At 64.1% G+C, this 52,880-nt stretch carries 47 protein-coding genes and 1 tRNA gene; 26 read left to right on the forward strand and 22 right to left on the reverse strand.

What is annotated here, in order from left to right; genetic code table 11:
• Nucleotides 1-1,354: murein biosynthesis integral membrane protein MurJ (gene murJ, locus V7116_RS07455; RefSeq protein WP_324391268.1), on the reverse strand; the 1,354-nt coding region annotated here is incomplete at its 3' end.
• Between the two features lie 234 nt (nucleotides 1,355-1,588).
• Nucleotides 1,589-3,097 carry a C39 family peptidase gene (locus V7116_RS07460; RefSeq protein ID WP_324391269.1) on the reverse strand — a complete coding sequence of 503 codons (1,509 nt, stop codon included), beginning with the start codon at nucleotides 3,095-3,097 and terminating at the stop codon, nucleotides 1,589-1,591.
• Nucleotides 3,098-3,723: 626 nt separating this feature from the next.
• Between V7116_RS07460 and V7116_RS07465 the strand changes: the two genes are divergently transcribed.
• The 4 genes from V7116_RS07465 to V7116_RS07480 all read left to right on the forward strand — a co-directional run bounded on the left by V7116_RS07465 (nucleotide 3,724) and on the right by V7116_RS07480 (nucleotide 6,701).
• Nucleotides 3,724-4,818, forward strand: a complete 1,095-nt coding sequence (locus V7116_RS07465) for a LysM peptidoglycan-binding domain-containing protein (RefSeq protein WP_324391270.1) — start codon at nucleotides 3,724-3,726, stop codon at nucleotides 4,816-4,818.
• A 132-nt stretch (nucleotides 4,819-4,950) separates the two neighbouring features.
• The gene (locus tag V7116_RS07470; RefSeq protein ID WP_324391271.1) at nucleotides 4,951-5,808 is read left to right on the forward strand and encodes a class I SAM-dependent methyltransferase; all 858 of its coding nucleotides are present in this window, start codon (nucleotides 4,951-4,953) and stop codon (nucleotides 5,806-5,808) included.
• 283 nt (nucleotides 5,809-6,091) lie between these two features.
• Nucleotides 6,092-6,295: a hypothetical protein gene (locus V7116_RS07475; RefSeq protein ID WP_324391272.1), complete on the forward strand. Its 204-nt coding sequence runs from the start codon at nucleotides 6,092-6,094 to the stop codon at nucleotides 6,293-6,295.
• A gap of 73 nt (nucleotides 6,296-6,368) precedes the next feature.
• Nucleotides 6,369-6,701: a potassium channel family protein gene (locus tag V7116_RS07480; RefSeq protein ID WP_324391273.1), complete on the forward strand. Its 333-nt coding sequence runs from the start codon at nucleotides 6,369-6,371 to the stop codon at nucleotides 6,699-6,701.
• Nucleotides 6,702-6,777: 76 nt separating this feature from the next.
• Here the strand turns inward: V7116_RS07480 and V7116_RS07485 are convergent, their stop codons facing one another.
• Both V7116_RS07485 and V7116_RS25740 read right to left on the reverse strand, forming a co-directional pair.
• Complete coding sequence (locus V7116_RS07485; RefSeq protein WP_324391274.1) at nucleotides 6,778-7,041, reverse strand: YjzC family protein; 264 nt, start codon at nucleotides 7,039-7,041, stop codon at nucleotides 6,778-6,780.
• Complete coding sequence (locus tag V7116_RS25740; protein ID WP_349258470.1) at nucleotides 6,983-7,459, reverse strand: KTSC domain-containing protein; 477 nt, start codon at nucleotides 7,457-7,459, stop codon at nucleotides 6,983-6,985. The genes V7116_RS07485 and V7116_RS25740 overlap by 59 nt, the downstream gene beginning before the upstream one ends.
• Nucleotides 7,460-7,641: 182 nt before the next feature.
• Between V7116_RS25740 and argS the strand changes: the two genes are divergently transcribed.
• From argS to V7116_RS07515, 6 genes are all read left to right on the forward strand, one after another.
• Nucleotides 7,642-9,351, forward strand: coding sequence for an arginine--tRNA ligase (argS, locus tag V7116_RS07490; protein ID WP_324391275.1), 1,710 nt, complete (start codon nucleotides 7,642-7,644; stop codon nucleotides 9,349-9,351).
• 19 nt (nucleotides 9,352-9,370) lie between these two features.
• The gene (locus V7116_RS07495) at nucleotides 9,371-9,712 is read left to right on the forward strand and encodes a hypothetical protein (RefSeq protein ID WP_324391276.1); all 342 of its coding nucleotides are present in this window, start codon (nucleotides 9,371-9,373) and stop codon (nucleotides 9,710-9,712) included.
• A gap of 18 nt (nucleotides 9,713-9,730) precedes the next feature.
• Nucleotides 9,731-10,426, forward strand: coding sequence for an HAD family hydrolase (locus V7116_RS07500; protein WP_324391277.1), 696 nt, complete (start codon nucleotides 9,731-9,733; stop codon nucleotides 10,424-10,426).
• Between the two features lie 62 nt (nucleotides 10,427-10,488).
• Nucleotides 10,489-11,043 carry a dCTP deaminase gene (gene dcd, locus V7116_RS07505; protein WP_324391278.1) on the forward strand — a complete coding sequence of 185 codons (555 nt, stop codon included), beginning with the start codon at nucleotides 10,489-10,491 and terminating at the stop codon, nucleotides 11,041-11,043.
• A 454-nt stretch (nucleotides 11,044-11,497) separates the two neighbouring features.
• On the forward strand, nucleotides 11,498-12,736 hold the full coding sequence (locus V7116_RS07510; protein ID WP_324391279.1) for a site-2 protease family protein: 1,239 nt from the start codon (nucleotides 11,498-11,500) through the stop codon (nucleotides 12,734-12,736).
• Between the two features lie 113 nt (nucleotides 12,737-12,849).
• Nucleotides 12,850-15,252: an ATP-binding protein gene (locus tag V7116_RS07515; protein WP_324391280.1), complete on the forward strand. Its 2,403-nt coding sequence runs from the start codon at nucleotides 12,850-12,852 to the stop codon at nucleotides 15,250-15,252.
• A gap of 255 nt (nucleotides 15,253-15,507) precedes the next feature.
• On the opposite strand, the gene V7116_RS07520 is transcribed toward V7116_RS07515, so the two are convergent.
• The 3 genes from V7116_RS07520 to V7116_RS07530 are packed head-to-tail and all read right to left on the reverse strand — an operon-like array spanning nucleotide 15,508 to nucleotide 18,059.
• The gene (locus tag V7116_RS07520) at nucleotides 15,508-16,206 is read right to left on the reverse strand and encodes a PHP domain-containing protein (RefSeq protein ID WP_324391281.1); all 699 of its coding nucleotides are present in this window, start codon (nucleotides 16,204-16,206) and stop codon (nucleotides 15,508-15,510) included.
• Nucleotides 16,203-16,790 carry a hypothetical protein gene (locus V7116_RS07525; RefSeq protein ID WP_324391282.1) on the reverse strand — a complete coding sequence of 196 codons (588 nt, stop codon included), beginning with the start codon at nucleotides 16,788-16,790 and terminating at the stop codon, nucleotides 16,203-16,205. Before V7116_RS07525 ends, V7116_RS07520 begins: the two co-directional genes overlap by 4 nt.
• A gap of 60 nt (nucleotides 16,791-16,850) precedes the next feature.
• Entirely contained in the window at nucleotides 16,851-18,059 is a 1,209-nt protein-coding gene (locus tag V7116_RS07530; protein WP_324391283.1) for a PQQ-dependent sugar dehydrogenase, read from the reverse strand.
• Nucleotides 18,060-18,198: 139 nt separating this feature from the next.
• Between V7116_RS07530 and V7116_RS07535 the strand changes: the two genes are divergently transcribed.
• The 4 genes from V7116_RS07535 (at nucleotide 18,199) to V7116_RS07550 (ending at nucleotide 24,188) form a co-directional block, all read left to right on the forward strand.
• Nucleotides 18,199-20,079, forward strand: a complete 1,881-nt coding sequence (locus V7116_RS07535) for a hypothetical protein (protein ID WP_324391284.1) — start codon at nucleotides 18,199-18,201, stop codon at nucleotides 20,077-20,079.
• Between the two features lie 57 nt (nucleotides 20,080-20,136).
• Nucleotides 20,137-21,222, forward strand: coding sequence for a lysylphosphatidylglycerol synthase transmembrane domain-containing protein (locus V7116_RS07540; protein ID WP_324391285.1), 1,086 nt, complete (start codon nucleotides 20,137-20,139; stop codon nucleotides 21,220-21,222).
• A 39-nt stretch (nucleotides 21,223-21,261) separates the two neighbouring features.
• Nucleotides 21,262-22,539 carry a hypothetical protein gene (locus V7116_RS07545; RefSeq protein WP_324391286.1) on the forward strand — a complete coding sequence of 426 codons (1,278 nt, stop codon included), beginning with the start codon at nucleotides 21,262-21,264 and terminating at the stop codon, nucleotides 22,537-22,539.
• A gap of 272 nt (nucleotides 22,540-22,811) precedes the next feature.
• Nucleotides 22,812-24,188 carry a replication-associated recombination protein A gene (locus V7116_RS07550; protein WP_324391287.1) on the forward strand — a complete coding sequence of 459 codons (1,377 nt, stop codon included), beginning with the start codon at nucleotides 22,812-22,814 and terminating at the stop codon, nucleotides 24,186-24,188.
• A gap of 32 nt (nucleotides 24,189-24,220) precedes the next feature.
• On the opposite strand, the gene V7116_RS07555 is transcribed toward V7116_RS07550, so the two are convergent.
• Nucleotides 24,221-24,868 carry a hypothetical protein gene (locus V7116_RS07555; RefSeq protein ID WP_324391288.1) on the reverse strand — a complete coding sequence of 216 codons (648 nt, stop codon included), beginning with the start codon at nucleotides 24,866-24,868 and terminating at the stop codon, nucleotides 24,221-24,223.
• Between the two features lie 443 nt (nucleotides 24,869-25,311).
• On the opposite strand from V7116_RS07555, the gene V7116_RS07560 reads away from it, so the two are divergent.
• The gene (locus tag V7116_RS07560; RefSeq protein WP_324391289.1) at nucleotides 25,312-25,527 is read left to right on the forward strand and encodes a cold-shock protein; all 216 of its coding nucleotides are present in this window, start codon (nucleotides 25,312-25,314) and stop codon (nucleotides 25,525-25,527) included.
• 158 nt (nucleotides 25,528-25,685) lie between these two features.
• On the forward strand, nucleotides 25,686-26,936 hold the full coding sequence (locus V7116_RS07565; RefSeq protein WP_324391290.1) for an MFS transporter: 1,251 nt from the start codon (nucleotides 25,686-25,688) through the stop codon (nucleotides 26,934-26,936).
• A gap of 41 nt (nucleotides 26,937-26,977) precedes the next feature.
• On the opposite strand, the gene V7116_RS07570 is transcribed toward V7116_RS07565, so the two are convergent.
• Nucleotides 26,978-27,928: a threo-3-hydroxy-L-aspartate ammonia-lyase gene (locus V7116_RS07570; RefSeq protein WP_324391291.1), complete on the reverse strand. Its 951-nt coding sequence runs from the start codon at nucleotides 27,926-27,928 to the stop codon at nucleotides 26,978-26,980.
• A 250-nt stretch (nucleotides 27,929-28,178) separates the two neighbouring features.
• The gene (locus V7116_RS07575; protein WP_324391292.1) at nucleotides 28,179-29,435 is read right to left on the reverse strand and encodes a winged helix-turn-helix domain-containing protein; all 1,257 of its coding nucleotides are present in this window, start codon (nucleotides 29,433-29,435) and stop codon (nucleotides 28,179-28,181) included.
• 167 nt (nucleotides 29,436-29,602) lie between these two features.
• Here V7116_RS07575 and V7116_RS07580 point away from each other — a divergent pair, with 167 nt between their 5' ends.
• Nucleotides 29,603-30,817, forward strand: coding sequence for an extracellular solute-binding protein (locus tag V7116_RS07580; protein WP_324391293.1), 1,215 nt, complete (start codon nucleotides 29,603-29,605; stop codon nucleotides 30,815-30,817).
• A 61-nt stretch (nucleotides 30,818-30,878) separates the two neighbouring features.
• On the opposite strand, the gene V7116_RS07585 is transcribed toward V7116_RS07580, so the two are convergent.
• Nucleotides 30,879-31,553, reverse strand: coding sequence for a DUF2726 domain-containing protein (locus V7116_RS07585; protein WP_324391294.1), 675 nt, complete (start codon nucleotides 31,551-31,553; stop codon nucleotides 30,879-30,881).
• A gap of 282 nt (nucleotides 31,554-31,835) precedes the next feature.
• Here V7116_RS07585 and V7116_RS07590 point away from each other — a divergent pair, with 282 nt between their 5' ends.
• The 5 genes from V7116_RS07590 (at nucleotide 31,836) to V7116_RS07610 (ending at nucleotide 36,062) form a co-directional block, all read left to right on the forward strand.
• Entirely contained in the window at nucleotides 31,836-32,117 is a 282-nt protein-coding gene (locus V7116_RS07590) for a YtxH domain-containing protein (protein WP_324391295.1), read from the forward strand.
• Between the two features lie 95 nt (nucleotides 32,118-32,212).
• Nucleotides 32,213-32,286: transfer RNA gene (locus tag V7116_RS07595), tRNA-Val, on the forward strand.
• Nucleotides 32,287-32,553: 267 nt separating this feature from the next.
• Nucleotides 32,554-34,224: an extracellular solute-binding protein gene (locus tag V7116_RS07600; RefSeq protein ID WP_324391296.1), complete on the forward strand. Its 1,671-nt coding sequence runs from the start codon at nucleotides 32,554-32,556 to the stop codon at nucleotides 34,222-34,224.
• Nucleotides 34,225-34,313: 89 nt separating this feature from the next.
• Entirely contained in the window at nucleotides 34,314-35,189 is an 876-nt protein-coding gene (locus tag V7116_RS07605) for a carbohydrate ABC transporter permease (RefSeq protein WP_324391297.1), read from the forward strand.
• A gap of 9 nt (nucleotides 35,190-35,198) precedes the next feature.
• Nucleotides 35,199-36,062 carry a carbohydrate ABC transporter permease gene (locus V7116_RS07610; RefSeq protein ID WP_324391298.1) on the forward strand — a complete coding sequence of 288 codons (864 nt, stop codon included), beginning with the start codon at nucleotides 35,199-35,201 and terminating at the stop codon, nucleotides 36,060-36,062.
• Between the two features lie 126 nt (nucleotides 36,063-36,188).
• Here the strand turns inward: V7116_RS07610 and V7116_RS07615 are convergent, their stop codons facing one another.
• Nucleotides 36,189-37,148 carry a hypothetical protein gene (locus V7116_RS07615; protein ID WP_324391299.1) on the reverse strand — a complete coding sequence of 320 codons (960 nt, stop codon included), beginning with the start codon at nucleotides 37,146-37,148 and terminating at the stop codon, nucleotides 36,189-36,191.
• A gap of 226 nt (nucleotides 37,149-37,374) precedes the next feature.
• On the opposite strand from V7116_RS07615, the gene V7116_RS07620 reads away from it, so the two are divergent.
• The 4 genes from V7116_RS07620 to V7116_RS07635 all read left to right on the forward strand — a co-directional run bounded on the left by V7116_RS07620 (nucleotide 37,375) and on the right by V7116_RS07635 (nucleotide 43,063).
• A complete protein-coding gene (locus tag V7116_RS07620) occupies nucleotides 37,375-40,590 on the forward strand; it encodes a serine hydroxymethyltransferase (RefSeq protein ID WP_324391300.1) in 3,216 nt (1,071 codons plus the stop codon).
• 62 nt (nucleotides 40,591-40,652) lie between these two features.
• Entirely contained in the window at nucleotides 40,653-41,387 is a 735-nt protein-coding gene (locus V7116_RS07625; protein ID WP_324391301.1) for a SagB/ThcOx family dehydrogenase, read from the forward strand.
• A 72-nt stretch (nucleotides 41,388-41,459) separates the two neighbouring features.
• Entirely contained in the window at nucleotides 41,460-42,245 is a 786-nt protein-coding gene (locus tag V7116_RS07630) for an ABC transporter ATP-binding protein (RefSeq protein ID WP_324391302.1), read from the forward strand.
• The gene (locus V7116_RS07635) at nucleotides 42,242-43,063 is read left to right on the forward strand and encodes an ABC transporter permease (protein ID WP_324391303.1); all 822 of its coding nucleotides are present in this window, start codon (nucleotides 42,242-42,244) and stop codon (nucleotides 43,061-43,063) included. The genes V7116_RS07630 and V7116_RS07635 overlap by 4 nt, the downstream gene beginning before the upstream one ends.
• A 158-nt stretch (nucleotides 43,064-43,221) precedes the next feature.
• Here the strand turns inward: V7116_RS07635 and V7116_RS07640 are convergent, their stop codons facing one another.
• The 10 genes from V7116_RS07640 to V7116_RS07685 form a co-directional block, all read right to left on the reverse strand.
• Nucleotides 43,222-43,653, reverse strand: a complete 432-nt coding sequence (locus V7116_RS07640; protein ID WP_324391304.1) for a hypothetical protein — start codon at nucleotides 43,651-43,653, stop codon at nucleotides 43,222-43,224.
• 205 nt (nucleotides 43,654-43,858) lie between these two features.
• The gene (locus tag V7116_RS07645; protein WP_324391305.1) at nucleotides 43,859-44,854 is read right to left on the reverse strand and encodes a hypothetical protein; all 996 of its coding nucleotides are present in this window, start codon (nucleotides 44,852-44,854) and stop codon (nucleotides 43,859-43,861) included.
• A gap of 96 nt (nucleotides 44,855-44,950) precedes the next feature.
• A complete protein-coding gene (locus V7116_RS07650) occupies nucleotides 44,951-45,925 on the reverse strand; it encodes a hypothetical protein (protein ID WP_324391306.1) in 975 nt (324 codons plus the stop codon).
• Nucleotides 45,926-46,077: 152 nt separating this feature from the next.
• Complete coding sequence (locus V7116_RS07655; protein WP_324391307.1) at nucleotides 46,078-47,085, reverse strand: DUF5666 domain-containing protein; 1,008 nt, start codon at nucleotides 47,083-47,085, stop codon at nucleotides 46,078-46,080.
• A gap of 53 nt (nucleotides 47,086-47,138) precedes the next feature.
• Nucleotides 47,139-47,975: an ABC transporter substrate-binding protein gene (locus V7116_RS07660; protein WP_324391332.1), complete on the reverse strand. Its 837-nt coding sequence runs from the start codon at nucleotides 47,973-47,975 to the stop codon at nucleotides 47,139-47,141.
• Between the two features lie 133 nt (nucleotides 47,976-48,108).
• Entirely contained in the window at nucleotides 48,109-49,254 is a 1,146-nt protein-coding gene (locus V7116_RS07665; protein ID WP_324391308.1) for an SH3 domain-containing protein, read from the reverse strand.
• A 136-nt stretch (nucleotides 49,255-49,390) separates the two neighbouring features.
• A complete protein-coding gene (locus V7116_RS07670) occupies nucleotides 49,391-50,221 on the reverse strand; it encodes a substrate-binding domain-containing protein (protein WP_324391309.1) in 831 nt (276 codons plus the stop codon).
• Between the two features lie 11 nt (nucleotides 50,222-50,232).
• Nucleotides 50,233-51,033, reverse strand: coding sequence for an undecaprenyl-diphosphate phosphatase (locus V7116_RS07675; protein ID WP_324391310.1), 801 nt, complete (start codon nucleotides 51,031-51,033; stop codon nucleotides 50,233-50,235).
• Nucleotides 51,034-51,114: 81 nt separating this feature from the next.
• Nucleotides 51,115-52,263, reverse strand: a complete 1,149-nt coding sequence (gene tgt / locus V7116_RS07680; RefSeq protein WP_324391311.1) for a tRNA guanosine(34) transglycosylase Tgt — start codon at nucleotides 52,261-52,263, stop codon at nucleotides 51,115-51,117.
• A gap of 254 nt (nucleotides 52,264-52,517) precedes the next feature.
• A partial coding sequence (locus V7116_RS07685; RefSeq protein ID WP_324391312.1) for a hypothetical protein occupies nucleotides 52,518-52,880 on the reverse strand: 363 nt, incomplete at its 5' end.

The following is a 52,880-nucleotide window of genomic DNA, read 5'->3' on the forward strand; positions in this document are numbered from 1 at the left end:
CCAGCCCGCCCACGCCCGCGAGGCCGGTCAGCGCCTTCACCGTCTCGTCACCGTCCGCGCTCCACCGCGCGCTGAGGTCGCCCAGGCCGCCATCGAGCCGGTACACGTACCCGACGTACACCGCGCTCACGACCGCGATGTTCACCACGGCGGCGATCAGCGACACCCACAGCGGCGTATACGTATCCTTGTCCGCGTAGAAGCTGCGCGCGATGATCTCGTGCACGCTCTGGAAAATCAGCCCGAACGCGAAGAACTGCAGGGCGCTGTACACCAGATCGCCCTGCCGTGCGTCGAACTCGCCGCGTTCCAGCAGGCTCACCAGCGGGCGACCGACCAGGATCAGCCCGGCGGCGGCGGGAATCGTGGCGATCAGCACGAAGCGCACCGCGCCCGCCATCGTGCGGCGGCGGCTGTCGCGCTGGCCCAGCTCGCTGAATGCCGCCAGCGTTGGGAACACCACGAAGCCCATCGCGCTGCCGATCAGCGTTTCGGGAATATTCATCAGCCGGTAGCCCCAGTCGAACGACGCGACCGCTCCGCTGCCCATGCGCGACGCGAAACTGTTGAGCGCCAGCGTATTGAACGTCACCACGCCCAGCCCCATCACGCGCGGCAGCATCAGCACGATCACGCGCCGCAGCGCCGGGTCGCGCCAGCCGAAGCGCGGCTTCCAGCGCACCCCGAAGCGGATCAGGCCGGGAACCTGGATACTCAGGTGCATCACCGAGCCGAGCACCGCGCCCCACGCGATGCCGTCCACGCCCAGCGGCTTGATCAGCACGGCCACGCCGAACAAAATGCCCACGTCGAACATGATCGGGGCCAGCGCGGGCAGCAAAAAGTGGTTGAAGCTGTGCAAAATGCCTTGCAGCATGCCGCTGACGCTGAACACGATGGTGCTGATCAGCAAGATGCGCATCAGCCGCGCCGTCTCATCGACCTTATCGGCGCTGAACCCCGGCGCGACGACGTGTTCCACCAGCCACGGCGCCAGCGCGAAGCCGATCACGCTCAGCGCCAGCGTCACGGCCAGCACGGTATTGATCACGTTGCTCGCCAGCATCCACGCGCGGTCGCGGTCGTCGTGCGCCAGCAAACTGCTGAAGATCGGGATGAACGCGTACGACAGCGCCCCGCCGCCGATCAGCAGCACGATCTGCTCCGGGATGCGGTTGGCCGTTACGTACGCGTCCCACTTGTCGCCTGCGCCGAACACGTCAGCGATAATGAACGTCTGGATCAGGCTGATCGCCTTTGACGTGGCAAACGCCGCGATCAGGATCAAAGTGTTGCGCGCCATGCTGCGCGCGTCGGAACGGTTGGGCATCGGGGAAGACACGGATTCACTCATCGCGGGCGATCACCTCGTTTGTGAATGCGGATCAAATCAAAGGTCGCTCAAAGCTCATCGGGGGGCGCGAGTCTGGAACCCGCCCCGCCCAAACCCCGTTGGTGCTGCCTGTCTTCCTTCTTCGATCAAAGTGAAGAAGGGCCGGGGCAAGATCGCGTTCAGGGCAAAAAAATCGCCGGGCCGTTATCGGGCCCGGCGCGGTGCGGCACGTAGGTCTATGCAGCCGGTCCGGGACTAGCTGCCGGTTGCGTTGGCGACGAAGGTCCCGTTCTGGACCTGCGCTTTGGCTTCCTGGGCCGGGAAGAAGTTCTTGTTCAGGCTCAGCGCCCGATCCAGGTTCGAGACGGCCTGGCTGGCGTCGCCCTCGGCGGCATAGGCCAGACCTTCGTAGTAGTACGTTTCCTCGACAAACGTCGTGGTCCCCAGGTTCGACTTGGCGAGCGCCAGCACGTCGTTGTAGCGGCCCACGTTGTAATACGCTTCGTACGGCCCGAACTGGTACCACAGCATACGCCACGGCAGTTGAAGCTGGAAGGCGCGGTCATAGGCCAGCGCGGCGTTCTCGTAGTCCTTCAGCGCGACGTAGGCCGTGCCCATGTTGAACCACGCATACTTGTCTTCGACGTTCTTGGTCGCCTCGGTGCGGGCGGTTTCCAGCGCGACCCGCGCGCCGTATTCGGGATCGACGTAATCGCCCAGCGCCTGCCGCAGCTCCGTCTCGCGCGAAGGCTCGTAGACGACGATGAACACGCGGTTGAACTGCCGCCACACCGAATCGATGTCCGAATACGATTCCGGCATACCCTGCATGTTGCCGTGGCCGAGGAAGCTGTCGAACGCGAAGAACGTCTGCGCGCTGTCGTCGTATCCCATCAGCAGTTGGTAGTGGCCCATCCAGTCTTCCCCGGCGGGCTGGAAGCCGCGTTCGATAATCACCGGGAAGTTGAGCGCCAGCAGCCGCTTGAGCACCTGCTCGCTACCGCCGATGCGGTACAGCGCGCGCATGCCCGAATTGTCGTTCACGAAGCGCACCATCTGCCACGGGCTGACGTTTTTGTCTTCGCTGTTGGGCTTCATCCAGTTCGCGGCGGTCGTCTGCGTATCGGTCCAGCCGTAATAGCTCAGCGCCATGGTCATGGTCGTCGGGCCGCAGTTGTTCCACCGCTGCGCTTCGTACTTGATGCCGCTCAGCCGCGTGGACGCTGGCATCGCAATATCGGCGGGCTGCGCCACCGCGACTTCCTGCGGGGCCGGGGTCCAGGTCGCGTCGGCGGGCATCTGTGTCGGCGCTTCGTACACGGGCAGCGGCGTCGCTTCTTCAGGTGTGCCCGCCATCCCAACCGGGATGCCGCCCGCGTCTTCACTGCCGGTCGCGCCTTCGTCCAGCGTGGAGGTCGGCCCGGCGACGGCTTCGGTGGCTTCCGGCGTCGCCGTGATTTCAGGCGTCAGCAGAAGCTGCTGCGCGGCGCTGCTGTCGCCCGCCCCGCTGATCGTCGGCAGCACCTCGAAGGGTACGGTCGGTTTGAAATATTCGGCAGGGGGAAACAGGTCGATGATGCGCTGCTGGTAGCGCGGCTCCAGGTTGCGGAAGAAGGGCGGGAAAATAATCGCCGCCACAATGAGCGCCACGATGCCGAACGCGACGAATGCGCCGCCCACGGCCATCAGCGCCTTGGCCCACCCCGGCAGGCGGCTGGCTCCACGGCTGAGCCGTGCCTGCTGGCGGCGGCGTGGGCCGCTCAACGGAATATTTAGCGCTCCCGGGGCCGGAAGGCGATCGTAATCATTGGGGACGTTCGAAGGAACGCGCGGTACTTTTGACGTATTGTTTTTATCCAACCTGACCTGCTCCTTCGCCGACCGGCGGGCAGACAACCTGCCGGGTCATCCGGTCGTTTTGTGGCCGCTGCGCGGGCCGTTTTTTACAGTACGCCGAACGAGATGCGCAGCCTATACGATACGAGTGAACGAGCGTTTGAATGGCGGGCGACCACGAGGCACGATGACCCCGCCGTTCTCCCCGTGCTGCGCGGCACTATAGCGCATTTGGGCCGAGTCTGCCAGCATCTACAGGCGCAAACGGGGCCTGTTTCGCGGCGGCATCACCGGCCATCCGCGAGCGACGGTTCACCCTGACGATCTTGCACTAGTATCGCACAAGCGGAGCCGTTGTCTAGCGCCAAATGACCTACGGCTCCTCGGCGATACCCATCCGGTTTGCCCGGCGTGCTGTGCCTCTGATCTGCAGGGTGGAAACTGCGATCTGCTATAATACGAAGGCAACACATACCGGAACACTGACTCATTTCCGGGCGACTGCCGCGCACCGGGACAGCCGCCACGCGTCAGAGCCAAAGGAGCGCCCGTCCATGCTTCGATCCCGCCCGATGTCCAGCCGGTTGTTGATCTTGCTGCTAGCGCTGCTGACTGCAACGCTGGCCTGCAGCCTGTCGAGCGGCGACGAGGCCGACCCCACGCCGACGCGCATCCCCATTATTCTGACGCCCACCGCCGCCGTGACGCTCACGCCGACCGTGGTTATCCTCACGCCCACCCCGCTCCCGACCGGCGTCGCCCTGCCCGCCTCCACGGCCATCCCGGCCACGCAGATCAACTGCGTGGCGCAAACCGGCTGGCCGCTCTACACCGTGGCCGCGGGCGATACGTTGGGCGTCATTGCCGCCGTAACCGGGACCACCGTGGCCCAGCTTGCCTCGGCCAACTGCCTGACCAACACCGAGCTGATCTACGTCGGCCAGCAGCTTCGCGTGCCGCAGCTTCCGCCTGTAGCGACGGCCATTCCCACCAGCAACCCGCGGCTGCCGATCTACAGCACCGCCCTCACGGTCGATCCGCACTGGACCACCGTGAACGGCACGGCGATCACCTATTCCGAAGTCGTGCGGATCAACGCGGGCGAAGTGCTCAACGCGGCCAGCGTCGCGTTTTACGTCAACGATCCGTCCGGCGGCCCCGCGATCGGCGTCGGCTCGGACCTGGACCCGTACGACGGCGCGTTCATCGATTACGACTTCCCGGCGGCGGGCGTATACACCTTCCAGGCGTTCGCAGCCAACGAGGTCGGCACGCTGCCCAGCACGACCTTCACCATCACGTACGATCCGTCCTACCAGCCGCCCGGCGGCCAACGCAACCTGCTGACCATCACGCCCATCATCAGCACGGCGGGCGGATGGTACACGCTGCAAGGCGGCGCGACGGTGACGATCGCCTGGCCCGATGGCCCGGTCGGCGCGCTCAAGGTCGACTTCACGTTCTCGCCCACCGGCGGGACCAGTGGCAGCAGCGCCGCGCAGCTCATCGGCACGGATGCCAATCCGGCAGACGGCTCCGCGATTACCTGGGCCGTTCCGTCCGCGACGGCGGGCTATCTCCAGGCGCGCGCCACCATGCCCGACGGCTCGACGCAGACCAGCGAGATCGCCAGCGTGATGTCGTCGTGACTTCCGCCCACGATGGGTCAGGGGCGGGCCGATAACCCGCCCCGCATTTCACTTTGCCCCTGTGATAGTGGGTTTGGGCCGGGGCAAGGTCGCTTTTTTCACCGGCACTCGCATACATCAGGACGGATGTGCATGACCTGGGGCATTCTCGCAGCGGTGATCGGCGCGATAGCACTGATCGCCGCGCTGTTGTGGTATCTGCTGATCAAAACCGAAGGCATCTATTTGGGTCGCCGCACGGTGATCTGGCTTTACGACGTCTACGCGGGCCGCTACGACGGCATCAAGCAGTACGATCCCATCACCGAAGACTATTTCCTCGCGCGGCCCATCCTCCAACATCTGACGCACGTCCGCGCGCCGCTCGTGCTCGACGTAGCGACCGGCACGGGCCGTTTGCCCGTCGCGCTGCTCGAACAGCCCGATTTCCAGGGGCGCATCGTCGCGATCGATCTCAGCCGCAAGATGCTGGCGGGAGCCGCGCCCAAGCTCGCGCCCTTTGGCCGCCGCGCCGCGCTGCTGCACCTGCCCGCCGAGCGCCTGCCCTTCCCAGACGGCACATTCGACCTCGTGACCTGCCTCGAAGCGCTCGAATTTATGATGGACCCGCGCGCCGTCCTGCGCGAGCTGGTGCGCGTGCTGCGTCCCGGTGGGCCGCTGGTGCTCACCAACCGCCAGGGCCTCGACGCCAAACTGATGCCGGGCCGCACCTTTTCCCACGACGCGCTGAAGGATCTGCTCAAGGATCTGGGCATGGGCCGCGTCGAGATCGAGCTGTGGCAGGTAGATTACCGCATCGTCTGGGCGGAAAAACCGGGCACGCTGCCGCCCGCCGGACCGCTCGCCCTGGAAGAGATCTGGCGCTGCCCCGCCTGCGGTGCCGTCGAGATGATCCCGGTCGAAGGCGGCTGGCGCTGTCTGAACTGCGAAGCGCGCGTGCCGGTCGGGGACGACGGCGTGATCGAAGCGGAACGGTTCAGCAAAGATTAGGGCGTGTTATGCGCTTTTCGAGCGCGAGAACTGCTTTCGCACGCATTCCTTCTCGCAGCGATCCGTAGGGGCGGGGCTTGCTCCGCCCGTTTTTACGCTCATTTGTCGCCGCGCAGCAGGGTTACATTGGGGCGATTCCCCTTCCCTCCGCTTGCGTGGGGGAAGGGGCCAGGGGATGGGAGGGCTGTACGTTCAACAAGCTCTAATCCGCGAACGCCGCAACCTGTCGTACAATGAGGGACACAACAGCTTTTGCCCGCTTCGAGCCTAAGGAGCCGTCCCCATGAACGCCTCGAACATGAGCTTTGCCGATCTCGACCGCGACACGCTCGAAAAGGTCCGCGCGCTGGAATCCGAGCTCGGCACGGTGATCCTGGCCGTTAAGCCGGCGCTGAAGCCCGCCGACCTCACGCCCGAACAGGTCGAAAAGCTGAAGGCCAAAGAGCGCGAGCTGGGCCTGATCCTGCTCGCCTACGAACAGGCGTAGCGGACCATCGAGGCGCAAGCGCGGCCCCTCGATCGTAGACCCCATACCCGCACGGCACGCAAAGGGAAAGAACGTGGTTTCCTTTTTATTGACGTTTGTGCGTCTGGCCCGCGCCGTGGCGCGCAGTTGGACCGATCCCGAATTCCGCGCGTTGGTGGTGGTGTTCGTCGTGCTGCTCGCCAGCGGCACGATCTTCTACGCGGGCGTCGAGGGCTGGTCGGTGCTCGACGCGCTGTACTTCAGCGTCGCCACCATGTCCACCGTCGGCTATGGCGACTTCGCCCCCCGGACCAACGTGGGCAAGATCTTCACCATTATCTATCTACTGGTTGGCGTTGGTGTGTTCGTCGCGCTGGTAGGCAAGCTCGCCCTGGCCGTCATCCAGAAATCAAACGATCCGGCATAATCGCCCCACTCCGTCCCCCTCCCACTTCAATTTGTAGGGGCGGGTCTGTGACCCGCCCACCCGCAGTACTCACACTTCACTTCTTCTTCGGAGGGCTGATTCTCACCCAGGTACGATCTGGCTTCTGTGTAGGAGGCAGTGGTCTATCCGTGGGCTCAATTGTTACTTGGCGCGGATGAGGAATCTTTCCGCCTCTAGGGCCGCGTTCCTCATATTCTCCCGAGCGCTCCGGAATTTCTCCTGGTTTTTGTGGATCTGTCATCGTTTGCTCTTGTCCTTTTCTACGCGACCCGCTGCCAGCGATACTGATCTTTGATGTATGCGTGGAAGTACTTCCCATGCGAGGATGCGTTCATGAGAGCCAGATAGACACTGTAGGGCACACCGTAGTATCGGTATATCCCCCCGCTATTGAATTCGATCTCCAGCGTGCTCGTTGCTGACTCATAGCCAACTGAGCGGAGATCCTCTGACTGGACGTACTGTCGGTTCATGTTCTTTCCCCTCTCATAGTGATAGCGAGCGAAACACAATGCGCGCGCACGCCTGAGATAAAGGAAAATAATCGTATATAGTTGGGTTATTGAGAGGAGTTTAAGTTGAACAGCAAAAGGCTTAAAGCGAAGCAAAATCACCATATATGGGTACTGCGTCATATTATAACCCCTATATATAGAATTTGTGCCATAAAGTACAATTGAAGATTGGGTTCCAGCATTCAGACCATTCGTTCTACGACAAGTCTCTCGCCAATTCATAAATCCCCCCGCCGTGCTCTTGACCTTGCGTTTGCTGACCGCTGACCGCTGACCGCTGACCACTGACGGCTGATCGCTGCCTCCACTAACAACTAAAAACTGACGGCTAATAACTTCCCCCAAATGTGCTACAATTCGCGGAGTTTTTGACCGGCCCGTTCGTGTTGCCAGGAGTAACCCGCGTGAATCCGATTCCTAATCAGCTCGCCGTCCTGATCCGTGACGCGCTCGCCAGCGCGCAGGCTGCCGGAGAGCTGCCCACCTTTGATCTGCCCGAATCCATCCCGGTCCAGCGCAGCGCCAAGCCCGAGTTGGGCGACTACGCCAGCCCGGTCGCCATGCAGCTCGCCAAGCCCGCGCGTCAGGCCCCGCTCGCCATCGCGCAGAAGATTGCCGCGCACCTCACCTCGCCGGACTACGTGACCGGCATCGAGGTGGCCGCGCCCGGCTTCCTGAACTTCCGCCTCGATCCGGCGTGGCTGCTGGACCAGGTGGAAGCGATCATCGCCGCGGGCGACGCCGTGTTCACGCTCGATATCGGCGCGGGCCAGACCGCCCAGGTGGAGTGCGTCAGCGCCAACCCGACCGGCCCGATCACCGTGGGCCGCACGCGCGGCGGCGTGATTGGCAGCACCATGGCGAACGTCCTGACCGCGCTCGGCTACACCGTGCAGATGGAGTACTACTTCAACAACGCGGGCCGCCAGATGGAAATGCTGGGGCGCAGCGTCCAGGCCCGCTACCTGGAAGCGCTCGGCCTGCCGTTCGAGTTCCCCGAAGCGGGCTACCAGGGCGACTACATTGGCGACATCGCCCGCGATCTCGTGGCGCAGCACGGCGACGCGCTCAAGGACGCGGAGTGGAAAGCCTTCAAGGACGAAGCCGAGCGGTCGATCTTCGCCTGGATCGAGCGCAGCCTCGCCCGCGTCAGCATGAAGTTCGACCACTTCTTCAACGAGAACAGCGTCTACGAGAGCGGCGCGGTCTGGCGCATCCTCGAACAGTTGGAACAGGGCGGCTACGTCTACCGCGCAGTCAACCGCGAAGGCGCGAGCGAGGAAGAGATCGCCAAGACTCCGGCGGACGCAAAAGAAGCGGTATGGTTCCGCTCCACCATGCTCGGAGATGAGGAAGACCGCGTGCTGGTCAAGTCCTCCGGCGAGCCGACTTACGTCCTGCCCGACATCGCCTACCACGTCGATAAGCTGGATCGCGGCTTCGCGTACCTGATCAACGTGCTCGGCACGGACCACATCATCGAGGCGCAGACCGTCGCGCGCGGCTTGCAGGCCATCGGGCGCGATCCGCGTCCCGTCCACGTGCTGCTGCACCAGTTCGTAACGCTGTTCGAAGGCGGCGAGGCGCGCAAGATGAGCACCCGTCGCGGCGAGTACGTCACGCTCGACGAGCTGGTGGAAGACGTCGGCGCGGACGTGGTGCGCTATTTCATCCTGGCCCGCAGCCCCAACAGTCACCTCGAATTTGACCTCGATCTCGCGCGCCAGCAGGCCAACGAAAATCCGGTCTACTACATCCAGAACGCGCACGTCCGCTGCGCCGGGATCTTCCGGCAGGCCGCCGAACAGGGCCTCACCGACGACGGCGCGGATCTGTCGCTGTTGGGCGAGCCGGAGCAAGCCTTCCTGCGCAAGATGCTGGAGCTGCCCGAAGTGCTCGTGCAGGCCTACGACGAGCTTGCGCCGCACAAGGTCGCGTTCTACGCGCTCGACCTCGCGCGCCAGTTCCACCCGCTCTACGAGGAAGTCCGCGTGCTGCACAGCGAAGTCCCGGCGGACGTGGCGAAAGCCCGCCTGCGCTTCTACCGCGCCGCGCAGATCGTCTTCAAGCGCGTCCTGATGTTGATGGGTATGTCTGCGCCGGAAGTCATGTAACCGCCCAACCGAGGCCGCAATGCAGGGACAGGAACAGCAGATCATGGTCGTGGTGGGTGTGCCGACCGCCTACGCCGACGCCGTCATGGACGCCATCGCGTCGGCGGGCGGCGGGGTGCTGGGCAACTACACCCACTGCGGCTACCGTCTGGAAGGCATGGGCCAGTTCAAGCCGAACGAGGCCGCCTCGCCCGCCGTGGGCGAGAAAAACGAAGTGAACTACGTCCCGGAAACGCGTATCGAGACGTTTTGCGCCGCCAGCCGCGCGCGGGCCGTCGTCCAGGCGATCCGCGCCGCGCACCCCTACGAAGAGCCGGTGATCTATCTGGTTCCCCTGCTCTCCGAGGACGACCTGCCGTAAGAAGGAGAATATCCACCCATGCAGCCGGTGGAAGCGATTCTGTTCGATATGGATGGCGTGGTGACCGATACCCGCGCCGATGTGGACCGCACGTGGCAGGCCGTCGCGCAGCAGGTCGGCGTGACGCTCACCTCCGACGACTTTGACCGTCACGTCTACGGGTGCAAAGCAGAAACCACGCTTGCAGCATTGTTCCCGATGATCCCCGAATCGGACTGGGACGCCGTGCTCCAGCCCATGCTCGACAGCGAAGCCGCCGCGCAGTACGTGCCCATGCCCGGCATCACGGCGCTGCTGGGCGCCCTGCGCGACTGGAACGCCCGGACGGCCCTGGTCACCAGCGGCGCGCCCTTCAAAGTGGAACTCGTGCTCCAACAGTTGGGGCTGGATGGCGTGTTCGACGCGATCGTCACCGGCGAGGACGTCCAGCGCGGCAAGCCCGATCCCGACTGTTACCTGCGCGGCGCGGAAGCGCTCGGCGTGCCGCCCGCGAAGTGCCTCGTGTTCGAGGACGCGATCAGCGGCGTCACCGCCGCCACGCACGCCGGGATGTTGTGCATCGGCATCAGCGAGCGCAGCGATCATCTGGTCGCGACGGGTGCAGCCTACACCATTCCCGACTTTACCGGCACGGCCATCACGTCGTCGCCTATTCCGGGGCAGGCGTGGTTGTTCACGTCCAAAGCCCGCTGCATCCCGATCAAAATTCATTAAGCGGCGCTGCCCGCGCCTATCGACGTGCCCATTCAGGCCCGCGAACGAGGAGACAAGCACCCTTGAGCATCAAACCCGACCACTGGATTCGTAAGATGGCCCAGGAGCACGGCATGATCGAGCCGTTCGTGGACGGACAGGTCCGCAACGGCGTGATCAGCTACGGCGTATCCTCCTACGGCTACGACATCCGTGTCGCTGACGAATTCAAGATCTTCACCAACGTCTTCAGCGCCATCGTCGATCCCAAAGCCTTCGATCCGCAGTCGATGGTGGACTTCAGGGGCGACATCTGCGTCATCCCGCCCAACTCCTTTGTGCTCGCCAAGACCGTCGAGTACTTCCGCATTCCGCGCAACGTGCTGACGATCTGCGTCGGCAAGAGCACCTACGCACGCTGCGGCCTGATCGTCAACGTGACGCCCTTCGAGCCGGAATGGGAAGGCTTCGTCACGCTGGAAATCAGCAACACGACGCCGCTGCCCGCGCGCATCTACGCCAACGAGGGCATCGCGCAGGTGCTGTTCTTCGAGGCGGACGAAGTTTGCGACATCTCGTACGCGGACAAGAAGGGCAAATACCAGCATCAGCAAACGATCGAGCTGCCCAAGCTGTAAACCGCAGCCGTCAGCTTCTAGCAGTTGGCGGTTAGCCAGGAACCAAAAGCACGGGCAAAACCGCACACGCTGAACGTCGGCTCTCGTAGGGGCGGGTTTGATGCGCTTTAGCTTCTGAATCTGGCAAACCAGGACGGGTTAGAAACCCGCCCCTACAAAACCCCATCGGGCGCTGCTTGTCTTCCCTCTCCAATCCAGATTGGAGAGGGGCCGGGGGTGAGGTCGCGGTGGTAACCGGATTACTTTATTAAACTGCACGCAACCCGCCCTGCCTTTTCGTATCCAAACTGAACCCCAAACAATTTCCGACGATTGCTTTTGCACTTGCTACCGGCTAATCGCCAAAAGCTAACCGCTGCTTCTTCCCGGTTAACGTTTCTTTAGAAAACGCGCCAGATCGCGCCAGGCTTGGTAAGATCGGCTTAACCAACGTCCGAACCCAAAAGAGCGCGTCATGAGTCTTTCAGAATCGTTCACCAATGCCAGCCACAGCGAGGCTCCCGCACCGCCTCACCAGCCCGCCACGGCGACCGAGGCCGCTCCCGCCCCGGACGGGAACCTGCTCAAGCTGCGTCAGGCGCTGGACGGGGTGATGGAGATCCTGGGCGAACAGCGCGAGTACCAGCAGCGCGTCGGCCAGATCTACATCTTTCGCGGGCACCTGCTCGCCCCGCGCGACACGGCCTACGCCACGCTCACTGAGCGCATCAAGCCGCTGGGCTATACGCCCATGCTCCAACGCGAGCGCGGCGAGGAAGTGGTGATCGCCATCGAAGGCGATCTGCCGCAGCGTCGCTTCAGCTCGCCGTGGTGGCTGCATCTCGGCCTGCTGCTGGTGACCATCGCCTCCACGACCGTCATGGGCGCGTCCATCGTGGGCTGGCCGCCGTCCTACTTCATGGATCTGATCGACAAGGGCGACATGCGCGCCCTGTGGGACTATCTACAGAAGGGGCTGCCGTTTTCGCTGACGCTGCTCGGCATTCTGGGCACGCACGAGATGGGCCACTACGTCGCGGGACGGCTGCACGGCGTCAAAGTCACCCTGCCGTTTTTCATTCCGCTGCCCGTGCCGAACACACTCGGCACGCTGGGCGCGGTGATCTTCATCAAAAGCCCGCTGCTCAACCGGCGCGCGCTGTTCGACGTGGGCATCGCCGGGCCGCTGGCCGGGCTGGTCGTCGCCCTGCCGCTGTACGCGATCGGGGTGACCCAGCCGCAGGCAGTCGGCCTGCCGACCAGTTGGATGAGCGCCAACATCACGCGCGTCGCCAACCCGCCCCTGCTCGACGGCATCGCGCGCCTCGTCGCGCCCGAGATCGGCAACCTGGACCGCTTCGTGCTTCAGGGGCATCCGATGGCGCTGGCGGCGTGGTTCGGCGTGCTGCTGACCGCGCTCAACCTGCTGCCGCTCGGCCAGTTCGACGGCGGGCACGTGTCCTACGCGCTGTTCGGCAGGCGCGCCTGGACGCTGGCGATGGTGACCTTCACCGTGCTGATCATGCTCGGCTTCGTGGGCGGCGTGTTCATGTGGCTGATCTGGGCCTTCATGGGGCTTCTGACCGGGCTGCGCCATCCCCCGCCCCACGACGACGTACAGCCGCTCGGCCTGCCGCGCACCATCATCGGACTGGCGACGATCATCATCTTTTTCCTGATCCTGATCCCGGTGCCGTTCTACAGCCCGACCTGACGCAATCACTGATGGGATAATGTGATCGCCGTCACTGGCCTGTCACATCACTTGCCCAACCCCTCGTTCCTAATGCTATAATAGCATCTCATGGGGGCAAGAAAAGGCAAGCTATGGACCCGAAACGGCAGGCGCAGGCAGCCGCAACCGCAGCGGCATCTCCGGCGACAGGTCACGCGCCGGAACGACTTTCGAAGCGGGCAGCAGCCCTGGGCATCGGCGCGGCACTTACGCTGTTTATGGCGCTGTGGGCTGCGGCAGGCGGGCCGGGCGCGAACGTCGTGGCATGGCTGGCAATCGCGCCGCTGGCCGTCGGCACCGGCTACGTGTTAGGCCGCGTCCCACTGCGCGACCCCGGCACAGACACATCTCCCGACAATCTCCACGAAACGAACCAATCCCTGCGGCAGCAGGTCCAGGATCTCATCGCCCTGCGTGACGCGATCCTGGAACTCGGCGCGCGCTTCGACCACAGCGCGATCCTCGCAGAGATCCCGCGCATCCTGGTCGATCTGCTGCACGTCGAGCGCGGCCTCGTGCTGCTCTACGACGAAAACGAACGCACGTGGCACTTTGGGGCCTTCAATCGCAGCATTCTGGACACGATCCGGCGCTATAAGCTGGAACAAATCCAGATCGCCGCGTCCGGCACGCCCGATCCGCTGATCGATCCCTGGCTGCGCGGCGAGCCGGTGCTGGTCGAGGACGCCGCGAGTGTCGCCGGGTCCGCGCTGTACAATCTGCTTGCCATGCTGGACTTCCGCGGCTTTTACGCGGTCCCGCTGCGCATTGGCGAGAGCCTCAAGGGCGCGATCCTGGTCGATAACGCCGACAGGCTCCAGCCGATCAGCCTCGAACAGCGCAGCCTGCTCGACGCGCTGGCGGCCAATCTCGCCGTTACGCTGGAAAAGGCGCTGCTCTATACCCGGACGGACGAACAGCTCACTGCCCGCGTGCAGGAGCTGCGCATCCTGGGTCAGATCGACCGCGAACTGAACGCGGCCCTCAGCATGGACCGCGTGATCAATCTGGCCTTCGACTGGGCGCTGCGCTTCACAGGCAGCAATACCGCCGCGCTCGCCCTGGTCGATCCCGACACGGGGGCGATTTCCTTCAATTCCGCCTACGGCTACAGCACGGACGAATGGGAACAGCTCCGCGCCGCCGTGACGTCGGTCAACATCGGCGTGACCGGGCGCGTGGTGCGCAGCGGCCAGCCGGAGATCATCCCCGACGTTTCGAGCGATCCCGATTACATCGACATCGTGAAACACGTTCGCTCGCTGCTAGCCGTGCCGATGATCCGCGATGAACGCGTCACGGGCGTGCTGCTGCTGAGCAGCTACGATCTCAACGGCTTCACGGAAGACAACCTGGAGTTCGTCACCCGGCTGGCGACGCGGGTCGCGGTGGCGCTGGACAATGCGCGCCTGTTCGACGAGACCCGCCGCGAGCAGAAAAAGCTGGAGGTCATCCTCAGCAGCACCACCGACGCCGTGATCGTCGTGCAGCGCGACGGGCGGCTGGCGCTGGTCAATCAGGCGGCGATGGCGATCTTCCACCTCGCGCCGAAAGCCGTCAGCGGGCGGCCCTCGTTCGACACGGTTCTGGGCGAAACGCCGCTCGCCCGGCTCTACCGCCGCGCGCAGCAGCTCGATCTGATGCTGGTCGAGGAGATCAAGCTGGAAGATGACCGCACATTTCACACCAGCATCATGCCCGTGCCCGAAGTCGGCTGGACGATCCTGCTCCACGACGTCACGCCGTTCAAGCGCACCGAGCAGCTCAAAACGGAACTGGTCGCCACGGCCTCGCACGACCTGAAGAACCCGCTGAGCGTGATTCTGGGCTATCTCGATCTGATCAGCATGACGCACCAACTGACGCCGCAGGGCACGGAATACATGAACCGCGTGCACCAGGCGGTCGCCCACATGCGCGAGCTGATCGACGACCTGCTGGACATGGCGCGCATCGAAAGCGGGCTGATCCTGCGCTATCACCCGGTCAGCCTGGAAGTGCTGTTCTCGCAGGAAGCGTTCACCCAGAGCTTGCGCGCCGAACAGAAAAACATCCGCATCGAGGTCGATATCCCGCCCACGCTCCCGATCATCGAGGCCGACGAGCAGCGCCTGCGGCAGATCGCCAACAACCTGATCAGCAACGCGATCAAGTACACGCCCGGAGGCGGCAGCGTCACGATCATTGCCGCGCAGCACGGGGATTCGGTGCGCGTCGCCATCCGCGACACGGGGATCGGCATCGGGCCGGAGGATCAGGCGCAGATTTTCACGCGGTTCTACCGGGTGCGCTCGGCGGAGACGGAAGGGATCGAAGGGACGGGGCTGGGGCTGGCGATCGTCAAGAGCCTCGTGGAAGCGCACGGCGGCGAGCTTGGCATGGAAAGCCGCCTGGGCGAAGGCTCGACCTTTTTCTTCACGCTGCCGATCCACCCACCTCAGGCGGGCGACGACGCGCTGGAGCCGCACTCCGCGCCGCTGGCCGGAGACGTGTAACGCGCTCCGGCAGCGCCAACCGTAGGGGTAGAGCTTGCTCTACCCGGCTTTTCTGACGGCGGGCGATGCAAGCATCGCCCCTACGAAAAGCACGAGAGTTCACGTTTCCCCGAAGGGCTTAATCACACGCACCCCGTAGGGGCGTATTGCGATACGCCCCTACAAAAAGCGCGAGAATTCATGTTTCCCCGAAGGGTTTAGTCACACGCATTCCGTAGGGGCAATTCATGAATTGCCCCTCTTCTACGCCGAACCCTATCCGCCTTCCCAAAGGCGTTTCTTCAGCCCGTAGCGCTTCAGGTATTTGGCGTAGCTGCTGCCCCCGTGCACCCACCACGCGCTGCGCCTGGCGACGATCTCGCCGCCCTGGATCGCGTCCAGCAGCCCTTCCGCGTCGTCGAACGGCGCGACGCGCATCATCGCGCGCCCGTACTCGTACGGGATGTGCGCGTCCGAGCCTGCCGTGCCGGGCTTGTGATGCGCCAGGGCATACGTCTGCGCCTTGAGGTTGTCGCCGTCGAAGAAGCAGCGTGCGTTGAACACCTCGATGCAGTCCACCAGATCCACGATCCGGTCCAGGTTTTCTTCCGCCCACGCCCCTTTACGCACGCTGTCGAAGGGGTGCGCCACGCTGATCACCGCGCCCTGATCGCGCAGGCGGCGAATCGTCTCCTCCGGCGTCAGGCGGGCGGGAACGCTTTCCTTGACGAACCACGCCAGCAGCTCGCCCTGCGTGGTCATGACTTCCTCACCGGGGATGAACAGGTCTGGATCGATCTGCGCCCACTTCAGCGCACCTTCGGCGGTGTTATGGTCGGTCACCAGGATGCGGTTGATGCCGCGCCGCTGAGCCGCCCGCTGCACCTGCTCGATCCGGTTCAGGCTGTCCTTCGACCATTCGGTGTGGCAGTGCATCTCGATCAGCCACCGGGAATCGGAGTGCTGAGTCGTCATCCGTTGCCGTCCTTCTCTTGATCCGGCGCAGGCAGCCAGCGAGCCGCGTCGGGGGCGTCAAGCGCCGCGATGCTCAAAAAGATGCGGCTGTGCGCCGCGTAGTACACGATGTACGGCACGTCGCGCCGCAGGTCCGTGCCGGGAGGCGGCACGTAGGGCGCGAAGCTGTAATCGTCGATGATGTACGAAAACGGCAGTTCGGGCCGGTTGCGCTCCGGCACGCGGATTTGCAGCAGGCCGCGCGCCCAGCGTACCGGCTGTTTACCGAACGCATCGGGAACGAACATCGACGCGTTCGTCCATGCCAGCCCGCCGAACAGCAGCACGAAGAACAGTCCCAGCGCCGTAAAGAAGATTCCGCCGATGGTCGCGGCGGGCATGGTCCCTGTGATCACCAGCGCGCCGAACTGGACCAACAGCGCCAGCGGGCACATCAGCGCCAGCACCGCAACGATGCCCGCGATCATCACCGTGCGGCGCTGTGCCGGGGTCAGCCGCCCGGCGCGGTTGATCGCCAGCTTTTCGGCCATTTCCGGCGTCACCGGGGCCGCGTTCTGCGCTGCTTGCGAGGGTCGTTTTGCCATGTTATTCCTGCCGGGTGTGCGTGTGCCAAACCTCGCCGGAGTATACCACGCCGTGCCGCGCTACCGCATGACCGGGCGCGGGCGGATGCGGTAAATCCGGCCTTCCTGCACCGAGACGTAAATCCAGCCCGCCGAATCGACGGCCACGTCAACCGGGTGAAACGGGTAGAAGCCCCAGCCCTTCAGCGAATACTCGTACAGGTGGAACGTATCGAGGTTCTCGCTGGCGGGGGCCAGATACTCGTATGTGCCGGTCGGCAGGCCGTCCGCGAACTGCTCCGCGATGACCGCATACCCCGCCGGTTCCGGCAGGTTCCACGAGCCGTTCAGCGCGAGAATCAAATCGCCCTGCCAGTCGTGGAACGCGTCGCCGCTGTAAAACACCATGCCGCTGGGGTTGCTCTGGTACGGGAACAGCGTTTCCGGCGCATGCGTTTGCGCGCAGTAGTCGTCACCCGGCGGCGTCAGCGTCGGATCGGGTTGGTGGCCGCCGTAGCAGTACGGAAAACCGTAATCGTCGCCCGCCGCGAAGCGGTTTAGCTCGCCCGGCGGCTGGTCGCTGTCCAGACCGGGAATGATCCGGCCCTGGTCCAGAATCCACAGGTCGCCCGTCGCGGGATCCCAGGTGAGATCGACCGGGGCGCGCAGCCCCGTCGCCTCGATACGCCGGTCCGAGCCGTCGAGCGCGTAGCTGAGCAGCACGCCGCGCCCCTCGACCGTCTCCGCGCAGTCGCCGCACGCCGCGCCCACGCTCGCGTACAGCCGCCCGTCCGGCCCGACACCGATGCCGCCGGTCCACACGCCGCTGTCGATCGCCCAGCCGTCGACGAGGCGCGTCACGCTGGCCTCGCCGCCGAGATCGTCCACCCGCGCGATGCCGTCCAGATCGACCGCATACAGCGCGCCGTCGTAAAACGCCAGCCCGGTCGGCAGCGTCAGGCCGCCCGCCACGCGCTCGGCGGGTTCCATGAAACGGTTGCCGTCCTCGTCGCGCATGGCCCAGATTTCACCCGCCGCGACCTTCAGCACGTACAGCGTATCGTCCGGCGCGATTGCCAGCGCGCCCAGCTCCGGCGCGGCCTGGCTGGCGGGCACGTCGTCGTACGTCAGCTCGATGCAGGTGGTGTTCACGTTGCGGTAGGGAATGATCACGTAGGCGCAGGGCGGATCTTGCTCGCGTATGCCCGGCCCGGACTGCGCGTGCGCGGCGGAGAGTCCCCCGCCCGCCAGCAGGACCAGGATTGCGGCGGCAGTGAGTAGGTTTCGCATAATGTCCTTATCACGAGGCTGCACGAAAAACCGGGCCGCGATCATAACGCGAGACCGCCGCCTCTACCATTTCGCGCCATGCCGGGCTATACTACCCCGCTGTTCAGCCCTGCACTTTCCTTACGAATCGAATCCGGTGATGCCTTCCAGTCCAGAGCCTCAACTCACGACGGCCCCGGACCGCCGTCTCTCGCCCGGCATCATTTTGGGGGGCGCGGTCGCCATCCAGATTTCCCTGCTGGTGCCGATGCTGCGCCATACCAGCGTCGGCGGGGAGATCCTGAACCGCTACAGCACGCGTTACGCCGTGGTGCTGGCCGCTGCCGTCGCCATCCTGGCCGGATGGATCGCCCTGTTCCTGGCCCGCCGCGCCGTCAGCGGGGCGCTCGCCGCCCTGCCGCCGCGCGTGCACTACGTCCTCATCGCCGGGCTGGCCGCAGCCGCCGCCGCGCTGTTTTTCACGCCCATCGAAGCGATCATCCAGCAGTTCGCCGCCGCCAACGCAGCGCTCGCGGGCCTGCTGCTCATCCGCACCACGCCCGATGTCCCCGCACGTCCCCGGCGTTGGCTGCTGGGGCTGGCCGCGCTGTGTGCCGTGCTGCTCGCCGCGATCTTCATCGGCGTGCTGGCGGACCGGCGCTTCTCGCCCGACGAAGCCAACTGGGCCGACATGGCGACCTCGCCCTACGTCGCGGACGGCCTCTATACGCGCACGTGGCTTCAGGAGCCGGTCGCCATCATCCCGGGCGTGGGGTGGAGTCCTGCCGCGTACGGCTGGCTGCTGGTACACGTCTCCTTCGACGTGATGGTCGGGCGCGCGTGGAACTTCGCCTTTTACCTGCTGGCCTTCATCGGGATCGCCGCCGTGACGGCACGTCTGTATTCGTGGCGCGCGGGGGTCATCAGCGCCCTGTACGCGGCGCTCAGCCAGTCGTTCATCCCGGTCATGGACTACCGGCCCGATCACCAGCTTCCGGCGGCGGGCATGCTGCTGCTGTTGTGCGCGATTTTGGCCCGCCAGTCCGCGATCCCGGCGCAGCGCGCGGCGTGGCACTTTGCTGCCGGGCTGCTGGCCGTGCTCGCCCTGGAACTGCACGCGGGCGCGATCGTATACATCGCCGCGCTCAGCCTGTTTTACGCGGGCGAATGGGCGCTGCAAACGGCCCGCGACCGCCGCCCCGCCGATCTCCGCCCGCTGGTGTGGTTCGGCCTGGGCGGGCTGCTGGGCGGACTGCTGTATTACGTCTTCAACATCGATCCCGTGGGCGGCATCCAGGCGTATCTCTCCGATCTGGTCGAGAATCGCGGCGAGCGCCTGCTCGATAACGCCTACCTTGTCTGGCGCTCCCTGTTCGACCGCACGCTGGCCTGGGCCGCGCTCGCCTACCTGCTCTGGCGGCGCCGTCCCGCCGATCGCGCGGCGCTGGCGTTTTTCGCGCTGGCGGTCGTGGCGGACGTGTTATTCGACCGCCCCGGCTATCCGAGCCTGTTCAGCGCGCTTTACGCCGTGCCGGTCGGCGTGCTGCTGGTCGATGGGCTGCGCAGCGCCGGAATCGCGCCCGGTCACAACCGCCATACCGCCCTCGCCGCCGCGCTGGTGCTGGTCCTGCTGGCGGCGCAGTTATTCGCCGCCTTCGATCCCGGCGTGATCGCGGACGTGATCCGCACGAGCCGCTTCCCGCCCTACCTGTACACCGAACTGGGCGACAAGCTGCAATCGCGCGTCACCCGTGACGAGGTGGTGGTCAGCACGGAGATGCTGATCTGGGGCCTGCCCGATTACCCCCACCTGATCAGCACCGCCGCCGAATACACCGCCAGCCAGCGCTGGGGCATCGCGCCGGAACAGGTCTGGGAGCGCGTCCAGCCGGACGCGGTCGTGATCGTCGAGCAGGAAACGGTCATCAACGGGGGTCTGCGCGCCTACATGGATCGCCACCGCTTCGAGGTCTGCGAGCGCTTCGACGTCGCCAGCCTGCACGCCGAACTGATGCGCCCGTCCTGCCCGCCCGTTGAGTAATCGCCGGTTGCGGCGGTCTGCGCGGCAGTTACAATGAGACGCCGTGCGGAGGGTTCCATGCGTCGTTACCAACATCAGGTTCTGGCCGGGCTGCTGTTCATTTCGGTCGTGCTCATCGCCGTGATCGTCTTCACCGGCGCGGGCACGCTGGCCGACAAGCTGCGCGATTTCCCCGTGCTGCTGCTGATCCCGGTTTTTCTGCTGAAGGTCGTCAACTGGGCGCTGCGTTACGCGGAGTGGCGCTATTTCCTGGGCGTCATCGGCGTGCGGACCGTGCACGGCGATCCGGCCCGCGCTGCCGCGCCGGACGCCTCGCCCGCCATCCACGAGCGCGACAGCATCCTGCTGTGGCTGGCGGGCCTGACGCTGTCGCTCAGCCCCGGCAAGCTGGCCGAAGTCCTCAAGTCGCTGGTGGTCAAAAACCTGACGGGCGTGCCCTTCAGCCGGACCGTGCCCGTGGTGTTCATAGAGCGCCTCGTGGACGGCCTCGCGGTGATCCTGCTCGCTGCCGGGTCGTTGATCCTGGCCGCGCCGTCCTTCGCGCCGGACACCGTTTCCCCCGCGACCGTGCGCGGCGTGCTGATCGGCACGACACTCGCGCTGCTGGCGGGCATCGCCGTGCTGCAAATCCGCCCGCTGGCGGACTGGCTGCTCGACCGTCTGCGCGGCTGGCCGCTGGTCGGGCGCTTCCACGAACCGCTGCGCACGCTCTACGACGCCACATACGATCTGCTGCGCCTGCGCCATCTCGTGATCACGGTCGGCTTTGGCCTGGGCGCGTACTTCACCGACTGCATCGGCTTCACGCTGCTGCTGCGCGGCCTGGGCGTCACGCTGACCTGGACGCTGCTGGCCCAGGCGACGTTCATCCTCGGCTTTTCGGTGATCATCGCGGCGCTGTCGGCCATGCCCGGCGGCGCGGGCGGACGCGAGCTGACGGTCGGCGCGCTGCTCTCCGGCATCGTCGGGCTGTCCAAAGCCGACACGGGCACCGCGACGTTTCTGATCTCGATCTTCCAGGTGTGGCTCGGGGTGCTGGTCGGCCTGGGCGTGATCGTGCTGGCGCGGCACATCCTGTTCCCGCCCGCCCTGGATGCCGAGATCGCCGCGTACGAGGCCGCCCGCAGCGCCGCCAGCGATTGACAGATTTCCAGCTTCACGCAGCACGAAGGAGGAACGGCAGTGAAACGCACGTTTATCCTGATCGTCGCGCTTTTCGCTGTGGGCCTCGCCGCTCCCGCCATCCCTGCCCAGGCGCAGACAACTTCGCAAACCGTGTACCTGATCACGTCGTCCGGCACAGCCTACACCGTCACGGCCATCACCCCGGCAGAAAACCGCAGCGTTACGCTGCTGTCCGTGCCGATTGAAGGGCACGGGATTCTGCCCGAGGTGTTCCCGCAGGACGAAATCGACGCCCTGGAACGTTTCCTGGTGGATTACAACGAGCGGCAGACATTCTTTCCCGCCGGACCAGCGGCGAACATGAAAACCCTGTCACACATCGACTCGATCGCCGTGTCGCCGGACAACCGCAAGGTGGTAGTCAAGGTTTCGTACTGGGTCAAGTTGCAGTTCGCCTCAACCTACTTCGGCACGACTCACCTGATCCTGATCGACCTCGACAGCCAGGAGCAGACGCTTCTGCTGAATCTGGGCTACCACAGCACCCAGTTCGATCAGCGACACTATATCGATAATGTCGCTGATGAAAAACACGTGACCGACATCGAATGGGCGCCCAACCAGCAAGCAATCGCCGTTGGAACCATTAAGGGGCGAGCCATCGAATCGAGCATCGTCGTCATCCCACTAAACGGGCATGCGCCATTTTCGATCGGTATGGGAGAAGATTGGGCCTTCACGCCCGACAGCGATCAGGTCGCCATCCTCACACAACACGGTCCCCCCAGTGACGGCATCACAAATACCTTTACCATCGTAGACCTCGATCTAAAAACGGAACGATTCTCCGAGACGAGCTGCGTGCTGGCGAATTATTTCATCAGCCCTGATTCCGGTTTTGCGTTTTATCATGATTCTATCCTGCTCCAACGAGTCATTGACATCTCAGTCATCGAGGGCGGTGGCGGCCTGGCGATACTGTATGGCTGTACTTACGTAAAAATGTTCATACCCGACCGCGTTTTCACTGACATCCAGTCCACGCCGGACGCCGAGGCGCTCGTACTGGAAACGTCAACGAGCCTGCTGGTTCGGGCGAGGCAGTCCGACCGCACGCGCCATCCGACGAAATTCCGTCCCATTTTTTCGTCCCCCGTCACGGACTGGCACCTGGGCAGTGATGGCGCGCTGCTGGTGCAGTTTATCGAGGGCGGGCCCTACGCGATTTTCGACCCGCTCGGCACGCCCGCCGCTGCGTGGAACGCCACCCTGCAGCGCCAGATGGCCGATCTGCTAGCGCCGGATGGCATGGCGCTTAAGGCGGTGGACTGGTAGCGCTCCGGCGGCTGTTAGATCGTCTTAAGCGCGCAGAAGCTCCGAAGGGAAACCTCACCCCCCACTCGCTCACGCTCGTTTCCCCCTCTCCAATCGGATTGGAGAGGGGGTACAGGGGGTGAGGTGCTCTTGACACAGAGCCGTTTTGGCCGTTCATGGCGCAGAAGCGCCTACAGGCCCCAATCCCCAGCCCCTGATCCCTGCTTTTGCCCATCTCGCGGTACAATAAGAGTCTTCCTGCCTGGGGTCAGCATGCAGAGGGGCACACACTTATGTCTTCCGATTTATTTGATTACGCACGCAACCAGCGCCAGCGATCGTTTGCGCCGCTTGCCGTCCGCATGCGGCCCAACACGCTCGACCAGTTCGTAGGGCAGGACCACATCATCGGGCCGGGCAAACTGCTGCGCCGCGCCATCGAAGCCGACCAACTCACCTCGATCATCCTGTGGGGGCCGCCCGGCACGGGTAAAACCACCCTGGCGAACATCATCGCCAACAGCACGCGCCGCCACTTCAGCCGCCTGAACGCGGTCACGTCCGGCGTGAAGGACCTGCGCGAGCTGATCGCCGCCGCGCAGGACCGCATGGGCATGTACGGCCAGGGCACCGTTCTGTTCATCGACGAAATCCACCGCTGGAATAAAACTCAGCAGGACGGCTTGCTGCCGTTCGTGGAGGATGGCACGGTCGTGCTGATTGGCTCCACAACGGAAAACCCGTTCTTCTCGCTGGTCAACCCGCTGCTCAGCCGCAGCCGCGTCTTCCAGTTGAAGTCGCTCACCGAAGACGACATCGTGACTATCCTCAATCTGGCGCTGGACGATACGCAGCGCGGCCTGGGCACGGAACCGATCCGCCTCACCGACGACGCCGCGCGCCACCTCGCGCACGTGTCCGGCGGCGACGCGCGCAGCGCGCTCAACGCGCTGGAACTGGCCGTCAAGACCACACCGCCCGGTCCAGGCGGCGCGATCCTGATCGATCTGGACGTGGCGCAGGAGAGCATCCAGCGCCGCGCCGTGCGCTACGATCAGGGCGGCGACGAACATTACGACACGATCAGCGCGTTCATCAAGAGCGTGCGTGGGTCGGATACGGACGCGGCCCTGTATTGGATGGCGAAGATGCTGCACGCCGGGGAGGATCCGCGTTTCATCTTCCGCCGCCTGTACATCCTCGCCAGCGAGGACATCGGGCTGGCCGATCCGAACGCGCTGGTGGTGGTCAACGCGGCGGCGAACGCCTTCGAGCACGTCAGCCTGCCGGAAGGCAACTACTTCCTGGCGCACGCCTGCCTCTACCTGTGCACCGCGCCCAAGAGCAACAGCGCGGGCGCGATCTGGAAGGCGCTGGCGTACATCGAGGAACACGGGCCGGGGCCGATCCCGCCGTACCTGCGCGACAAGTCCGGCAGTTTTCACGGCGACGTGCGCGAGAACTACCAGCGTGCGATGGAAGAAGCCGCTGGCGACCGGGGCGAGTATCGCTATCCGCACAATTATTCCGGCGGCTGGGTCGAGCAGCGCTACCTGCCGGAAGGCATGGAGCCGCCCGGCTGGTACCAGCCCAAGGACATCGGTTACGAACAGTCCGTCCGCAGCCGCATGGCGGCGCGCGGCCAGTTGAAAGACGACGAGCAGGGCTAACCATCACCCTGCTCGCCGGATAAAGCGCGGCGCTAGCTCAGCGGCTGAATACTGGCCTGCTCGACCCACCCGTAGCCGTGTCCATATGGGCCGGGATACATCACCATCCACCACCACTGGTAACCATCGAAGCTCGGCCCGCTGACTACCACGAACGGTCCCAGCGGCGGAATCGTGTAGACCGGCGCGGCCTGCGAAGACGGCGCGGCGCGCATCCACACGAACGGGATGCCGGCCTTCACCCTGCCAGAGATGGGCAGCTGCCAGTACCCCGGCACCGCCGGATCATTGGGAGCGACCGAAGCCACCACCAGCGACGCCTGCTCGACCCACCCCGCCACGTATGGCTGGCCGGACGGCGCCAGAGTCACAAACCACCACCACTGGAAGCCGTCGAAGTGACCCTGCGAACCAGGTGCGATCTGCATGGTCGCAGCCGCGTTGGGCCACACCGTGGCAATAACCTGCGGGGCTTGCGGCTGGGCGCGCAGCCACGCAAACGGCACGCCCACCTTCAGCGTGACGGCTTCGCCGCCCATGTAGGTCGGACGGCAAACTCCGGTACCCGGATCTTGTTGGTCGCCACAGGGCGTCGAAAAAGCGTTCGCGTGCGCAGCCCCGCCCGGCAGGGCGAACGCGACGATCAGCACGGCCATGAGGAGAAATGTGAGTTTGCGCATTGAGACCTCCACGTCTTGAACTGCCCGGAACAGGTTGGCTTGAGCCCGGTCATAAGTGCTTGACCTCACTATAGGACGCCGCCGAATCGACTGCCGGACGCCCGCCTGATGCCCACCCCGCGCCGAGAGCACGCACACTCTGCGCACCTGACGCTCACCTGACGACACGGCGTCTCGCATACGGCCAATTAAGGGGAATTTAAGGGGGTTAGCGAGATTATATAAACTTATAAAAAAGCAGATCTTTACGAAATTTATGTATTGACAGTGCGCCCGTTCTCCTTTACACTGAAGCCCGTAGTGGAGAACGTTGTTCGCATCAACGGAAGCAAGTGCCCGACGCGACAAGATCCAACCGCGCCGGGTATTTTTGTACCAAGGCAACTCCGTCCCCACGACAAATTCTGTATCTCTTTTTGAAGGTGTGGGAGGAGAATCCCCAAATGGCAGCACGTACGAACGGCACGGTCAAGTGGTTCAACGCTCAGAAGGGCTACGGCTTCATTCAGCAGGATAACGGTCCCGACGTGTTCGTGCACTTCAGCGCGATCCAGGGCAGCGGCTACCGTGAACTGAACGAAGGCGAACGCGTTGAGTTCGAAACCACGACCGGCCCGAAGGGCCCGCAGGCTGCTAACGTTATCCGCCTCGGCAGCTAACGTCAGCACCCCATCCAGTTAGTCTATCAGACGCCCGACATCCTCGTGATGCCGGGCGTTTTTGTTGGCATAAAACAGCCACTGGCGGCTGGCGACAAACGGCCTTACTGTAGAGGAAAATTCGTGCCGTCTGATCTCTACAAAGGCCTTCATTCCCGATGTCCACACGCGCAATCTCCAACCCCACCTCGTGGCGCTCGATGCCGCGCAACGTCTGGATCGTCACGATCACCAGTTTTTTGACCGACGTTTCCAGCGAAATGATCTTCAACCTCCTGCCGCTGTTTCTCAATAATGTGCTGGGCGTCAAAACCAACCTCATCGGCGTGATCGAAGGCGTTGCCGAGACGACCGCCAGCCTGCTCAAAATCGTGTCTGGCTGGCTGTCGGACAAACTCGGCCAGCGCAAATCACTCACCGTCATCGGCTACGGGCTGTCGACGGCAGCCAAGCCGTTTCTGTACGTCGTCGGCTCGTGGTGGGGCGTGCTGGCCGTGCGCTTCAGCGATCGGGTGGGCAAGGGCATTCGTACCGCGCCCCGTGACGCGTTGATCGCGGATTCCATCGACGAACACCGGCGTGGAGTAGCCTTTGGTCTTCACCGCGCCGGAGATACTGCCGGGGCCGCCCTGGGCATCCTGATCGCGCTGCTCGTCGTGTGGGCGACGCAGTCCAACAGCGTGCAGTTGGAACGATCCACATTCCGCACGTTGATCCTGATCAGCATCATACCGGCTGCGCTGGCCGTGTTGGTCCTCGCGGCGGGCGCGCACGACGTGCCCGTGACCGAAAAGCGCCCCGCGCCCCAGTTAACGCTCAAAGGACTTGACCGGCGTTTTCGCTGGTTTCTGCTGGCCGTCGTAGTCTTCACGCTCGGCAACTCGGCGGACGCGTTCGTGATCCTGCGCGCGCAGGATCTCGGCCTGGGCGTCGCGGGAATCCTGGGCATGCTGCTGACCTTCAATCTGGTCTACGCAGTGCTTTCCGGTCCGGCGGGTGCCCTGTCGGATCGCGTCGGGCGGCGCAGGCTGATTCTGGCCGGGTGGGCGATCTACGGGCTGCTGTATCTGGGCTTTGGGCTGGCGGCTGAGGCGTGGCAGATGTGGGCGCTGTATGCGGCCTACGGGCTGTATTATGGGCTGACCGAAGGCGCGGCCAAAGCCCTGGTGGCCGATCTGGTCACGCCGCCGCAGCGCGGCACCGCCTACGGCGCCTACAACGCGGCGGTCGGCGTGATGGCGCTGCCCGCCAGCGTGCTGGCGGGCGTGCTGTGGCAGGGGGCCTTCGGCTGGGACGGCTTCGGATCGGCGGCCCCATTCCTTTTTGGCGCGGTGCTGGCGCTGGCCGCAGTGGGCATCTTCACCTACAGCCAGACCCGCCCTGCACGTTTAGAACAGCCCGCAGCCTGAAGAAGCTGGCGCAGAATCTGGTCCGCCGGGCCAGCGAACGGCTACTCGCGCTCGTCCAGAATCACGCGCATCGTGTCGCCATCTACGTTGCCGCCGCTGAGGATCACGCCCACCCGCCCCGACGCGGGCACGACGTCGCTCAGCAGCGCCGCCACACCGAGCGCGCCCGACGGCTCGACCACCAGCTTCATGCGGTAAAACAGGAACCGTACCGCGTCCAGAATCGCCGCCTCGCTGACCGTCTGCATATCGTCCACGTATTCGCGCACCAGCGGGAACGTCAGCGTGCCCAGCGACGGCGTGCGCGTGCCGTCCGCGATGGTCGGCGGATTGTGCACCGTGTGCAGCTCCCCGGTGCGGAACGACTGCGTGGCGTCGTCGGCCAGCTCCGGCTCGATGCCGATCACGCGGCAGTCGGGGCACACGCCCTTGGCCGCGATGGCCGATCCGCTCAGCAGCCCGCCGCCGCCGCACGGCGTCAGCAGCAGATCCAGCGGCCCGGCGTCCTGGCAGAGTTCCAGCGCCGCCGTGCCCTGCCCCGCGATCACGTTCAGGTGGTCGTACGGCGGCACGATGGTGTACCCGTGCTTGGCGGCCAGCCCTTCCGCCAGAGTGCGCCGGTCCTGCGTGGCCGGATCGTACGCGACGACCTGCGCCCCGTAGCCCTCGGTCGCGGCGCGCTTGGTCGCGGGCGCGTTGTCCGGCATGACGATGATCGCCTGCGCGCCGAGCAGTTTGCACGCCAGCGCGACCGCCTGCGCGTGATTGCCGGAAGAATACGTGATCACGCCGCGCGCCCGTTCCGCGTCGCTGAGCTGGCTGATCGCGTTATACGCGCCGCGAAACTTGAACGCCCCGACGCGCTGCAAATTCTCGCACTTCAGAAACACCTCCGCGCCGACCCACTCGTCGAGCGTGCGCGAGGTCAAAACCGGCGTGCGGTGCGCGATTCCGTCCAGCCGCGCGGCTGCCGCCTGCACCTGATCGAACATAGCTGCCTCTTTTCCGTGACGGCGAAATCCGCTCCCCAGTGTACAGCGTTTAATGGTTGGGACATACTTTTGAGCGGGAAACAAGAGCGTATTCGCTTACAGGCGAGCAATCCCGTAGGGGGGCTTGCTCTGCCCGGCTCGTGCCTTTTCCCCTGGGGTCCCGGCGCAACAGGGTTACGTGGGGTGGTTTCCCCTTCCCTCCGCTTGCGTGGGGGAAGGGGCCAGGGGGTGGGGGAATATCAGCGCTGCCTTACAGGGCGGCCAGCAGCTTCTCACCAAACGCCGCCGGATCGCTGCGCTCGATCACCAGCGTGTCCGCGTTGTGGAAGCGCATAAAGTCGCGCATGGCCGTCGCCACGCCTGCGATCAACTCGTCGTCCGGCGCGACGTCCGGCTCCAGATACAGCGCTTCGAGCCGCAGCACGCCGTTGGCCCGTTCCACCTTCGGATCGAAGCGCCCGACGAGGCGGTCGCGGTGCAGAATCGCCAGACAGAAATAACCAAACTCACGCTTCGGCGCGGGCTTGTACGCTTCGAGCATCTGCCGGAAGCCCCACACCGCCCGGTCGCGGCCCTTCGCCCAAAACAGGCTGTCGAACGGGCTGAGGAACGTGGTGCGCTCCGCCTTCACCGCCCCGTCGGCGGCTCCTTCCAACAGCGGGAGCCGGTCGCGGTGCGCGATCATCGTCCGCGCCTTCCCGTCCGCCATCTCCGCTTCGACCTCGACCAGCACGCCTTCCGCCACCAGATCCGCCGCGACGCGCTGGACGATCTTGCGCTTCACGTCATAGGCATAATCCGCCGCGTGGCCCGGCTGGGCCAGCCCCAGCGCGAAAACGCTGCGCTCGACCATGTGGCGGTACGTCTCCTCCATCGTCGGCTCGGATGTATCCACCCACTCCGGCAGGACGCGCTCGCGCACGTCGTATACGCGGTGGAAATTTACCCGGTCCGCGATCATCAATTCGCCCCGGTTGTACAGGTATTCAAGCGCGCGCTTGGCGGGCTTCCAGTCCCACCACGTGCCGCGCGGCCCGCCGTCGTGCTCGAAATCCGCCACGCGCAGCGGCCCTTCCTCAAGGATGCGCGCCCGCACCTCCGCCGCCAGCGTCACGTCTTCCATGTCCGCCTGCCAGACGTGATCGCGGTAGTTGGTGCCCTCGCGGAACCATTTCATGTATTGCAGGCGGTAGCGGTACTCGCTCAGCGGAATGATCGAGGCGGCATGCTGCCAGTACTCGAACAGCGCGCGCTCGTCGCTGTCGTAAACGAGGCGGTCGAAGTCGGCGGGATCGTACGTCCCCAGGCGGCTCCACAGCGCGACGTACTGGCTGCGGTGCACGCGCTGAAGCGTGTCGATCTGCACGCAGCCAAGCTGCTCGACAGTCTGGCGCATCAGGTCCGGCGTCGGGGTGGGTTCCGCGCCGTTCGCCAGTGCGAGTCCCTGCGCGTGCAAAATGGCGGCGCGGACGGCGGCGAGAGGCAGCGGTTGGGGCGTAGCAGGCATCGAGTCCTCCCAGGAAATAGGCGCAGCGGGCTAACACTTCCCAAGAATAGCACAGGTGTTCTAACCAGTCAACTCGCATTCGGAGGTTATGCGCCGGGGATACGCTGCTTGCCGCACGCCGCCTGCGCCCGTATACTGGCAGTAAAAGCATTAAAGTGGAGGGATCGATGCCGCGTATTCGCCACCTCTTGACCATCCTCGTCCTGGCGGCGCTGTTGGCTGCCACCCATGCACCGGTCGCTGCCGTCCGGCAGTACGGCTCGATCCGCATCATGGTGGCCTTCGCCAGCGAGACCGAGCGGGCCGATTTCCAACAGCTTTTGCTGCCGTTTTTCCAGGCGCAGAACGTCACGGTCGATCTCGTGACCACCTCCGACATGGCTGCGACGCTCGAACAGGCGGCGGCGCAGAGCACGCTGCCGGACGCCGCGCTGGTCGCCAGCCCGGCGCTGATCGCGGACTACGCGCAGTCGGGGTCGCTGATCCCGCTGGATCAGGCCCTCGGCGCGCCTGCCTCCGGTTACCCGGCGTTTTTGAGCGATGCCCTGAGCGTGGATGGAACCGAATACGGTCGCGCGGTGCGAATCGCGGCAGACGGGCTGGCCTGGTACGATGCCGCCGCGCTGGACGCCGCGCCCCCGGCCACCTGGGAGGATCTGCTGGCGCTGTCGTCCGCGCTCTCCGCTGACGGCACGCCCGCCTGGGCGCTGGGCCTCGCGTCGGGCGACGCAGGCACGGACCTGATCGAAGCGATCCTGGCGCGCGCAGGCGGCACCGCCGTGATCGAAGGGCTGGCGGATGGCACACTCGCCTGGACCGATCCGTCCGTGCATGACGCGTGGGCGCAGGCCGGGCCGCTGCTGGACACCGGCACGCTCGATCGCACAACGCAGCTTACCCGGCTCAATGCGGCGCTCGCGCCGTTCACCGCGCCGCCGACGGCGCACTTTGCCCTCGCGCCGAGCACCGCGCAGCGCTGGATTGCGGACGCCGCCTCCGCCGCCGATGCGGACTTCTTCCCGCTGCCCGGCAGCGCCGCCGGATCCATTTCCGTCAGCGGGGATTTCCTGGTGTTGTTCAACGACGCGCCGGAAACGATTCAGCTTGGCGCCTTCCTGACCAGCCCGGACACGGCGGCGGCCTGGGCCGCGCTGGGCGGCACGATCTCGCCCTACCTTAACACCGCCTATGACGATTCGGTCATGGAGCGCGCGGCGGCGCTGGTCTTTGACAGCCAGCCCGTGCTCGACCTCTCCGACCGTCTGCCGCCGTCGGTGCGGGATGCGTTCATTGCGGGCGTGCTGCGCTTCGCCTCGGATCGCGCTGTGCTAGACGACGTGCTGGCGAGCATCCAGGCCGCCGCCGAGCAGGCGACGAGTTGATACGGAGATGAATAGCAGGCGACTTGGCTAGAGCACGTGTCGCCTGCTACAAGAAGACGATCTACTGCTGGATGCCCGCCATCTGAGGAATATTGAGAATCGTCTTGCACTGCGGGTAGCCGGAACACGCGTAGAACTGCTCGCCCGCACGCGCACCTGATTTCGCCGTGCGGATCACCATCGGCTTGCCGCACTTTGGGCAACAAGGTGCACCACCCTCTACGGACGCGACGGGCTGTACTGGATTTACTGCCGTAATCGGCTGGTTGCGCCGGAGACAAGGCACGATCTGAGCAGCAATATCGTCCGTCCGGTAACTCCCCTTCGCAGGAAAGTGCAGCAGCGGCAATCCAGCATCGTCAAAGACCCGATTTACAAGCTCGTCCCGCGCCTCACGATCAGCACGCTTATGACTCTTGTCGTCCAACTCAACAGCCATCAACAGCGTCATCGTTGCAGCATCACACAACAGAAAATCGACGTGCTTTTGCGAAATCCGGTTCCAGTTGGACTGCCACCCTTTTCCCGACTGCACCGAGAACACGTCCGTCAGGCGCACCTTGGGGCAAATCGTTACAGATGGTCCTGCGATTGCTTTCAGAATGTGATAGAACGAAATCTCGCCCGCAGAAAGTAGTTCTGTTTTCAAGCTGTACGGCAGCTTCTCTTTCTGCCGGGCAAACCCCAAAATCTGCCCTAACCACTGCCAGAAACTCACCCGCTGTTTGGTCGCCATCAGTATTTAATCCTTCGACTCGATACGGAGTTCGTAAGGGCTGAGTCTCTTCCCTAGTTACAAAGACTTAACCCACTGTTATAGACCCGGTATTGTAGAGTTCGCTCCCCATGGGCGCGATCGCTACTAAGCGCTCGTGCATGAATTTTCCGTGAAAAATGGCCCACTTCACCTATGCCAAGACCGTCCGCATGGCGGGTGTTTTGCCACGCGATCTCCCGTATGCTTACACTATGAGTAGAGATAATCACCCGATGGTGAGGCGCGAAGAAGGAGTAGAAGATGAGTCGCAGCTATTATATGGGCGATGCGGAACTTCAGGGCAAGAGCAGTGGTGTTGTGAATATGCTGGTCTTTCTGCTGCTGGGCCTGGGCATTGGCGCCGCGCTGGCGCTGCTGTTCGCACCGGATGAAGGCGAGAAGACGCGCGAGCGCATCAGCGACAGCCTGGATTCCGGCGTGAAGGCCACCTCCGACGCGGGCAGCGATGCCCTTGACCGTCTGGAGAAGGAATACCAGAACCTTCGCAAAGAGGTTGACAAGCTGATCAGCAACATCAAATAAGGCATTAGGCCCCTACCGGGCGGTTGAAGCCCGCACTGTGCCGAATTTCCGCGCTTGACGGGGCAATCCTCCGCTGGCTATAATGAGCGCAGTGCGGGCGGCTAGCTCAGTTGGTTAGAGCGCCTCCCTTACAAGGAGGATGTCGGGGGTTCGAGTCCCTCGCCGCCCATCACAGCAGCGCCGTTTCCAGCCCCGATCACATGGGGGTCAGAAACGGCGTTTTTGCATTTTCACCCGGGGCGGTTTCGGTACCGCCCCGGCTATTCTTTCCGTACACTCAATTCGGTCCGCGCCAGTATAACGTTCCGGTCGTAAATAATTATTCACGCTTTGACGCTTCTCAACTCTTGTAATATACTGAATACGAACTCGCCTATTGCGAGTATTTAGTACATATACTTAACCTGTTAGTCTATACTTACGGAGGATCGAACGCATGAAACGCTTAATCGTCCTGATCCTGGTACTCGCCCTCGTTATCCCGACCGGAAGTATCTTAGTCACCGCACAAGGGGATGACCCATTCGAGGGGATGACTCCCGAAGAACTCTTCCCAACCGCCATCGATGACCAGGAACGCCAATCCGCGATGGAAGCGCTGCTCGCCGCCAATCTTCCCGACGCGCGCGACCGCTTCGAGGGCCAGACTCTCACCATCGGCGTCTTGGCGAGCGGCACGCGAGGCGTCATTTCGGGTGCGCCATACTTCTGGCGTAACGCATTCGAGGCCGTAACAGGGGCCAAACTCGAAATCATCGAGATCCCGTTCGAGCAGATGCTCACTACGCTGACGGTCGATTTCTCGACCAACCAGAACACCTACGACGCCATCATCAACGCCTCGTGGTTCTATGGCGACTATATCAGCAACGACTGGATCATCCCGATTGATGATTACATCGGGGCCGAAGGCTATCCCATGTGGGAGCCGGAGAAGGTCGCCGCACCGCTTCAGCAGCTTCTGAAGTGGGGCGACAGCTGGTACGGCGTGGTGAACGACGGCGATACGCAGATGTTCTACTATCGCCGCGACATCCTCGAAGATCCCGAATGGCAGGCCGCCTACGAGGAAGAAACCGGCGAGCCGATGCCCGTGCCGCCGCAGACCTGGCAGCAGATGCTCAAGGTCGCGCAGTTCTTCAACGGCAAGGACTGGAACGGCGACGGTGATCCCGATGACGGCGTCAGCCTGCACCTCAAGGTCGGTGGGCAGGGCTTCTTCCACTACATGGCGCTCTCCGCACCCTTCTCCATCACCCCGGCAGAGGGCGGCGATCCGACCGCCGTCACCAAGTACGACAACATCTACTGGTTCGATCCCGACGACATGACGCCCGTGATCAACTCGCCGGGCCACGTCGCGGCGCTCGAATTCCTGCAACAACTGGCCGCTACCGGGTCCCCGTCGCAGTTCGGTTGGGAACTGGGCGAAGCCTGGGACAACTTCCTGAACGGCAACGCCGTGATGCTCTACTCGTGGGGCGACGTCGGCTCGCTGGCCCAGGACCCCAACGCCTCCACCATCAAGGGCAAGCTGGGCGGATCGCGCATCCTCTGCTCGGAAGACTGGTACGACCGCGAGACAGGCGAGTTCGTCCACAATGCCGAGAACTCCAACTGCGTGGGCAACCTCGTCGGTGCATCGTGGCACGGCGTCATTTCCAGCGCGTCGGACGTGCCGGATCTCGCCTACTACTTCCTGGCGATGCAGGCCGCACCGCCGATCCTGTTCTGGAATGTAGTCTACGGCTGGACTGGTGTCGATCCCAGTTCAACCCCGCACCTGTTCCCGCCCGCCGGTGAAGCCTCTGTGGATGACTACGTAGCCGCCGGGTACGACGCGGGCGACGTGGAATCCTACATCACCGGCTACGGCGACAACCTGTTCACCTTCCCCACCAGCCAGACCTATCTGCGCATCCCCGGCACGCCGGAATACTGGAACATTCTGGACATCCGGCTGGCCGAAGCGATGATCGGGGAGCTGTCCGCGCAGGAAGCGCTGGACGAGGTCGCCAGCGAGTGGGAGGACATCACCGACGACATCGGGCGGGACTACCTGCTGCCCATCTATCAGGAATCGATCGGGTACGCACCCTCGGAGTAATACGCACGCTCGCCAGCCTGCATAGGAAGTGGGGAGAGGATGCATCCTCTCCCCCTTTTGACATCCGCGGATCAAACAGGTAGGCATCCATGACCATTAAAAACCGCGCCGGACTCTGGTTTGTGATACCGGGCATCATCTGGGTCCTGTGCTTTACTCTGTTTCCCCTGCTCTATTCCCTCGCGCTGAGCTTTACGGACAAACGTATGGGGCGGCGCAATCGCCCCGGCGAATGGATCGGCGTACAGAACTACTCGGACATCTTCGCCGACAACCGCGTGTCCGAGGTACTCGAAATGACGCTGTTCGTGATCATCGGCGGCGTCCTGGTGACGATCGTGCTCGGCACGTTCATCGCGTGGCTGTTCAACCACGACATCCCCGGCCTGCGCGCCTTCCGGGCCATCCTCACCCTGCCGATCTTCGCCGCACCGATCGCGCTCGGCCAACTGGGCATGATTCTGTTCAACGAGCAGAGCGGCCCCGTCAATCACCTGATTACGGGGTTAGGAGGCGAGCCGGTTTACTGGCTCACGGAACCCTGGGCGGCGCGTTTCGCCGTGTTGATCGTGGACGCGTGGCAGTGGACGCCGTTCGTGTTCATCATCGTGTTGGCGGCCATGCAGTCGATCCCCGACGAACTGTATGAGGCCGCTCGGCTCGACACGGCGAACGCCTGGACGCTGTTTCGCCGCATCACGCTGCCGCTGATCGCGCCCGCGCTGGGCACGATCACCATGCTGCGTATGGTCGAGACGTTCAAAATTCTGGACATCCCCTACACGCTAACCGGCGGCGGGCCGGGCGTCTCCACGCAGACCTATTCCTACTACATCTACCTGACGGGTCTGCGCAACTTCGACATGGGCTACGCCTCCGCGCTGGCGTATCTGCTGGTGATCGTCGCCATCATCATCACATCCATATTCTTCTGGCGCGTGCGCGCCCGCTACGAGGTCCAGTAGGAGGCCGCCATGAGCACACAAGTGTCGAGACGCAACGCTCAGCAGCGCGTAGGCCACACCCTGATGTGGATCGCCATCCTGCTGGTGACGCTCATCGCCCTCTACCCGTTCCTGTGGGCGATCATCACCTCGTTCAAGCCCCAGCGCGACGCGTTGGAATCGTCCTTGATCCCCTGGGTGCAGTTCGACCCGATCATGGATAATTGGAAAGCGGAGCTGCAAACGGGCGGTCAGGAAAACTTCAACGCGCTCAAAAACAGCGGGATCATCGCCCTGGGCGCGACCGCCGTCGCGCTGACGCTGGGCACCAGCGCCGGGTACGGGCTGGCGCGCTTCCGCTTCCGCATCGGCAACCGCAACCTCGTGTCGTGGTTCCTGTCGCAGCGCTTTTTGCCCCCCGTGGCGACGCTGATCCCGTTTTTCCTGATGCTCCAGCGCCTCGACCTGTTCGACACGCGCCTAGGCATGATCATCGTCAACGCGACGTTCGTCATGCCGTTCGCCGTGTTGATCACGCGCGACTTTTTCGCGGATCTGCCAAAAGACCTGGAGGAAGCGGCGCTGGTCGATGGCGCGTCGCACCGGCAGGTGTTCCTGCGTGTGGCGCTGCCCATCGCGGGACCGGCCATCGTCGCGGCGGGCATCATCTGCTTCACCTTCGCCTGGAACGAGTTCCTGTTCGCCAGCGTGCTGACGGTGCGCGACGCGCAGCCGTTCACGGTGAAGATCAGCAGCACCGGGACCGTGCGCGGCATCCACTTCGGCTACGTCTCGACGCGCCTGCTGATGGCCGTGCTGCCGCCGCTGATCCTGTCGCTGTTCGTGCAGCGTTACATCGTGCGCGGCCTGACGATGGGCGCGGTCAAGGGGTAAACACGGCGGAGAATCACATCAGCGATCTTTCAGGGATACGGTATACGATCTCTGTGTGGGCGGGGCCTGTTTGCTCCGCCCGATGTTTGCATTTTGCCCTTTCCCTGCGCGTATATGAAACCAGACTCACGCGCCGTCAGCAATCTGCTCCAACCAATCCAGCGCCGCCGGATCGCGCAGCCATAAAAGCCCGGACCCAATCAAGTAATCGAGCGCTTCGCTCTCATCCCCAAACCCGACGTACTCCGGCATGCCGGGCGGCGGATTTCTGCGTCCTAGCAGAAATTCCGTCACGAACGGATTCTGCCGTATCGCTTTCCTCAACACGGTCGTCGCATGCCTGCCAGGGCCTTCCTGCCGGAACACGAGCAATGCCGTCGTATAAAGCCACGTTGCGGTGCCGTCGCCTCGATACTGTTTGAGCAGCTTCTGGAGTGTCTCATACTCTTCAAGTTCCAGATACAGCGGCGCCAGCAGGTAACGAATGCCCTGATTATCGTCGGGATTCAGGCGCAGCATGTCTTCGTAATGCGCCTTCGCTTCCTCGCGCTGCCCCATGCGCTGTAGGGTCAATGCCAGCCCGACGCGGGCACGCATATAAGGCCGCGTTTCGAGGATGCCCCAGAAATCGCCCACATTCTTTTCAAACACTTCCGGGCCAACCGCGCGTTCGCCAGCCGCGACGGCCTTTTCATAGAGTGCCTTTGCCTCGTCGTTCGATTTCGCCGCTTCTTCAGCCAACAGCGAGTACGCATCGGCACAATCTTCCGAAATTTCCAATGCCTTGCGCGCCAGTTTGACGCGGCGCGCGCGGGTCCGCGCTTCCCACGCATCATAGATGAGGTCCTGTGCCTCTTCGAGCGGCGAGCTCGGCTCAAATTTTGGCACCATGCTCCCAGACGCCATGAAGGAATTCAGAAACGCGTTGGCTTCATCGGCGTCCTTGAAGTTCTGCTCGTTCAGCATCCGGGTCAAATCGGCCATCATCTTTTCCATGCCGCCTACACCCGGCATGGGCTGGTCCGTGTCGGACTTATGCGTGCGCTGCGTCGAGATCGTTTTCTTCACGCTGCGTTTTTTGGTCATAGGGCACCTCCACTGACTATGATGGCTCTCCTTCAAATTGTATAGAGAAAGCGGTCCGTCTGTCGAGCTTTCCGGCATGGCGACCCCCTCAGCGCCCCTGTCGCAGCGCTACATCGAGAGGTACCATCCGTTCGCCTTTAACCCTGCCTCATGCTACAATTTTCGGCCTGGAAAGTGCCCCTTACCGCAGGTTCAGCGGGCATGAAACCCGACGATTGGAGCGTTCATGGAAGACTTCCTCTTTCGCGGCGATCTTGCAGACCTCGACCCCGATATTGCCGCTTTAGTCGATCTCGAAGCAATCCGCCAGACGAAAAAACTGATCATGATCCCGTCCGAATCCACCGCCCCGGCGTCCGTCCGGCAGGCCGTTGGATCAGTGTTCGGTAACATCTACGCTGAGGGCTATCCCGCTGCCGACTGGCGCGGCCTCGACGAAAGCGGCATTCTCGACATCGACCTGCGGCTGGCGGAGTTCCGCCGCAAGTCCGACGCGCGCTACTACAAAGGCACGGAGTTCGCGGACATTGTCGAAAGCCTCGCCCGGCGGCGCGCGGCGGAGCTGTTCGCCACGGATACAATCAGCGCCGATGATCTCTGGGTCAACGTGCAGCCGCTCAGCGGCGCGCCCGCCAACAGCGCGGTCTACACCGCCCTGCTCCAGCCCGGCGACACGATCATGGGCCTCAATCTGCTGCACGGTGGTCACCTGACGCACGGCAGTCCGGTCAACCGCAGCGGCCTGTTCTACAACGTCGTCAGCTACGACGTCGATCCCGAAACGGAATATCTGAACTACGACACCATCCGCGCGCAGGCGCTCGAAGCGAAACCGAAGATCATCGTCGCGGGCTTCACGTCCTACCCCTGGCCGCCGGACTGGGCGAAATTCCGCGACATCGCCAAAGAAGTCGGCGCGGTGCTGCTGGCCGACATTTCGCACGTCTCCGGCCTCGTGATCGCGGGCGCGTTCCCGTCGCCGGTCGGCTACGCGGACGTGATCAGCTTCACCACGCACAAGACCCTGGCCGGGCCGCGCGGCGCGGTGCTGATGACGACCGATCCCAAGCTCGCCAAGCTGCTCGATCGCGGCGTATTCCCCGGCGAGCAGGGCGGCCCGCACGTCAACGGCATCGCGGGCATGGCCGTCGCGTTTAAGATCGCAGCCACCGAGCAGTTCCGCGCCATGCAACACCAGATCGTGCGCAACGCGGAGCGCCTCGCGGAAAAACTGGCCGAACGCGGCCTGAACATTCCGCATCACGGGACGGGCAGCCACATGCTGCTGGTCGATTGCAAGTCTGTGGTGGGCGAAGACGGCACGACCCTCAGCGGCGACATGGCCGCGCGCATCCTGGATCTGGTCGGGATCGTGTGCAACCGCAACACCATCCCCGGCGACGCCTCCGCGTTCCGCGCGTCAGGCATCCGCCTGGGCACGCCGTGGATCACGCAGCGCGGCTTCCGCGAGCCGGAAATCGACCGGCTGGCGACCATCATCGCGGACGTGCTGCAAGCCTGCAAGCCGTTCAGCTATCTCGCGGCGGGCGGCAAGCTGCAATCCCGTGCCAAGATCGATTTCGAGACGCTCTACCACGCGCAGCAGGCCGTGGCGAAGCTCGCCAACGAGGCCGAGACCGACTACCCGCTGCCCGACCTGAGCGCGTACCCGAAGGAAGAAGACGCCGCCGCCGAGCACTTCCGCGTCCTGCCCGACGAAGTGACCGAGCCAGACGGCTGGCACACGCTCGACATTTACGGCGACGAGGCGCAGGGCTTCCTGGACGTCGCGCTGACCAGCGACGTGCTGGCGCTCGGCACGGGCGACGCGCAGCCGACCTGGGTGCTCGCCGCGGACGGCGCGCCACTTTCGCGCGGGGTGCTCTACCGCTTCCACGACAACGCCTATCACCTACACGTCGAGCAGGGGCTTGAGCGCATCGCGTCGTGGCTTCAGGCGCTCTCCGACGGCTTCGTGCTGTTCGATCCGACCGATGTCTATGCGAAAGTCCCCGGCCCGGTCAGCGTGTCTGCGCTGCGCAGCACGCCCGATCTGAGCCAGTTTGCGGGCATCGACTTCAACGCCGACTGGACCGCCACCGGCACGGGCTACGCGCCCGGCAAGGCATACTTCATCGGCGGCTACGGTCCGGCCTACACCGGCCCCACGCGCGATCCGCTGCCCCCGTTCGCCTGGGACGAGCCGGAAGACGGCGCGCTCAAGACGACCACGCTGCACGCGCTGCACAAGGAACTCGGCGCGAAGATGGTCCCGTTTGCGGGCTACGACATGCCGGTCTGGTACACCTCGGTGAGCGCCGAGCACCACGCCACGCGTACCGGCGCGGGCCTGTTCGACGTCTCGCACATGGGGGTGCTCGACTTCAGCGGCCCCGGTGCGGAAGCGTTCCTGAACGCCATCGCCGCCAACGACGTGACCGCCCTGGCCCCCGGCGAGGCGCATTACAGCTACCTGCTCGGCACGGACGGCGTACCGATCGACGACATTTTCATCTACCGCCTGGAAGCCAACTATTTCCTGGTGGTGGTCAATGCCTCCAACAACGACAAGGACTGGGCCTGGATCACCGGGCTGAAGGCGGGCGCGCTCCAGGCCGATCCCGCCTATCCCGGCGTGACCCTGCCCGGACGCGACAGCTTCACCCTGCGCGACCTGCGCGATCCGGCGGTGGGCAACGAACAGCGCGTCGATATCGCGCTGCAAGGCCCGCGCAGCCGCGACGTGCTGCTGAGCTTGCACGGCTCGGACGCGGACAAGGCGCGCATCAAGGCGCTGCCGTGGGCGGGCGTGACCCGCGCCACCCTCGGCGGTTACGATCTGGTCGTGGCGCGCACGGGGTATACCGGCGAACGCGTCGCCTTCGAGATCTTCGTGCACCCCGATAAGGCCCCGGCCCTGTTCAAGGATCTGGTCGAAAGCGGCGCGACGCCCTGCGGCCTCGCCGCGCGCGACAGCCTGCGCACCGAAGCGGGCCTGCCGCTCTACGGCCACGAACTCGCGGGCGAGTTCGGCCTCAACCCGGCGGATGCGGGGTTTGGCAGCTATGTCAAGCTGTGGACGCCCTGGTTCGTCGGCAAGGACGCGTTCATCGCGCACGAGCTTCAGCGTGACGCGGTTGTGACGCGCTTCCGGCTCGACAGCAAGGGCGTGCGCCAGCCGCACCCCGGCGATCCGCTGGTGGACGCGCGCGGGCGCGTGGTCGGCGTGGTCACCTCATGCAGCATCGACGACGAGGGTTACTCGCTCGGTCAGGCGTACATCCGCCTCGCGTACGCCGACGAGGGCACGCCGCTGTGGGTCTATCCGAACGCGGAAAAGGCCAAGCTCGATAAGCCCCTGGCCGGTCTGAAACTGGGCGACAAGACGCTCGTGCCCAACGCGGTCACGGTGCTCTCGCACTTCCCGAAGAAAAAGAAGTAAACGCGGTCTATCCTACGGGGGCGGCGCAAGCTGCCCCCGTTCTCTTGACGGAGAAAATCCCCATGCCCACCGACCCCGGTCACGACTTCCTGACCGCCTCCCAACACAAACACCTGGATCCCACCGGACAGGCGCAAGGGCTGCCCCAGCCGCCGCTGGAATGGCCCTTTGACCCCGACGCGCCGCAGATCCCCCTGCCCGATCCGGCCCCTGTCGCCGCCGCGCCGGTCGTGCTGCGCGAATTGATCGAGGCGCGCACCACGCACCGCCGCTATACCGCAGATCCGCTCGCCCTGACCGAGCTGGCGTACCTGCTGCGCTGCACGCAGGGCGTCAAACCGACTGGCACCGCCGCGATCACCAAACGCACCGTGCCGTCCGCCGGATCGCGCCATCCCTACGAGACGCACCTGATCGTTAACCGTGTCGAGGGCCTGGAACCCGGCCTGTACCGCTACCTCGCCCTGGAAAACACGCTGATCCGCCTGCCCGCTCCGGACGACCTCGCACAGCGGGCCACCGAAACCTGCGGCAAGCAGCTCATCGCAGACGCGGCGGTGACGTTCGTGTGGGCCGTCGTCCACGAGCGCGTCACGTGGGTGTACGGCACGCGCGGCTATCGCTACCTGTTCCTCGACGCGGGCCACATCTGCCAGAACCTGTATCTCGCGGCAGAAAGCATCGACTGCGGCGTGTGCGCGATCGCCTCCTTCGATGACGACGCCCTGAACGCGCTGCTGGGCTTCGATGGCACGGAGATGTTTGTCACTTACATGGGGTCTGTCGGTAAAATTTAAGAAGTTGTGTGTTCAGCGGATCGTGTCACAAGCCACCGTCTCCCAATCCGCGCCAGTGAAAGACAGTCTTCTATGTCCATCATCGAAGTACGCGCGCTTAACCTGACGCGCAACCGGACGCCGGTCCTGCACGGCGTCTCGCTTAGCGTCGAACAAGGCGAGATTTTCGTGCTCATCGGGCCGAGCGGCAGCGGCAAAAGCAGCCTGCTGCGCTGCCTGAACCGCCTGGAAGAACCCGCCCCGCAAACCGTTTTTCTGAACGGCGACGACATCACGTCGCTGCCCGTGACCACGCTGCGCTGCCGGGTCGGCATGGTGTTCCAGCAGTCGTCGATGTTCCCCGGCACCGTCGCGGATAACCTCGCCTACGGGCCGTCGCTGCGCAAAGAGACGCTGCCCCGCGAGCGGCTGGTCGAGCTGCTGGAACAGGTCGCGCTCGATCCGGCCCTGCTGGACAAGCGCGCGACCGAACTTTCCGGCGGGCAGGCGCAGCGCGTCGCCATTGCGCGGGCACTCGCCAACCGCCCCGACGTCCTGCTGCTCGATGAGCCGACCTCCGCGCTCGATCCCATCGCCACGCACGCCGTCGAGCAGACTCTGCACGACCTGCGCGCACGGCTGAATCTGACGCTGATCTGGGTGTCGCACATGGTCGAGCAGGCGCGCCGCGTCGCCGACCGCGTGCTGATGCTGGACGCGGGCCGCGTGGTGCGCATCGACACCGTGGACGCCATGCTCGATCCGCAGCACGGCGATCCGCGCGTGCTGGCGTTCGCCAAAGGGGACGATGGCAGAATGCAGGACGAGGACGAGCCTGCCCGGACGGATGTCGTCGCAGTGAAGGAGCCGCAGCCATGAACCTGCTCAACGACGCCCTGAACGGCCTGGGCGATGCGTTTGCGAATCTCAACGACCTGCCGCGCATCGGCCTTGCGCTGGCGCTGGTGGCCGTCGCCGCACTGATCTCGTACTGGCAGCGCGCGGGCGTGGAAAAGGATCTCGCCTCCGCGACGGCCCGCTCGTTCGTCCAATTGGTCGCCATCGGCTACGTCCTGGAGCTGATCTTCAACCAGGAAAACCCGCTGTGGACTGTGCTCATGCTGCTGGTGATGATCGTGGTCGGCGCGCGAACGTCCGGCAGGCGCGGCAAGGCGACGCCGCACGCTACCCGCGTCTCGTTCCTGTCGATTACGCTCGGCTCCGCGCTGACGCTGGCCGTGCTGGTGATCGGCGGCGTGTTCAGTTTCACGCCCCAGGCGATCATCCCCATCGGCGGCATGATCATCGGCAACGCCATGACCACCGCCGCGCAGGTCATGAACCGCATGTCCGACGACCTGCTCGACCAGCGCCCGCAGATCGAGTCGATGCTGGCCCTGGGCGCGACCAGCCGCCAGGCCGCGCAGATCCAGTTCCGGCGCGCGCTGCGCAGCGCCATGATCCCGCACATCGACACCACCAAGACGGTCGGACTGATCAAGCTGCCCGGTGCGATGACGGGCATGATCCTGGCCGGGGCGTCGCCGCTGGAGGCGGTCCAGCTTCAGATCATCGTGATGTACATGCTCGTCGGCGCGGTGACGTTCACCGGGCTGATCTCGGCGTACCTGACCTACCGCGAGTTCTTCACGCCCGCCTACCAGCTCAAGTCGCTGACCAGCCCCGTCGAGACGTGACGCCTGTTTCCTGCCTTCTGCATATCTCGTAGAGGTAAAAGCTTGCTCTACCCGGTTTTTGCCGCCAGCGGGCGGAGCAAGCTCCGCCCCTACGGATCATGGGATAGTTAGCGAGGGAGAAAATGCAAGTTCCTCCCTCAGAAAGTACATAACAGCCTCTAGACGTGCCGCGCGTGGTAATCACCGATCACACGCTGAATAAAACGCAAGAACGGCCACACGTCACGCAGCTTGCCCTGCCCACCCACAATCGGGATAGAAACTACGTCCCCGGACTTGAGATTTACAAGGATAGTGGAGGCGTTCGCTTTATCCGTGTCTTCCAAGGGGACCTTTGCCGAAGTCATTTCGCTGTATTCAAGATGTATCCAGTTCCCATGATAAACGTGTAGTCCCGACATCGTTACAGCGATCATGTGTTCCGCACCCCCTGCGCCGGATCGATAGACGCCCAGAATTTCTTCCCCCTCCGAAACGACAAGCTCATTTTTTAGCTTCTGGATAAGTGTCACGTCCGGGGCGTTTTCGTACCGCTCCAATGGCTCCAAAATTCGGTGTACGCGAGCTTTCAGGATCTCGTCGAATGTCACATACATTTTCTTGTACCCTCTGCCATTGCTGCATCATTTAATATACTATTTAACGTAATTTTTAAGGTTTTCACGGCGAAAAATAACCTATTTTGGCCGCTTTACACACCAAACTTACGCACATTTTCTCACGCTCACAACGCGACAAAAAAGGGCGATGCAAGCATCGCCCCTACGGAAATCTCACGGGTTTACGACGACTACGTTACGACCCGTTCGTCGACAGGTCCAGCGGCGCGACCGGTTCGTCCACGGCGCTGAACAGCACGCTCTGCTGCTCGCTGTACGCCACCGACAGCGACACGTACGGATCGAGCAGCGCATCGCCGCTCACCTCAGTGTTCACGTCGCCCTTAAGCTCTTGCCCGATGAGTGCGCCCGTCTCCGGGTCGATCACCACACGCCACACCAGCGTGCCGTCTTCCGCGATCTGCGCCAGCAGCGCGTCGCGCGTGACCAGCGCGTTCGGGCCTTCGGTCAGCACGCTCACCCGGCTGGCGACCAGTTCCGGCGCGGCGGAAAGCGGCAGCGTCACGGTATAGACCTCGCCCGTCGCCCCACCGCCCAGCTTGATCGTGTCCGGCCCCTCGATGGAGTCCGCCGCGTCCAGCCACGCCTCGTAATCGCCCACAAACGGATCGATGCGATCCTGGTCCAGATAGCGGCTGAGACCCAGGTCCGTAAACGCGGGAACCTGACTCAGATCAGACGCAGTGAACGTCTCCCAATCGCCCGGCAGCACAAAATTGGTCGCCGGATCGGATTCAAACGAGCCGCGCCAGTACAGGTCGCCGTCGCTCAGCGCCGCGTCCATATCCGCGGACCACGTCGAGGGCGTCTCGGTGCCGTCCTGCTGCACGGACAGATCCGCGGTGCCCGACACGGTCAGCGACACGGCCACGTTATCCGGCGCGGACCGGTCATAGGTGCCGACCACCGACGCGCTGCGTTCCTGCTGCCGCCAGTACGATTTGCCGCTGTCATACGCGCCCTCGGCCACGATCGCGGACCATGCCGTAATCTCCGCCTGGACGGTGTAGGTTTGCCAGTCGTCGTGCGCCGCGTACGCCGCGCGGATGCGCTCGGCGGCATCATCCTGCGCCAGCGCCCCGCTGCTGCCCAGCGCGATCGCCGTCACCAGACTCAGCAGCAGCGCTGTGCGGATCATATGCTTCAGTGAGAGTTGGGCTGTCCGCCACATAAAAGTCATCCTTCGCGTGTCACATGAACTTCATCCTGATTATACATCGCCGCCCCATCTCGCTGCCCTCCAAAAATAAGGGGGATGCCGCGAGGCTCACTCAAACAGGTCCGGCGCTTCGATCTCTACCCGCTCGTTGAGGGTCCGCACGGTCAGCGTATGGCGGATATCCTGGGCGATCCGCATTTCCGTCCCGGCCAGCGCCGTGCTGCCGCCAGCCTTCCCGACATCCAGCACGATGTCGCTGATGGTGCGGATCGACGCTTTGCGCAGCGCGTGATCGTCCACGCCGAGCGTCACTTCCAGGTACATGCGCGTATTGGGATCGGTATAGATCGTGTCGACCATCGTCGGCACATCCACGGTCATCCAGTTATCCAGGTAAGCCCCCGCCAGCGCATTGACGCCCAACACGGCCAACGCCTGCTCAGGATCGAGCGTGAAACGATACTCGACCTGAAGATCGCCGCCCTCGCCCACTGGCTCCGACGCCTCGACGGCGGTCACGAGACCCAGCAGCCGGAGGTAGTTGTGCTGGCCGTACTCGCCGCTGAGCCGCAGCAGAAAATCCACCACGATCCTCGAACTCGACAGGCCGGTGATCGGCAGCCAGTCGTCCGCCGTGCGGCCCAACGGCACGCCATCGGCTTCGCCGCGCACGTAAATCTCGTCATCGACGACGATCAGCTCGATCATCGCCGGCTCGTTCTCGGCGCTGGTGGTTTCACCCAACGCAATAACTTTCTGCTCGGTTTCGTTTTCCAGGCTCAAAAATTGATCGTCGTAGGTATTGCCCGGCACGCGCCGGAAAGCGCATGGTCCCTTGAACGTGTCCTGCTGTTGGATGACGTACGTCACGCCGTCCAGCGTCATGCGAATTTCCGAAATGTTGCGAAACTTCACGTCCGCTTCGTAAGTTTGGGCCGTGCCAAAGCCCTCGAACGCCGCCTGCGCCGCCGCAATCGCCGCCTCGTCGTCGGCGCTCAGCGCCCCCTGCGCCCCGGTCGTGACGGCGCTCCCCAGCAGCAGGATCGCCAGCACCGCCTCACTGATCCACCGGCTCCAGTTCACCGCTTGTGCTCCTCACTCACGTAATCTAATTAACGATCTTCAAACAGCGCCACTATTATAGCATGAACGAAATTCGGGCACGCGCGCATAAAAAAGGAGGCTTCTCGCCTCCTTTTTTACATCCTGGCTGCACTGCTGCATCCGCTCAGCGGCTAGTCATCACCGCCGTTATCGTCACCACCGTGGCCGCCGTTGTCGTCGCCGCCACGATCATCACCACCGCTATGATCGTCGTCGCCGCTGTCATCACCGCCGCCGTTATCATCACCGCCATGATCGTCGCCGGGCGCGTCATCGCTGCCCTGCCCGCTGCTGCTGTTGTCGTCCATCGTGCTGCCGGACCCGGAACTACCGGAGCCGGAGTGATCGTCGTTGGCGTCATCCATTCCGCCGTCATCGTCCAGGCCGTCGCGCCCACGATGGGCGTCGAACCGCGTCTCGACCTCGCGCGCGACCCACTCGCCGTTGACGAGGCTCAGGTGCACCTTGACCAGCGCGCCCAGCAGCGGCGTGCCGTGCATCTCCGCCCGCGTGACATCGATCTGCTGGCCCGCCACGACGATAAAGCCCTCGCCCGCGTTCATCAGCGTCCCGACGATCTCGAACTCGCCGTCATCGAAACGCGGCTGCGCCGTCGCGGTCGCGCCGGTTGTGGTCGAGTCATCCAGCGCGAACGTCTCGATCTCCCGCGCGATCCAGTTGCCATCCATCGAAAGCCCGGCGTGCACCTTCACCAGATCGCCCACGGCCAGCCCGCGCTCCACCTCGGCTACCGCCAGATCGAACGCCAGCCCGTTGACCTCCGCCGACGATGCCGACAGGCTGTCCAGCAGGCCGACCAGCTCAAGCTCGCCGGGCAGCAGCACGCCGCTTTCCGCCGGGATCACTTCGCTCGCGCGGATCGTGCCGTCCGCCAGCGTCACCCCTTCGATCCAGACCGCCGTGCCCACCTCCAGCGCCGCGCCGACCTGCGCTCCGGCCACATCGACGACCAACCCGTTGACCGTGATCGTATCCTGCTCCACGGCCTCGATCAGCCCGACCAGCTCGACCTTGTTCGTATCATCGCTCTGGGCGCGCGCGTGCGGTCCCGCCCAGGCCAGCGCCGCCGCCGCCAACACGGCGACCAGCAGCAGTCGAAAAACATTTCCTCGCGTCATCGCAGTCCTCCAAGTTCTAGTCTGTGCCCTCATCTTCAATGTTAAAACAATCCTCATCGCCCAACCAACACCCCCAGCGTACCGGGGTGCAGCGCGATCGCCATCCACAGCGCCGCCGCCGCCGGATCGTCCGGGAACGTGGCGCTGAACGGCAGCCGCAGTACGCGCCCATCCTGCACGGCGGGCACGTCCGCATACGCCGGATTCGCCGCAAAGTCCGCCGCCGCCTCGGCGCTCCACGCGCCCGCCAGCACGATCACGTCCGGCGCCAGGGTGCGGATCGCCTCGTCATCCACCTGCCGGTAATCGTCGTACCCCGCCGCAGCAGCCACGTTGATCCCGCCCGCCGCCGCCGCCAGATCGCTGAAGATCGTCTGCTCGCCAAAGGTGTACGCCTCCGGCGTGAGCGCCAGCACTCGCGTGATCGCGTCGGGCATGACGGCGCGCCGGATCACGTCCAGCCGGTGATCGAGCCGGGCCAACACCTGCGCCGCGCGCAGATCCTGTCCCGTCGCCATGCCCAGCCGCTCCACCGCGTCGCGCCACGCGGCCAACCCGTTCACCGCGCCCACTTCAAACACCGGCACGCCCGCGTCGTCCGCCGCCGCGACCAGATCGGGATAGGATGCGGCAGCGAGATCGGTCAGGATCAGCAGGTCGCTCCTGGCAGCTCGATCCGCCGCATCCACCGCCGGATCGACCGGCACGATCTGCCCCTCCGGCACGACCAGCGCCAGCGCCGGATAGTCGCCCACGGCGGCGATCCGTTCCGGCAGCGTGGGGATGATCACCTCGCGCCCCGCCGCATCGATCACGGCGCGCGGAAAACCATCATCCTGCGCCGCGCCGGGTCGCGCCGCCGCCAGCACCGCGCCAAACACCACGACCATCACCGCCACTGCATGTCCATACGTTACAAATCGCCGTCCCGGATGCATCGCGCACCGCCCTTCCAATAAAAAAACCCGGCCTGCATTGGCAGACCGGGTTTATCGTACCTGAGTTTGGGATGGATTTCAGCGACTATTCGGTGACGCTTAGCCCACTGTCGTCCACGCTGACCAGGGAGCGGTTCATCCAGCCCGCGAACCCGTTGTACGGGTAGAGCACGGAACCGGTCGGAACCTCGACCTGATACCACTCACCGTTTGCGCTGAGGCCCTTCACCACGATCTGCGTGCCGGTGGGCAGTTCCGTGACCACCTTGTAGATCGAGTCGTTCGGGCCCTGGCGCACGATCGCGGTCGGGTAAATCGTCACGCCCAGCACCGACGGCGTGCCGAAGTTGTCCTTGCGGACGTACCCAAAGCCCACGCCCGGCGCGTAAACGCTCATCCAGAAGTCGTCCACCGACTCCAGGAACACCGCCGATGCGCCGTTATCGACCTGGCCCAACACGTCAGCCGTCAGTTCCGGCTCGGCATAAACGCCCGCAACCGCGCTGTCCACCGCCGCCGTCACCGACGACTTCGGCAGGACCGTCAACTGCGAGCTCAGCATCCAACCCTCGACGCCGCCGGGGGCCATCACCGGGACCAGTTCGCCATCCGGATCGCCCACGACGTACACCGTGCCGCCGTTCTCGACGCTGCCCGCCAGATCGCTGACGATGCTCGAATCGACATAGACGCCCGCCGCCTCGGCGGAGTCCATCGACACCACGGCGAGGAACGCATCACCCAGCGGCTCCAGGGCCGACGTCAGCGCCCACCCGGTCGTGCCATCGGGGGCAATTACGACGGACCACTCGCCACCATCGGAGCCGATGACCGTCGCCACGTCGCCGTAGGTCATCGTGCTGAGCAGGTCGGAATTCAGGTTCGGCGCGGAGAAGATCGCCACGTTGGCCGAGCTTGAAGCCGCCCATACCTGTTCGCCCAGCAGCGGCGATTCCAACAGCGCGAGGCTGTCGGCGGGCACGTAGCCCGAAAAGTCCGCCGCGTCAATTTCGTACCAAGACTGGTTGTCATTCGAGCGCAGCACGTCGACCATCGTACCCGCTGCCAGCTCACCAACCGCGTCGCCCGCGTCGCTTGGCTCGGCGTAAACGCTGGTGGCGCTGGTGATGACTCCCTGTACCGGATTGCTCGATTGGGCCGCCGCGACACCAAGCCCCCCCAGGGCCAGCGTTACCAGGAGTACCAACGCCACAACCACGGTTTTTCTCATGAGTTTCTCCATTCTATTTAAGTGGTCACTATGGGATTGTTGTGCAAAACAAATGCTTGGCCCACTACTGAGCCCACGACTATTATACGCCTACAAACTGACATTTTGTTAGCGAACCCTCTCGCAGCGAGCGTGATTAGTCCTCCTGCCCGCCAAAACGTGCGCGCAGCAGCGACTGTCCAACATCGCTCTGCATCCATGCAAACCAATCCCGGTACAAGCTGTTTTCGGGCGGCGGCCCCAGCCCGACGATCTGGATCGACATACGCAGCGGGTAATCGCCGCTGTCGATGGCCGCACGCGTGGGCATCACGAACGGCGCGCCCTGCTCCGCCGCCACCGGCACGACGCGCACGCGGCTGTCGATCTGCTCCAGGCCCACATAGCCGATCGCGCCCGGCGTGCTCGCCACGATATTCATCACGTCGCTGCCAGACAGCGCCAGCCGCGCGGCGAGTGTCGTGCGTCGCGCGCCCATGACCTGATCGCCAAAGGTGAGCCGGGTATCGGCCCCTTCTTCGCGGCTGACCACCGTCACCGGCAGATCCGGGCCGCCCAGGTCGGACCAGTTCGCCACCCGGCCCTGGAATACGTTGCGCAGATCCTCGAAGGTGAAACCGGAAACCGTATTCGCGGGATTGACCACCAGCACCAACGCGTCATACCCAATCGGCGCAACCCACAGCGGCGCGTCGTTGGGCACGTAGCTCGTCAGTGCATACGGCGTCGTACCGGACAGCATCTGGTTGTAGATCGCCTCCCACGTCGCGGGCTGGCTCGATACCGCAAGGCGAACACCCGGCTGTTCGAAGTCCACGGCGAAATCCTGCAGCAGCGGATACGTCGTGGTCGTCGCCATGATCCGGACGCTCATCACCTGCGGCGTGGCCGTGGGCGTGTAGATCGGTCCTCTACAGCTTGCCAGTGCCAAACCGAGTATGACGATGGTGCGTTTGGCCCGCTTCATCCTCCACCCTCTCAGGTCAAGAGGGCTACCAGCAGACTCTGCGTGCCAGGTGCGAATCCGTACAACCGCTGCTGCTGCACAAGGTGCAGCAAGAACCTGATGCACAGGTGCCCCCCGATCAGCGCCGCCACAAGCGCGGCGATCACCGGCGTTACCGTGTCGTGCGAGATAATCAGGTTGCCCAACAGGATGTCCAGCCCCTGTATGAAGCCCGCGCCACAGAGGATCGGCACGGCCAGCCAGAGGCTGAGCCGGACCGGATCCGGGCGCGACAGGCCGCGCCCCATCCCGGCGGCGATCGTGCTGCCCAACCGTGATAGGCCCGGCAAGTTGGCACATGGCTGTGCCACGCCGACAACCAGAGCATCCGGCGCTGTGATGCCGCTCGAAGTCTGTCCGGTTTGGCGCGCGCGTTCGCTTGCGGCCAGCACGACCGCCGCAACCGTCAGCAAGACGGTCACCGTCCACGGCGCACCAAACACCGGATTAAGATGATCTTCGAGCAGCAGGCCCGCCAGCGCAGCGGGGATCGCCCCCAGCATGAAATAGAGCAGGAGACGAGCATCGGGGTCTTGTACAGAGCGGGTACGGAGCGCAGTCCAGGCAGCACGCAAGTGCGTCGGCCAGTCGCGCCAGAAGTACACAAGCACCGCCATCAGCGTTCCCAGGCGCAGGATCGTGTCGAAGACGAGCGAAGACTCGCTCCAACCCAACCACCAGGGTACGAGTACGAGATGGCCGGAGCTAGAAATAGGCAAAAAGTCGGTAGCTCCTTGCGCAATACCAAGGATGACAGCCCTGAGCAGGTCCAAACAAAGATCCTTCCACGGCTTCTAACGCTAAGCGGTGAAATATCGACTTGCTAAAATTCAAGCGCGCGTGCGCGCTGGCGACTATGCAGTGTGCAGTGCTGCTCCTTGGGCGGCTCCCACAGGCTGGTAGCTCGCCAGGAACGCCGTAGCATAGTCATCAAACGTGCCATCAATAATTGCTGCGCGCATTTCACGCATAAGCGTGAGCAGAAGATGCAAGTTGTGGATGCTTAGCAGTTGGTGTCCGAGGATCTCGGAAGACTGGACCAGGTGGCGCACATACCCGCGCGAAAACGTCCGGCAGGTATAACACGTGCACCCCGGCTCGATCGGGTCATGATCGGTGGCATACTGCCGGTTGCGCATATTGATCCGGCCCAGGCGCGTGAGCGCCGCGCCGTTCCGCGCAACCCGGGTGGGCAGCACGCAGTCGAAAATATCCACACCGCGCGCCACGCCGTTCACCAGGTCCTCAGGGCTGCCGACGCCCATTAAGTAGCGGGGCTTATTGGCAGGCATCAGAGAGGTTGTTTGTTCGAGTGTGTGTACCATCTCCGCCTTGGTTTCGCCCACGGCCAGTCCCCCAATGGCGTATCCCGGCAGATCCAGGCCAGCGGCATACTCGACCGAAGCCGCGCGCAGATCGGGGAAGATCCCGCCCTGCACGATGCCGAACAATGCCTGACGCGCCAGATCGCCGCTGCGCGCGTGTTCCTCCGCACAGCGATCGAGCCAGTGGTGGGTGCGTGCCAGCGCCCGCTCGACCGCCGCGCGATCGTTCGGGACCGGGCACTCATCGAAGGCCATAATGACATCCGCACCCAGCTTGTGCTGGATCTGGATAGACACTTCGGGCGTAAAGCGGTGGATGGAGCCATCGAGGTAACTACGGAACGTTACCCCGTCGTCGTCGATGTCGCGCATCTCCCCCAGACTGAAGACCTGGAACCCGCCCGAATCCGTAAGCATCGGGCCGTTCCACGCCATGAAGTCGTGCACCCCGCCGAACTCGGCAACGAGATCTTCGCCGGGACGCAGGTGGAGATGGTAGGTGTTAGCCAGCACCAGCGTAGCACCCAGTTCTTGCAGCTCGCGCGGCTCGACGGCCTTGACGGTCGCCTGTGTGCCGACGGGTGCAAAAACGGGCGTAGGCAGCGGGCCGTGCGGCGTTTGTAAAACGCCCGCCCGTGCGGAGCCTTGCTGTGCAGTAAGTGAAAACTCGAAGACCATGACGATGTCGAGGCGTCACGCCGGTAGGCAGCCGGGAGCTGCCGCAAAAATAAAGACTTTCGCTAACGTTGGGTCCCCATTATATCAGGAGGACTCCGTTTGGCGAAAACCCCAACCACCCCGGTGCCCACCGTTATAGGCGCCCATTCGTGCCGGGCGAACGGCTGGCGTTAGGAAGGGGAAATTCCTCAAGCTCCCTATATTATAAAGGTAACTTCGCGGAATTGACCTGCCCAAAATCGAGAGAATGGCGATCAATTTAGCGCGCCATCCGCCCGGCGTGCGAGCAGGGTATACCCGCCCTCGCTGCCGTCCGTCACGCCGTCGAACCGCGCGACGTGTACCAGCACTTCCGGCACATCCGGCGCGACGAATTCCAGGCGCGCACCGCGCACCGCATCCGGCAGATCGACCTGCGCGATCATCGTGCCGTCCGATGACGTCACCGTGATGCGCGGCTGCAGCGCGTCGGTGGACTGCTGCCACTCGACGATCACCACGTCGCCGGCCACCACCGGCAGCGTGTGCACGCGCTCGGCCTGATCCGCCCACAGGTATCCGGCGGTTGGCTGATCGTAGCCCAGCGCGAGCGTCGCATCCGGCGGCACGTCCTGGGC

This window comes from Aggregatilinea sp. (assembly GCF_036822615.1).
In the GTDB taxonomy this organism is placed as follows: domain Bacteria; phylum Chloroflexota; class Anaerolineae; order Aggregatilineales; family Aggregatilineaceae; genus Aggregatilinea.

Bases quoted from the DNA above. Each gene is read 5' to 3' on its own strand.
- V7116_RS07465 (WP_324391270.1), top strand. From the start codon at position 3,724: ATGCTTCGATCCCGCCCGATGTCCAGCCGGTTGTTGATCTTGCTGCTA.
- V7116_RS07470 (WP_324391271.1), top strand. From the start codon at position 4,951: ATGACCTGGGGCATTCTCGCAGCGGTGATCGGCGCGATAGCACTGATC.
- V7116_RS07475 (WP_324391272.1), top strand. From the start codon at position 6,092: ATGAACGCCTCGAACATGAGCTTTGCCGATCTCGACCGCGACACGCTC.
- V7116_RS07485 (WP_324391274.1), bottom strand. From the start codon at position 7,041: ATGGGAAGTACTTCCACGCATACATCAAAGATCAGTATCGCTGGCAGC.
- V7116_RS25740 (WP_349258470.1), bottom strand. From the start codon at position 7,459: ATGAATTGGCGAGAGACTTGTCGTAGAACGAATGGTCTGAATGCTGGA.
- V7116_RS07495 (WP_324391276.1), top strand. From the start codon at position 9,371: ATGCAGGGACAGGAACAGCAGATCATGGTCGTGGTGGGTGTGCCGACC.
- V7116_RS07500 (WP_324391277.1), top strand. From the start codon at position 9,731: ATGCAGCCGGTGGAAGCGATTCTGTTCGATATGGATGGCGTGGTGACC.
- V7116_RS07510 (WP_324391279.1), top strand. From the start codon at position 11,498: ATGAGTCTTTCAGAATCGTTCACCAATGCCAGCCACAGCGAGGCTCCC.
- V7116_RS07515 (WP_324391280.1), top strand. From the start codon at position 12,850: ATGGACCCGAAACGGCAGGCGCAGGCAGCCGCAACCGCAGCGGCATCT.
- V7116_RS07520 (WP_324391281.1), bottom strand. From the start codon at position 16,206: ATGACGACTCAGCACTCCGATTCCCGGTGGCTGATCGAGATGCACTGC.
- V7116_RS07525 (WP_324391282.1), bottom strand. From the start codon at position 16,790: ATGGCAAAACGACCCTCGCAAGCAGCGCAGAACGCGGCCCCGGTGACG.
- V7116_RS07530 (WP_324391283.1), bottom strand. From the start codon at position 18,059: ATGCGAAACCTACTCACTGCCGCCGCAATCCTGGTCCTGCTGGCGGGC.
- V7116_RS07535 (WP_324391284.1), top strand. From the start codon at position 18,199: ATGCCTTCCAGTCCAGAGCCTCAACTCACGACGGCCCCGGACCGCCGT.
- V7116_RS07540 (WP_324391285.1), top strand. From the start codon at position 20,137: ATGCGTCGTTACCAACATCAGGTTCTGGCCGGGCTGCTGTTCATTTCG.
- V7116_RS07550 (WP_324391287.1), top strand. From the start codon at position 22,812: ATGTCTTCCGATTTATTTGATTACGCACGCAACCAGCGCCAGCGATCG.
- V7116_RS07555 (WP_324391288.1), bottom strand. From the start codon at position 24,868: ATGCGCAAACTCACATTTCTCCTCATGGCCGTGCTGATCGTCGCGTTC.
- V7116_RS07560 (WP_324391289.1), top strand. From the start codon at position 25,312: ATGGCAGCACGTACGAACGGCACGGTCAAGTGGTTCAACGCTCAGAAG.
- V7116_RS07565 (WP_324391290.1), top strand. From the start codon at position 25,686: ATGTCCACACGCGCAATCTCCAACCCCACCTCGTGGCGCTCGATGCCG.
- V7116_RS07570 (WP_324391291.1), bottom strand. From the start codon at position 27,928: ATGTTCGATCAGGTGCAGGCGGCAGCCGCGCGGCTGGACGGAATCGCG.
- V7116_RS07575 (WP_324391292.1), bottom strand. From the start codon at position 29,435: ATGCCTGCTACGCCCCAACCGCTGCCTCTCGCCGCCGTCCGCGCCGCC.
- V7116_RS07580 (WP_324391293.1), top strand. From the start codon at position 29,603: ATGCCGCGTATTCGCCACCTCTTGACCATCCTCGTCCTGGCGGCGCTG.
- V7116_RS07585 (WP_324391294.1), bottom strand. From the start codon at position 31,553: ATGGCGACCAAACAGCGGGTGAGTTTCTGGCAGTGGTTAGGGCAGATT.
- V7116_RS07590 (WP_324391295.1), top strand. From the start codon at position 31,836: ATGAGTCGCAGCTATTATATGGGCGATGCGGAACTTCAGGGCAAGAGC.
- V7116_RS07600 (WP_324391296.1), top strand. From the start codon at position 32,554: ATGAAACGCTTAATCGTCCTGATCCTGGTACTCGCCCTCGTTATCCCG.
- V7116_RS07605 (WP_324391297.1), top strand. From the start codon at position 34,314: ATGACCATTAAAAACCGCGCCGGACTCTGGTTTGTGATACCGGGCATC.
- V7116_RS07610 (WP_324391298.1), top strand. From the start codon at position 35,199: ATGAGCACACAAGTGTCGAGACGCAACGCTCAGCAGCGCGTAGGCCAC.
- V7116_RS07615 (WP_324391299.1), bottom strand. From the start codon at position 37,148: ATGACCAAAAAACGCAGCGTGAAGAAAACGATCTCGACGCAGCGCACG.
- V7116_RS07620 (WP_324391300.1), top strand. From the start codon at position 37,375: ATGGAAGACTTCCTCTTTCGCGGCGATCTTGCAGACCTCGACCCCGAT.
- V7116_RS07625 (WP_324391301.1), top strand. From the start codon at position 40,653: ATGCCCACCGACCCCGGTCACGACTTCCTGACCGCCTCCCAACACAAA.
- V7116_RS07630 (WP_324391302.1), top strand. From the start codon at position 41,460: ATGTCCATCATCGAAGTACGCGCGCTTAACCTGACGCGCAACCGGACG.
- V7116_RS07635 (WP_324391303.1), top strand. From the start codon at position 42,242: ATGAACCTGCTCAACGACGCCCTGAACGGCCTGGGCGATGCGTTTGCG.
- V7116_RS07645 (WP_324391305.1), bottom strand. From the start codon at position 44,854: ATGTGGCGGACAGCCCAACTCTCACTGAAGCATATGATCCGCACAGCG.
- V7116_RS07655 (WP_324391307.1), bottom strand. From the start codon at position 47,085: ATGACGCGAGGAAATGTTTTTCGACTGCTGCTGGTCGCCGTGTTGGCG.
- V7116_RS07660 (WP_324391332.1), bottom strand. From the start codon at position 47,975: ATGGTCGTGGTGTTTGGCGCGGTGCTGGCGGCGGCGCGACCCGGCGCG.
- V7116_RS07665 (WP_324391308.1), bottom strand. From the start codon at position 49,254: ATGAGAAAAACCGTGGTTGTGGCGTTGGTACTCCTGGTAACGCTGGCC.
- V7116_RS07670 (WP_324391309.1), bottom strand. From the start codon at position 50,221: ATGAAGCGGGCCAAACGCACCATCGTCATACTCGGTTTGGCACTGGCA.
- tgt (WP_324391311.1), bottom strand. From the start codon at position 52,263: ATGGTCTTCGAGTTTTCACTTACTGCACAGCAAGGCTCCGCACGGGCG.